A 57,000-nucleotide genomic window follows, 5' to 3' on the forward strand; every position below is an offset into this window, starting at 1 on the left:
CGTCGCCGACGCGCGAGGCGGTCTGGGACAGTGTCTGCACCAGGGCCGCCGTCCGGTCGGCTTCCGATACGGCGCCCTGGGCGAGATCGGCCGACCCGCTGACCTGCCGTCCGATCTCCTGGACGGAAACGCCGAGCTCCTCCGCCGCCGCCGCCACGGTGTTGACGTTGGTGGCGGCTTCTTCGGCGGCGGCGGCCACGGTCATGGATTGGCTCGCCGTTTCCGTGGCGGTGGAAGTCATGGTCTGGGCAGTGGCCTGGAGTTCGGTCGCCGAGGCCGACACCATCTGGATGATGCCGCCCACGGCGCCTTCGAAGCTGTCGGCCATGGCGATCATCGTGCGCTGGCGCTCGGCCTGGGCGACCTCCTCGGCGAGACGCCGGATATCGGCTTCCTCGGCGGCCTTCCGGGCGACCATGGCCTTGATGCCTTCCACGGCCTTGCCCACGGCGCCGATCTCGTCCCCGCGCCGGGCCTCCACGATCTCGGCGTCGATGTCTCCCTTCGCCATCCGCTGCAGGACGAGGACCAGGCTTGCCAGCGGACGGGTGATGCCGAACATCACGATGAACCCGCTGAAAGCAACAACAACGGTCAGTCCGAGCGCCGCGATGACAATGAGGCTCTGCACCGTATTGGATACTTCCAGTTCCAGGGCGTGCTTACGGGCCTGCATCTCATCCGTGACCCGCTGGCTGCGCTCCTCGATGAGGGCGTATAATTTGGCCCGCGCCGGCCGCCCCTCGTCCTGGATCACCTTCATCGCCTTCGCGGCATCGTTCTGCATCGCGAACACGATGGAACGGTCGAGAATGCCGAAGTAAGTTTCGAACATCTGTCGTAGGTCGTGACCGATCTTGCGGCGTTCCGGCGTCTCGGCCAAGGCGATCAGCTTGTCGACGTAGACCAGCGCCGTCTTGGTCGCTCCGTCATACCGCGCCTTGTACTGGTTCATCACCTCCTGTTGCGTCTCCACCACTATGTTTCGGCTGAGCAAAGCGGCGTCCGTGGCATGGAGCTGCGCACGGAGGTAACTCTCCTGCCGGACCGTGGCGACGTCGGCGAAGTGATTCGTCTGCTCCAAGACGCTGTTTAGCGAGGCACGGGCGTAGACGACGAGACCTATCGCCATAAGGCCCATCAGAGTCAGCGGGACGGCAATTTTGAGCATCACGCTGAGATGTCCAATGAACTTCATTGCATGCTCCGATGCTGTGTGAATTATTATACAGATGTTAGCCACGGATGTTATAAGGTATATTAGATAAAGAATTATTACCCTCAAATTATAAGAAGTATATACGGTCTATCTCGACCTCTATCCAGAGCACCTCGCGGCGGCGGTGCCTTCTCGGCGATAAAGCTGTTCGGTTCGATCGTTCAGGTACGGCTGCGATCTGATGCGCTTCGACCAAGGTCGAAGTCATGCGGCTCGGCAAACGCCGACGGCCGTCGAAGTCAAGACGCGACGTCGAGCCAGTCCGTGCCGTTGGGCATAGGCTCCGCGGCACGGCCTCGTCTGGATGAGGATGGACGGGACGCAGGCCATCCACCATTAGTCCGTCGCGAGAACGGTCCGAGACCTTCGGAAAGGCGGGACGGTCAGGCGATCCGCGACACCAGGATCTTGTCCACGCGGCGACCGTCGAGATCCACCACTTCGAAGCGCCATCCCGCGATGTCGCAGGTCTCGCCCGTCTCCGGCAGGCGCTGCAGCTTGGCGATGACGAGGCCGGCGGCGGTCTCGTAGTCGCGGCTCGATTCGAGCTTGATGCCGAGCTGGTCGGCCATCTCGTCCACCGGCATCCAGCCGGCGATGAGCCAGGACCCGTCCTGGCGCTGCACCGCCTCGGGTTCCGAATCCTCGGAATGGAATGCGCCCGCGATGGCGTCGAGGATGTCGGCCGGCGTCACGAGCCCGTCGAAATGGCCGTATTCGTCATGGACCAGGGCCATCGGAACGTCGGCCGCCTGGAGGGCGGTGAGCGCGTCGAGGGCGTCGAGCGTATCGGGCAGGACGGGGGCGCTGCGGATATAGGCGCGCAGGTCGAACCGTTCGTTCTCGATGAGCGCTTTGACCAGTTCGCGCACCTGCACGACGCCCAGCATGTTGTCCGGGTTGCCCTCGCCGACCGGGATGCGCGAATGCGGGCTCGAGACCAGCATGGCGCGGATCTCCTCCGGCGCCTTGTCGAGGTCGATCCAGTGGACGTCGGTGCGCGGGGTCATGACGCCCCGCACGGCGCGGTCGCCGAGGCGCAGCACGCCGGCGATCATCTTGCGCTCGTCGGTCTCGATCACGCCCGCCGTCTCGGCCTCCGCGACGATGGTGCGGATCTCCTCTTCGGTCACCGCGCTGGCGCTGGAGGCTTCCTGGCCGAACAGCCGGAACACCGCGCGGGTCGAGGCGTCGAGGAGCCAGACCGCCGGAAGCGCGATCCGCGAGATGAGGCGCATCGGCCGGGCGACGAAACAAGCGATGCCTTCAGGATCGCGCAGGGCCACGTGCTTGGGCACCAATTCGCCGATGATCACCGAGAGGTAGGTGATGATGGCGATGACGATCCCGTATCCGAGAGGATCGGCCACGGGTTTCGACAGGCCCGCCTCGAATAGGATTTCCGTGAGGCGCTCGCCCAGGGCCGCGCCGGACACGGCGCCCGACAGGATGCCGACGAGGGTGATGCCGATCTGGACGGCGGAAAGGAAGCGCCCCGGATTCTCGGCGAGGGTGAGGGCGGCCTGGGCGCCGGGCCGGCGCGCCTCCACCATCATCCGCAGCCGCGACTTCCGCGACGAGACGACGGCGAGTTCGGACAGCGCGAAGGCCCCGTTGAGGGCGATCAGAGCGACAGCGACGGCGAGCTCGAACACGTTCGGTTCCGTAAGCCGGAGCCGCTTGGACCAAGCGAGCCGGACTTCCTCAGTTGTCGGCGATCGCTCGCCTGTTGCCCTGTCGGCGGCGATTGCTCGCCTGTCGCTCCGGTGAGCGACGACGATCGCCTAGATGGGCCGTCGCGGCGGGCGGGTCAACGGTAGTGGCCGGAGGATGTGGCCGGGACGAGGGGCGGCAGGCGTGAAAGACGGAGCGCGATGGCCAGCGCGAGCCCGTAAAGCCCGCCGAAGAAGGCGACGACCCCCGTCCACCCCGCATGATCGAAGAACCAGCCTCCCGCCGTCCCGAGCACCGACGAGCCCAGATAATATAGGGACAGGTAGACCGAGGAGGCCTGCGCCCGGTCGCGCAGGGCGCGTCGCCCGATCCAGGAACTCGCCACCGAATGGGCGCCGAAGAAGCTCACCGTCACGACGACGATGCCGGCGATGATGACGGGAAGGCGCTCCGACAGGGTCAGCAGAATACCGACGATCCCAAGCAGGATGGCGAGCCACAAGACCCGGCGGCGTCCGAGCCGGCTGGCGATCTCTCCGGTCACCGCCGAACTGAACGTGCCGGCGAGATAGACCACGAAAATCGCGCCGATGGCCGACTGGCTCAGGTTGTAGGGCGGATCGAGCAGGCGGAAGCCGATGTAATTGTAGACGCTGACGAAGCCGCCCATGAGCAGGAACGCCTCCGCGAAGAGCCAGGGCAGGCCCGGATCGCGGAAATGCTGGCCGAACGTGCCCGGCACCTGGCGCCAGCGCATCCGGTTGGCGAGGAAGCGCCGCGATGGCGGCAAACCGCGCCAGAACAGGATGGCGGCGACGAGCGCCAGGATTCCGATGGTGCCGAGACCCACGCGCCAGGACACATGATCGGTGACGATGCCGGCGATCAGCCGCCCGACCATGCCGCCCATGGCGTTTCCGCCGATGAGGAGCCCCATGGACAGGCCGATGGCGCGGGCATCCATCTCCTCGCTGAGATAGGCCATGGCGACGGCCGGCAGGCCGCTCGCCGCCAGCCCGGTGAGCGCGCGCAATGCCAGGAAGCCATGCCAACTCGGCACGATCACGGCGATGAGGGTGAGGATCGCCGACGCGAAGAGGGAGGCGACCATGATCGGCTTGCGCCCCCACACTTCGGAGAGCGGGCTGACCACGAGGAGCGCCAGGGCCAGCATCGCGCAGGGGAGCGACAGCGACAGGCTGCTCTCGGCCGGCGAGACATGGAACTCGTCGGCGAAGACCGGCATCAGCGGCTGCACGCCGTAGAGTACGGCGAAGGTAGAGAAGCCTGCGGCGAACAAAGCGAGGGTGGTCCGACGAAAGATCGGCGTTCCCGCCGTGATCAGGCGGTCGCTCTCCTCGGCCATGGTCGCCGGTCTCCTCGATGTCGCGCGCTCGCGGGAGTGCTGGAGAAGCACGGAACGGCGCGGGCCGCACCCCTCTTTCGAGACATGCGGCCCGTGACGTCACGACAATGCAGCTAAGCCGACTTACTTGGGCGGAGCGTCCGCAGCCTCGCCCTGCTGCTGGATCAGCGGGGTGATGCGGCGCACCGTGACCCGGCGGTTCTCCCGCGAGGCGTCCTGGGTGTTCACCTTCAGGGATTGCTCGCCATAGCCCTGGGTGGTCAGGTTCTCCGGCGGCACCTGGAAGTTTTGGCTGAGCACCGTGGCCACCGACTGGGCGCGACGATCCGAGAGCGACAGGTTGTCGACCTCGCTGCCCACCGCATCGGTATAGCCCTCGATAAGGAAGACTTCCTGCGGGTTGGCCTTCACCGCCTGGTTGATCGCCGCCGCGATATTGCCAAGCCGCGAGGCCTGATCGGGTGTGACGTCGAACGATCCGGTATCGAAGGTGATCGTATCGATGTCGACGCTGCGCATCCGTGCCCGCAGCTGCGGGCTGTAGCGCACCTGATCGAGCGTGTAGCGGCGGTCCACCGCCACCACCGGCGGAGCGGACAGGGCCTCGTAGACCTGCCGCTCGTCGGCGCTCTCGTAATTCACCACGTAGCGCTCGCGGGGGATGCGGATGTCCGGCGGCGGCAGGTCGACGACATCCTCGTAGATCGGACGCTGGGGACCGCCGAAGCCGTTGTCGATGATCACGACCTCGCGGCCGTCGCGGAAGCGGCGCGAACGGCGCACGAGGCGGCCGTCATCGTCCACCACGGTGACGATCTGAATGCCGCCCGGACGGTCGAGATAGGTGATCGTGTCGCCGCCGCGGCGCTCGCTGCGGTAGGCACCGCGGTCGAGGTACCGGAAGCGCTCGTTCTCGTCGTGCCGAATGAAGTAGTTGTCACGGTCCCGCACGATGATGCGGCCCGGCTCGCGGATATAGGTCCGGCCGCCCTCGTTGAACTCGCGCCGGTCACGGCGGACTTCGTCGTAGCTGCGGACATCGTTCCCGCGGAACCCGCCCTCGACATAGCCGGGCCGGCCTGGACGGTTGAAGACGTCACGGCGATCCCGCTCGTCCTTGCGCTCGAACGCTTCGCGGCGTTCACGGTCGCGGCGCTCGATCTCGCTGCGCCGATCGGAATCGCCCGCTGCCGGGGTGCGGTCGGTATTTCCCGGACGGTTGGGCGTGCCGGGCCGGTTGTCGTCCGACGTGCCGCGCCGGTCATCCGGGCCGCGCCGATCGTCGGAGCCCCGCTTGTCGTCCCCGCGCCTGTCGTCACGGTCGTTCTTGTCCTGCGCCTGACCCGGCGGAACGAACGGCTTTCCCGGAACCCCGGGACGGGCATTCGGAGCAGGCTTCGCGTCCGGCGCCTTGGTGTCAGGAGTCCTGGCATCCGGCGCCTTCGTGTCAGGCGTCTTGGCATCCGGGGTCTTTGCATCAGGCGTCTTGGCATCCGGCGTCTTGGCATCCGGCGTCGCGTCCGGTCCGGTGCGGCGGGCGGGCTCGGGCTTCTCGTTCCGGTCCGGCCTTTCATTCCGGTCCGGCTTGTCTCCACGCTCCGGCCGGTTCTCCCGGTCGGGTCTGTCGGCGCGCTCGGGCTTGTCGCCGCGATCGGGTTTGGCGCCCGTATCGGGTTTCTCGTTCCGGGTAGGACGGTCCGGGCGGGCGGGACGATCGGGTGTCGCGTCGCGCTCGGGAGTGGCGGGGGCACGCTCGCGGGGAGTCGGAGCCTCCTTGGGTGCCGGACGGGCGGGGGCCGGGTCCGCATCGCGCTCACGCGCGGCGGGAGGGGTCGGCCGTTCGGCCGGCGCGCGGTCGTTCTTCTCGGGACGCTCAGGGCGCGCGGGCCGCTCGGCCGGGGCACGCTCCTCGCGGGCAGGGGGCTTCTCCTGGCGCGGCTCGGGACGTTCAGCCCTCTCCGGGCGTTCGGCGCGCTCGGGACGCTCCGCTTTCTCGGGCCGCTCCGCACGCTCGGGCCGCTCGGCTCTCTCGGGCCGGGCCGCGCCGCCACGGGGAGCATCGCCGCCACCGCGCGGATCACCGCGCTCGGCTCCGGGACCTGCCTGCGCGAGCAGCATCACGCCCGGCCCACCATTGTCGGGGCTGGCCGAAAGAGGGCCCGATAGGATCAGGGCCGGCAGCATCGTGCCGGTCAGAAAGAGCAGGCGGAGGTTCCGCATGGATGGTCACTCACAAAGGTTGATGTGGCCATCGGAACCGAATGGAGCCGGGATGGTTCCAAATTCGTTCCCGGATCATTCGCCCGTATTCTGCCGCCCTGCGCGGCCTCAAAGTCGTGGCAGGCAGAGAAAACCGTTCACCGTCAGCGAGTTGCGTCCATGGCGCTTGGCGCGATCGACGACTCCGTGGGGGAATGCTCCCTCGTTCGTTCGGCGTTTCCGCGATGGCCTCTAGGGCGCTATCGACCGAGCCGGCGCCGCGATCATGTTCGGCGCGATAATGCGAATATTGGCGCGCTCTTCGCCGCTAGGGGGGGGCGTCTGAGCCGTGGCTCCGTCGCGAACCGAGCCGGATTCGGACAGGATGGCCCCGTTCCGGGTCGCCGCATCGGCGGCGATGGCGGCCACGGTCTTGTCCGCGCGGCCCGCGAGGGTGACGCGCACCTTCGGCCGCGACATGGCCTCCGCCTGCATCGGCGTCACGAAGATGTCGCCCTTGTGCCGGACGAGCATGCTCTCGGCCTTCACCAGGGACTGAGCCCAGGTCTGGTTCGCCTTCTTGCACGAACAATCGGGCGTGAAGTTCTTCTGGAACTTGAACGCGTTGGCGAGGGAGACGTAGGCACGGCTGCCCTTGATCGACGCGGCCTGTTTCAGGCCATCATCGCCATGAGGCATCGAATAGGCCACCGCCTCTGTGCCGGGGCAGAGAGCCTGGCACAGTTCGTTGGCCCCTTCGCGACCGTCGGGCAGATTGTTCATGGGGAAGTAGGCGCCGTCGCAGGTCCGGACACAGACGACCTGCGCCCCGCCCCGTCCGCGCTGCTCGCCCGCGGGGCCGTCCACGACCTTCTGCCCGGTCTCGGCGCAGGAGGATGCAATGGCCGCCGTGAGTTGACGCCGCCGGGCGGCGGTGACTTCGCCGTTCTCCGCGCCGTACCCGGCCTGGAGCGCCCGGATGCGCTGCTCCACCGCGCCGCATTGCGGGGGGCGCGAATCGAAGAACAGGAACTTGCCGCCCTCGCAGCTCAGCGTCCGGTAATACGCCTCCAGCCGGCCGATCTCGTTCTGCAGGGCGCGGGCGGTGTTGGCGCCGTCGCTGAGATTGGCGAGCTCGTAGCGGTATCGCTGGCACTGGGCGTTGGGAGCCTGTGCCTGCACGGCTGTCCCGAACGCGATGGCGGCCATGGCGGCGCCGAACGTTGCGACGAGCTTGCGGATCTGTGGAGGGATCAGCGGCATGACCTGTCAGGAACGGGTGTGAAGCTGGGCGGTTCCGGCCCTCGGACAGGGTACGGAAGAGCGCTTTAGCAAAGGTTGTCTAACCGCCCTCGCGAGAGCGGGACAGTGTTCCCACATGCCCATCGACAAACTTGAGGGGAATGGTGTGATGATGTGTCTTCGGAGTCTCACAAGCAGGGCGGTGGCTGTGGGGTTGGCCGGGCTGGCGATGGGCGGAGCGGTGGCCCGCGCAGACGATACGGACCGGATCTTCGACAAATCCACCGTGTGGCGTCCGCTCACCCCCAACGACAAGCTGGTGGTCTACGGCATCGACGACCCGGAGGTCTCCGGCATCGCCTGCTGGTACACGCAACCCGAGAAGGGCGGCATCAAGGGCACGCTCGGCCTCGCGGAGGACGTCTCCGACATCTCCCTCGCCTGCCGGCAGGTCGGGCCGGTGGCGTTCAAGAACCCGAAGGACAAGCTGAAACAGGGCGAGGTGGTCTTCAGCGAGCGACGGTCACTGATCTTCAAGTCGATGCAGATCGTCCGCGGCTGTGACGCGAAGCGTAATACGCTGATCTACATGGTCTATTCCGACAAGGTGATCCAGGGTTCGCCCAAGAACTCCACCACGGCGGTGCCGCTGATGCCCTGGGGCACCACCGACGCGCCGCCCCGCTGCGGCGACTTCTTCAAGGGCTGATTCGTCTTTGGAGGCGGCCCCGGCATCGGGCCGGGCCGCCTCGAACGAACGGGATCGATCCTTGCGGATCAGTCCTTGCCGATCAGTCCTTGCAGGTGATGCGGATCGGCGGCTCGACGGGCTTCGGCGCGGGCGGCTGATCGATAGTGCCGGTATAGTCCTCGGGAGCGGCCACGCCGAAGGAGCCGGCGGCGGCGAAGCCTTGCGCCTCACACCAGGCATCGGCCACGACCTGTCCGCAGGAGCCGCTGCCCGCCACCAGGCACTCGCCGACGCCGTAACCCTCGCCGGCGGGAATCAGGAACGTCTTCTCCACCTGACCGGGCACGCGGGCCGGCTTCTCGCCGTCATCGACGGCCAGGGCAGCGGAGGAAATGAGCGCAAAGGCGCAGAGAGCGCCGAGACCGGCAGCCGAGCGTCGCATGGGCAAGACCTTGATGACGGGATCCACGAAAGGCGGGATTCACCGGATGGGAGGATTCGCGTTTGGGAAAATCTCGGCCTCGTCGGTAAACAAATCCTTTCCGGATCGTCGCGACCTTGACCGAACCTCTCCCGGCGTCGTTCTCGAATTCATCACCGTTTTGGGGTAGCCCAGTTGCTCGGCAGGGTCCGTCGCCTCCGTGCAACACGCAGGGAGCTTGGCATCCGGCCCGTCCGATCACCTCGGTTCGGGGGCACGTGCCTCGCGAATCGTAAAAGTTGATCGGTTCTCGGGATTTAGGGCATGGGGACGGGCGGCCTCCACAGGTGGCGGCACGGTCGCGTTCCAGGGTTACGAAAGACGGTTTCATGGCGCCGATGTTGCGGCTCTACAACACCCTGACCCGCGAGAAGGCGCCGTTCGCGCCGATCGATCCGACGCATGTGCGGATGTATGCCTGCGGGCCGACGGTCTACGACGCGGCCCATATCGGCAATGCCCGGCCGATCATCGTCTTCGACCTGCTGTTCCGGCTGCTGCGCCATCTCTACGGCGAGGCGCATGTCACCTATGCCCGCAACGTCACGGACGTGGACGACAAGATCAACGCCCGCGCGGCCGAGCGCGGCATCACCATCCGCGAACTCACCGACGGGACCCTCGCCGCCTTTCACGGCGACATCCGCGACCTCGGCGTGCTGATGGCCGAGGATGTGAACGTGCCGGGCGAGCGCCCGCGCTTCATCGAGCCCCGCGCGACCGACCACATCACCGAGATGCACACGATCATCGAAGGGCTGGTCGCCTCCGGTCATGCCTATGTGGCGGAAGGCCATGTGCTGTTCGACGTGCCTTCGATGCCCGATTACGGCGCGCTCTCGAAGCGGCCCCTCGACGAGATGGAATCCGGCGCGCGGGTCGAGGTCGCCCCCTACAAGCGCTCGCCCCTGGATTTCGTCCTGTGGAAGCCTTCGAAGCCCGGCGAGCCGTCATGGCCCTCGCCGGCCGGCATCGCCGAGCCGGGGCGGCCGGGCTGGCACATCGAGTGCTCGGCCATGTCGTGGAAGCATCTGGGCAAGACCTTCGACATCCATGCCGGCGGTCTCGACCTGATCTTCCCTCATCACGAGAACGAGGTGGCCCAGTCGCGCTGCTGCTTTTCGACGGACGTCATGGCCAATGTCTGGCTCCATAACGGCTTCCTCCAGGTGGAGGGGCAGAAGATGTCCAAATCGCTGGGCAACTTCGTCACCCTGCGCGAAGTGCTGAAGGATTGGCCCGGGGAGGTCGTGCGCCTCGCCATGCTGAAGACGCATTACCGCCAGCCCATCGACTGGACCGTGCGCGGGCTGGAGGAGGCGGCGAAGATGATCGACCGCTGGTACGGCATCGTCGGCGACGTGACCGCCGGACCCGAGGCGCCGGCCTCGGTGGTGGAGCCACTCCTCGACGACCTCAACACCGCCGCCGCCCTCGCCGAGCTGCACCGCCTCGACGACCCAGCCGCGTTGAAGGCCGGTGCGGGCCTGCTCGGCCTGCTCGCAGGCACGAAATCCGCGCGGGAGGATAAAGCCATCGCCGCTGCCGGCGTCGACGTGGCGGCCGTTGAGGCCGCGATCGAGGCCCGCCGCGCCGCCCGCGCCGCCAAAGACTGGCCCGCCTCCGACCGCGCCCGCGACGCCCTCGCCGCCATGGGCGTCACCGTGAAGGACAACAAGGACGGCACCACCACTTGGACGGTGTCGCCATGATCGCCCCTTCGGACCGGAAGCTCATCGTCGTCGCCGATGCGGGGCCTCTGATCCGGCTCGCCGCAGCGGGCATCCTCGATACGCTGCGCGGTCTCAACCGGCGGATCGTACTGGTAGACCGGGTCGAGGAGGAGGTGGTCGGCGACCTTTCCAAGCCCTTTGCTGCCGAGATCGCCGCCTGGATCGATGGCCTCGGCGAAGCCGCGCTACGGGTGGAGACCGTGGTCGGCATCGGTGTCGCGGCCCTGCGCGCGCGGCCGCGGACTCCAGCGGGGGATGCCTTGCTCAAGTCAGCCCTGCGTGATTCCGGCGAACAGGCTCTGCGCGAGTTCGTGGCGCATTGGCACCCGACCGAGGCGAGTTCGGCGGTCGTGCTCTACGAAGATCGGAAGGTCGCGACCCTCTTCCTCGACGTGGAGTTCCCCGTGACGCTGATGACGACACGCGCCTTCGTGGCGACAGTGACGCGCTGGGGCACCAATCAGGACGCGATCGCCGCCCTTGAAGCCATTTCCGGTCTCTATGACATGAAGCCGGCCCTCGTCGGTGAGATCGGCCCGAGCCAGCCCGGCGACCTGCGGACGTTGCCGCAGCCGATGCCACCGTTCCGAACTTGACCGGCCGTCTCCCCGCCCTTGTTTGACGGCATGAACCTATACCGGTTCGTTCCCCGTCGAGAGAGACCCCAGATCCCCCCTTCGGCAGGAAAACCGACCCAGAATAGAAAACATACTTTCATCTAAGCTGCCTGAGATGCAAGGATGGCGGCATGACGAACGAACGCTCGGCACATGCGCCCTTCGAGGTTTCGGAGGGTCTTCGCGAGATCGGGCAGGCCATCAGGGCCGCGCGATTGCGCCGACGTCAGCCCGCATCCGACCTCGCGTCCCGCGTGGGGGTCTCCCTCCCGACCTTGCGCAAGCTCGAGAAAGGCGATCCTTCGGTTTCGCTCGGCGTCTTCGCCAGGGCCGTCTGGACTCTCGGCCTGTTCCCGGCCGTGCGGCGCGCGGTCAGCCCCGAGAACGACCACCTCGCCGCTTCCATCGAGACCAGCCGCCTTCCCAGCCGTGCGCGTCGCCCGCGCGACGTGAACCTCGATGACCTCTGACATCTATGTCCATGTCCGCCGCGAGGACGGGGCCACGGACCTCGTCGGCCGCTACCGGCTCGTCATGCCGGCGGCCGGTCGGTCCTATGGCGAATTCGCCTATGTCGGGTCCTGGCTGAAGAACAGTCATGGCCGGGCTTTCGCCCTGGACCCGGAACGCTTGCCGCTTCAGCCGGGGCCATTCAGCAGCACCATCCGTGGCCGACTTCCGGGCATCCTGGCGGATGCCACTCCGGACCGTTGGGGGCGACGGCTCGTCGAACATCGTCGGCCTCACGATTCTCCCCCGATGATGCCGTCTGACTGGTTGCTTGCCCCCGGGGATGAGCGCGTCGGCTGCCTCGCCTTCTCCGAAACCCCGGCTCCCCCGTCACCGCGTCCGGGCTACGCGGCCACGGCCGATCTCGACGGCATCGCGGACGGGTTCGAGCGTCTCGAACGAGGCGAGGCGGTCGAAGGGCTGGCGGCCCACCTCTGGACGGCGGGCATGAGCATGGGGGGCGCCCGACCGAAAGCCGTCATCGAGTACGAGGGGACCTTATGGATCGCCAAGTTCCAAAGGCGGGACGACACCTACGACCAATGCAGCGCGGAGCACGCGACGATGCGTCTGGCATCCCGTTGCGGGATCGACGCCGCCGAAACTCGGGTTCTCGCCGTCGGGCCTCGCAAGGTCGTCCTGGTGAAGCGCTTCGACCGCGATGCGGCCCCCTACCACCCGACATGCCACTACATGAGCGGATTGACTGCGCTCGGATTGGAAGAAACCTCCGATTCCGGTTCCTACCCCGACCTCGCCATGTTTCTCCTCCGGCACGGGGTGCGTCACGTGTCCGACCGCCATGAACTGTTCCGCCGCATGGTGTTCAATGTCCTGTGCGGCAACCGGGACGATCACCTCAAGAACCACGCCTTCTTCCGATGCGGCGACGGGTGGCGGTTGTCCCAGGCCTTCGACGTGGTCCCCCAACCGGATATGGATCCCCAGCAGGCCATCGGCGTCGGTCGATCCGGGAGCTACCCGACCACCGGCAACTGCCTGACGCGGGTCGAGGATTTCGACCTCTCGCGGGACGAGGCCCGAGACATCGTCGCCACCCTCGCAATCCGCATGCGCTCCTGGCGTGCCGACTTCGTCGCCGACGGAGTCGACGATGCGACGGTCGAGCGGCTCGCACGCGCATTCTCGAAAGACCTCGACTGACCTCAGGCGCGGCGGGATTCCGCCGAACGCGCTGAGGACGACCATCGGTCGGGATCAGCGCCGATGGATGCAAGTCGATCTCGGCGAGGACCGACACGAGGTCCGGGCTTATCTTCCCGTTCCCGTGATAACCCGCTTCAGCGACAGGGCCGGCCCGGATGGCAGTTCGGGTTCCCGCCCGATGGCGGAGCCTGCCTCTGCTGGCGCTGAGCCGCCTGCTGTTGCTGCTGCATCATCTGTTGCCGCTGGGCGGCCTGTTGCTGTTGTTGCTAGGCCTGTATCTGCTGACGTTGCATCATCTGCTGGCGCTGGTGCATCTGCTGGCGCTGGGCCTGTTGCTGCTGCTCCATCTGCATGCGCTGTTGCTGGCGGTTCTCCTGGAGCTGCTGACGCTGCATCATCATCTGCTGCTGGGCTTGGCCCTGCTGGCGCCGGGCGGCCTGTTGCTGCTCCATCTGCATCCGCTGTTGCTGGCGAGCCTCCTGGATCTGAAGCCTCTGCTGCTGGCGTTGCAGGGCATCGGAATCCGGGCCGCGTCGCGGCGGCTGGCCGGGCGCTTCGCGATTGGGGTTGGCCAGCTCCCGCCTGAGACGCTGTGGGCCGTTCGGCTCGAAACCCGTCCGGGCCACTCGATCATGCCCCGGACGCCCCTCGCGGGCGCGCTCGCCGAGCGGCTGGTCGAGGGCGGGACGCAGCTGCGGTCGTTCGGCTCCGGCAGCGGCGCGGGCCGCCTCCCGGCGCTCGATCCGTTCCCGGCGCAAGGCCGCGCGGTCGGCGGGATCGGCGTTGCCGCGTCCGGCTCCGGGGCCGGCGGGGTTCACCGCATCGGGCGGGGCACGACGGTCGATGGCGGCCTTCCGGTCCGGCCCGGTCTTGCCGTCCCCCGCGTGCACTCGGTCGGGCGGTGCGCCGACGTCGCCGGACGCGCGCGTGTTCGCGACCGGCCTCGGCTCGGGCAAAGCCTTCGGGTCCGGCCGCGCGGCGCGCGGGTCTGGGACGCTCAATGCGGGGAGCGGGCGGCCGATGCGGGGATCGTTCGGTCTTTCGTCGCGGGCGCCCGGCGGCAGGCCGGGGCGGTCGCGGCGAGGGCCGTCGTTACGGTCGACGCGGTGCGACAGGGAGGGCGGCAGCGCCACCCGAGGGGCGAGAGCCGCCGCTCCGAGCCCGGCGGCACCGCCGCCGAAGGTCCGCGCGGCCGCTCGATGACGCGCCGGTTTATCTCGTTGATCACCACCCTGTTGTGGATGTTCTGGTAGATGACGTTGTCCGGCGGCGCGACGATGTAGGCGGGGGCGCTCACATAGGCCGGGACCGGCTCGAAGAGGGGGACGGGGAGCGCGAACAGCTCGTCCTCGGGCGGCGGGGGCGCGATGTCGACGATATAGGCCGGACGGGGTGCCAGCACGCCGGGGGGCGGCGGGGGCAGGGCATAAGCCGGGTCGTCGAAGGCGACGACCTGCCGGTCGAAATAGCTCTCCTCCTCCTGCGGCGGCGGGGGCAGGTTGAAGGAGAGTGCGGTGAAGGCTTCGGGCGGTCGCGGCGGGGCGGACAGGCGGGCGAGGCGGCGGCGCGCATCCGCCGCGTGCGGTCCGCGCGGGTAGCGCGAGAGGTAGGACCAGTAGGCGTCCTGCGTGCCGGACGACAGGGCGCGACGCCAGGTCGTCGCCTCGCGCCGGGCGGCCACGATCGCGCGCACGCGCTTGGCCATCGGGTCGTCGGGATAGGCACCGAGAAAATCCTGGTACCCCTGCAGCGTGTCGCGCTCGACCGCCACCGAATAGGCGTCCCGCGCGCCGATGTCGCCTAACGGCCGGTCGCGGAGGGCCGCGATCGGCTCGGGCTGCGCCGGGGCGGGCGCGTCGGCATTGCGCTCGAAGAACACGAACGGTGCCTCGATCCGGGCGTCGTCCCAGGGCATGGCCGCGCCTTTGGTGGTCTCGTTCACCCGCAGGCGCACCCGGTCGAAGAGCACCGCCGGCTGGAGGCCGCCCTCGCGGATCATTTCCACCAGGGCCTGCGCATAGGCGCCATAGGCCCCCGTCTCGGGCGGCGCCACGGTGCCGGGCGCCGCGTTGTAGGCGATGAGGCTGCCGGGTTCGGCCTCCACCAGGGCGAGACCGCCGGCGAGCGGTTCGCCCGTCTTCACGAATGGGTTGGCGCGGGCCGCGTCGAGCACCACGAACCGGGCCTTCAACGGCACGGTGGAGAGGCGCTTGATGTAGTCCGACACGCGCAGGGCCGCGACCGGGACGTCGACGGCGGTGGGTATGCGGGCATCCACCGGCGCGAAGAAGGTCTCGCCCTCGAGCTGCAGCCCGTATCCGGCGAGATAGACGAAGGCCACCGTGTCCGGCCCCGTCGCCGCCGCCTTGTCGAGGAAGTCGCGCAGTGCTTTGCGCAGGGCATCCTCGTCGAGGTCGCGCGCCCCCACCACGTCGAACCCCGCCGCCTGCAGCGTCTGCGCGATGAGGCCGGCATCGTTGGCGGCGGTGGCGATGGGCGCCCCCTCATAGGCGCCGTTGCCGACCACGAGGGCGATGCGCGTCTCGGCCTGCTGCGCGGTCGCCGGAACGGAGATCAGCAGGGCGGCGAACAGGACCGCGAAGACGGCGACATATCGGGACAGGACCATCGCCGGGAACCTCCGCCGCCGCATCACGCTGCGAGCGACATCATACGGGGCATCGCGGACGACCAGAACGCGAGCCATCCCACAATCGTGCAGAAGGGGACCCTCGTCCAGGGATGACCGGAATCGGAATTACCAAATCCTCGCTCCGAGCGGCGACGATCGCGACTCAGGGATGCGCCTGTCCGCCGGGCCGGTGATCGAAGGTCTGCGTTCGATGTCCGCTCTTACTCGGCACGATCGATCGGTGCCCGGAGTGCTTTAGCCACAGACTCGGTGACGTTCCGGCGGCACTTTCCATCACCGAGCCGACCGTTGTGCCGAATGTCGTGTTCCTTATCGGCCCACGCGTCCTTTCAACGTACGACATTGTCGGTCATGGAAGTCTTCGCTAGGCAGAGGGCGTCGCGCTTGGTGCTATTTTTGGGAAAAATATTTACTTATATACTACAATGAGCATCTTTAATTTGTCGATAAGGAATAGTTTGGAGCTTTTCCAGAGAGTAGTGAAATTACAACAGGTGTTTAAGAACTTGATTACGCACACTCATGATGAATGAGGCGTGCTTGTAGCGAACAGCTTTGTCCTTCTACAGATCTCGATGCCGGCCAAGACATGCCGAGACTTGAGACGACGACATCATGAATAAGCTAAAAGAAGAATTATATTGCAGCACAGTGCTGCGCCCGCTCGTCGTTTTGAAGATGACGACCATCCTGGCGATCGGTGTCGTGCCGTTCTCCGGTGCGCGAGCCCAGGTGCTCCCGGCCGAGAGCGCGGTGGTGTTGTCGGAATTGTCGGTGATCGGCAGTGGCGAGCGGGCGAACGGCCCCGTCACCGGCTACCGGGCGAGCCGTTCCGCGACCTCGACCCGGACGGACACCGCCCTGCGCGACTCTCCGCAATCGGTCCAGGTCGTGCCCCGTGACGTGCTCCTCGACCAGCAGGACGTCCGCCTGACCGATGCGCTCACCAATGTGAGCAATGTCCAGCCCGCCGGCACCATCCAGGGCCGGTCCGACACCTATGTGCTGCGCGGCTTCAACACGCAGACCTACGCGATCGACGGCGTGCTGCTGAACCCGGCCAATACCTTCCAACCGACACAGCGCGACCTCGCCAATGTCGAGCGCGTGGAAGTGCTCAAGGGCCCCACCTCCGTTCTCTATGGCAGGGGCGATCCCGGTGGCCTGATCAACATCGTCACGCGCCAGCCCATGCTCACGCCCTCCGCGGACCTCACCCTGCAGGGCGGGTCTTATGCCTTCCGGCGGCTTCAGGGCTCGGTGACGGGTGCCGTTCCAGGGACGGAAGGGCTCGCCGCCCGCTTCAGCTTCGCCACGCAGGACGACCCCACCTTCCGGGATTTCGGTGGCCCTTCCAATTCGCGCCATTTCTTCGCGCCGTCCCTGCTGTGGACGCCCGATGCATCGACGCGGATATCCCTGAGTGCCGAGTTCTCGCGCCAGCACAGCCAGTATGACGAAGGTCTCACGGCTTTCCAGGGTCGGGTGCCCCTGGACAACATCCGCCGTTACTATGGCGAGTCATGGTCCCGGTATTATGGCGAATCGAACTCCATCACCCTGCGGGCCGAGCATGACGTCAACGAAAGCCTGACCCTGCGGCAGGTGATCAACGGTCAATGGGGCCAGTTCGATGTGTTGGCCACCCGCGCCACCGGGGTGAGCGCGAACGGGGCGTCGCTGACGCGGCGTCTCTCCGAGGTCGAGTCCATCTACAACTCGATCGACAGCCAGACGGAAGCCGTTGCCCGTTTCGACCTGTTCGGCTTCCGCCACACGGCCCTGTTCGGCGTCGAAATCGTCGACGGTTATCGTCATCCCTATACGCAGCAGGGGACAGCAAGCGCGGTTTCCTTCCTCAACCCGATCCGGGGATCGATCCCGCAGATCGGAACGCTCGCCCTGCAGAGTGACCTGCGGCAGAACCTGTTCATGGTCGGCACCTACATGCAGGACCAGATCGAGCTGGCCCAGGGGCTGCAACTCGTCCTCGGCGTCCGCGTGGATACGGCCAACCAGCTGTATTTTCAGCGCACCCTCACCAACAACACCGTGCCTCCCACTCAGGACGTCACCGGAACCTCGCCGCGCGTCGGCCTGGTCTGGCGGCCGATCGAGCCGCTCACCGTCTACGGAAGCTACACGACCTCTTTCACCCCACAGACCGCCAACGTCATCGGTGGCCTGACGCCGGCGCCGGAGACCGGGGAGCAGGTCGAAATCGGCACGCGTGTCGATCTTATCCCTGATCGCCTCACCCTGAGCGCTGCGGCCTTCCGGATCGTTCGGGCGAACGTCGCCGCGGCCGACCCAATCAATACCGGCTTCTCCATCATCACCGGCGAGCAGCGTTCGCAGGGCGTCGAGGCCGACATTGCGGGCGAGATCCTGCCCGGCTGGAGGATCATCGGCGGTATCGGCTATCTCGATGCAAAGGTGACGCAAGATACGACGATCGCCATCGGCAACCGGCTCCCGGCTGCCCCGACCTTCAGCACCAGCCTGTGGTCGACCTACCAGTTCCAGAGCGGCCCGATGCGGGGCTGGGGCTTCGGCGGCGGCGTCACCTATGTGGGCGAGCGCTTCGGCGACATCACCAACAGTTACAAGGTCGGCGCCTATGCGCGCCTCGACGCGACCTTGTTCTACGAGATCGACCCGACATGGCGTTTCGCCGTGAACGGCCGCAACCTCACGGATCGCCGCTACATCGAGCAGCCCTTCAATCAGTTCAACAATCTCCCCGGCGCACCGCTCACCGTCCTCGCCAGCGTGACGGCCCGCTACTGAGGTAAGGCTCGTTGCCTGCCGCAAGTCACACCTCGCGCCCGGCCGGTCGCGGGATGTGACGCGGTGCGGCGACCGAGATCGGCGGCCCCATCACCGGCCCCGGCAGGGCCGATCCCGCCCGTGGCGCGGCGGTCTCCTGCGACGGTGGGGCCTGACGCCGTCGCGCCTATGGTTTGCTCGCCTATTGCTTGGCGCGATTGATCAGCGCCTGGAGCGCTCTCGCCACGGGCTCGGTGACGTTCTTGCGGTACTTCTTATGAACGAGCTGGCCGTTGTGATAAATGTCGTGCTCGACATAGAGCCGCTCGCCATCCCACCGCACCACATTGTCGGTCTCGGAGGTCTCCGTCACCCCGAGATCGTCGCGCAGGGTGATGTTGCTGGGCTGTGTCAACATATCGGGTCCTTTCAAGCGTTTCCGGTGCATTGGGCGCGTGGGATGCGGCTTTGTCCCGTGGATGGCGGAGCGGGCTTTGCCAAAACGGTCCGCGCAATGCCGGTGAACCGGGCTGTCCCTCGCCGAGCCGTCATGGCACGCACCTCACCCATCCGGCCCCGACGCCTCGTTGTCCCTCTGGCGGGTCGCACGGCTGCAACCCACCGTCGTTTCGCCGATCTTACGGAGCGGCGGCGTTCGATGCCAGCACGAAGCCGGCCTCCATCGCTCAACGCACGGTCACCTGGTTCTTGATCCGCTCATAGGTCGACCGGCTGAGGACGCGTTTCGAGAGAAGCTGATCCACCGAGGCGTAGGGCCTGCGCTGGGTGATGGCGCGGCCGATCATGCCGCCACCCTTGAGGCCGTTGAGTTCCGCCACCGAGGCGGTGTTGAGATCCACCACGGAGACCGCCGCCGGCCCCGCATTGTCGATAGCCTGCTGCGTTTCCGACGGGGTCGCGTTCAGCGGAGGGCTCTCGGCCAGGGGCGCCACCGGGCCGCCATAGGGGAGGGGGGGCGGGTTGAGTGCGGAATTCCCCGTTCCTTCCGGCGAGCCGGCCTGTGCGGACTGCCGGGGCAGCGGCCGGATCGGCGAGGGCGGCAGGACGGAGGCCGGTGGGGCTTCCTGCGGGGCGGCGGGTGCCGGTTCCGCGCGAGGTTGCGGCGCAGTCGCGACGGTTCTCGGTGGGCTGGCCTTGGTCGGCTCGGTGCGCTGCACCGTCGGCGCGGGGGGCGGAGCGTCGGCACCCTGCGGCCAGAAGGCCTGGACCAGACCCGCCAGCGCCGCCGCCGCGACGAAGAGCACCACCACCCGTAGAAGAGTCGAACCGCTGAGCATCCAACCCGCCTCACGCGCACAATGCAGGCGAGATTCTAACATGGGACACAAAGCAAAGTCTTGCCGTCATGCCCGATGTCCTCAGGCGTGTGCACAATGAAGCGGATCGATTGAGACCGCCGGTCGCCTCAGGCTGTCGCGCCGACACCGCGTGGGAATCTTATCGTGCACCCTACGACGCATCGACGGGCGCGGTCGCTCCCGTCATGGTCCGCTGCGATGTCCACCGCCTCCCTCGCCCCCTTGCTGAACCGGTTTGTCGTCGAGCGCGTGGGCGCCCTGCGCTACCTGCCGGCGCTGTTTCGCCTCGTCTACGCGGCGAGCCCGCGCCTGCTGATGGCGAGCATCGCTCTGCGTCTCGCGCGGGCGAGCCTGCCGGTGCTGATGCTCTATCTCGGCAAGCTCATTCTCGACGCCATCGTCGCCGAACATGCCCGGCCCCATCCCGCCGGAACCGGGATCGCCGGCTGGATGGCGGACCCGGCCCTCGCCCGATTGGCCGGTCTCGTGGCGGTGGAGCTCGGCCTCGCCATCCTGTCCGATCTGCTCGGGCGGCTGAGCACCCTCACCGATGGGCTGGTCGCGGACCGCTACGCCAATGCCGCTACCCTGCGGCTGATGCGCCACGCCGCCGCCCTCGACCTCGAGCAATTCGAGGACAGCGCCCAGCAGGATCGGCTCGAACGCGCCCGCCGGCAGGTGACCGGGCGCTCCAACCTGCTGTTCCAGCTCTTCGGGCAGGGGCAGGACCTCATCACGCTCGTCGCCTTCGGGATCGGTCTGGCCGCCTACGCTCCCTGGCTGATCCTGCTGCTCGCCGGCTCCCTCGTGCCGGCCTGCCTCAACGAACTCTACTTCAACCGGCAGGGCTATCGCCTCGCCTGGACCCGCACTCCCGAGCGGCGGCAGATCGACTATCTGCGCTATCTCGGGGCCAGCGTGGAATCGGCCAAGGAGGTCAAGCTCTTCGGCCTCAACGCCTATATCGCCGAACGCTACCGGATCGTGGCCGCCAAGCTCCTGGACGACAACCGCTCCCTCGCCATCCGGCGGGCCGGCTGGGGCGGCCTCTTCGCGGCCTTGGGCACGCTCGCCTATTACGCGGCCTATGCCACCATCGTCTGGCGCACGGTGGCGGGCGCCTTCTCCATCGGCGACCTCGCCTTCCTCGCCGGTTCGTTCCAGCGCCTGCGCGGCCTGATCGAGGGCCTGCTGCTCGGCTTCTCGCAGATCTCCTCGCAGGCTCAGTATCTCGAAGACCTGTTCTCGTTCTTCGAGGTGGTGCCGCTGATCCGGTCGCCGGAGCGGCCCGTGCCGTTCCCGCAGCCGATCACCGAGGGCATCGTCTTCGAGGAGGTCGGGTTCCGCTATCCCGGCACCGAGACCTGGGCGGTCCGGTCCTTGAGCTTCCGCCTCGCCGCCGGGGAAGTGCTGGCCCTGGTGGGCGAGAACGGGGCCGGCAAGACCACGATCGTCAAGCTCCTAACCCGGCTCTACGACCCCACCGAGGGCCGCGTGCTGCTCGATGGCCGGCCGCTCTCCGATTACGACCTCGACGACCTGCGCGCCCGAATCGGCGTGATCTTCCAGGATTTCGTGCGCTTCGATTTCACCGCCGCGGAGAACGTCGCCGTCGGGCGCATCGAGGAGCGTGAGGACGCCGCCCGCATCGCCCGCGCCGCCGGGCGCAGCCTCGCCGACGGCGTGATCGAACGCCTGCCGCTGGGCTACGACCAGCCGCTCGGCAAGCGCTTCGCCGACGGCGTCGACCTCTCCGGCGGCCAATGGCAGAAGATCGCGCTCAGCCGGGCCTATATGCGCGAGGCCGAGATCCTGATCCTCGACGAGCCCACGGCCGCCCTCGACGCCCGCGCCGAGTTCGAGGTGTTCCAGCGCTTTCGCGATCTCAGCCGGGGCCGCAGCTGCGTGCTGATCTCGCATCGCTTTTCCACCGTGCGCATGGCCGACCGCATCCTCGTCCTCGACGGGGGCAAGGTCATCGAGGCCGGAACGCACGAGGAACTTCAGGCGAGGGGCGGGCGCTACGCCGAATTGTTCGAACTGCAGGCCGCCGGCTATCGCTGAGGCGCCGGCGGGTATGCTTCCGCGACAACACAGGGGCGACGCGACCTCCCGCGCGGCCCGAGGGCGTTGCATCTCGTCTCCAGAACCATCATTGCACGAAACAGATTTTCGGGCCGTTCGGCTTGCCCTCCCCTGGATGAGGCGAAGTCGAAGAGTCGGCAGTTCGACACCGTCCGTGATCGTCCAGACATGAGAATAGAGATATGAAGACGCGCGCTGCGGTCGCGTGGGAGGCCAAGAAGCCCCTCACCATCGAGACCATCGACATCGAAGGCCCCAAGGCCGGCGAAGTCCTCATCGAGTTGATGGCCACCGGCATCTGCCACACCGATGCCTATACCCTGTCGGGCCTCGATTCCGAGGGCAAGTTCCCGGCGATCCTCGGCCACGAGGGCGCGGGCATCGTCCGCGAGCTCGGCGCCGGGGTCACGGACCTGAAGGTCGGCGACCACGTCATCCCGCTCTACACCCCGGAATGCCGCAGCTGTAAGTCCTGCCTGTCGCAGCGCACCAACCTCTGCACCGCGATCCGCTCCACGCAGGGCCAGGGCGTGATGCCGGACGGCACCTCGCGCTTCTCCTGCGTCTCCACCGGCGGCAGCCCGGGCGGCTCGAACACCCTGTTCCACTACATGGGCTGCTCGACCTTCTCGAACTTCACGGTCCTGCCGGCCATCGCGCTCGCCAAGATCCGCGAAGACGCTCCCTTCGACAAGATCTGCTACATCGGCTGCGGCGTCACCACCGGCATCGGTGCGGTGATCTACACCGCCAAGGTCTGGCCCGGCGCGAACGTCGTGGTGTTCGGCCTCGGCGGCATCGGCCTCAACGTTCTCCAGGCCGCCCGGATGGTCGGTGCCGACAAGATCATCGGCGTCGACATCAACCCGGACAAGCAGGAGATGGCCCGCAAGTTCGGCATGACCCACTTCATCAACCCGAAGGAGGTCGGCAACGATCACGTCGTCGCGGCGATCCTCGACGTCACGGGCGGCGGCGCGGACTTCTCGTTCGACTGCACCGGCAACGTCCACGTCATGCGTCAGGCCCTCGAATGCTGCCATCGCGGCTGGGGCGAATCGATCGTCATCGGCGTGGCCGAGGCCGGCAAGGAGATCTCCACCCGTCCGTTCCAGCTCGTCACCGGCCGCGTCTGGAAGGGCTCGGCCTTCGGCGGCGCCCGCGGCCGCACCGACGTGCCGAAGATCGTCGACTGGTACATGGAGGGCAAGATCAACATCGACGACCTGATCACCCACACCATGCCGCTCGAAGACATCAACCACGGTTTCGACCTGATGCACGAGGGCAAGTCGATCCGCTCGGTGGTGGTTTACTGATCCCATCGAGACGAAACGCCTCGACCCTCCCCCCTCCGCGGGGGAGGGTGCCTGCGGAGCAGGCGGGAGAGGGGCCCCCTCTCCGGATACGGCGCTCCCCTCTCCCGACCCTCGCTGACGCGAGGCCCACCCTCCCCCGCAGAGGGGGGAGGGAAGAGCCCGCACCGACCATCGCCCATCAGGAGATCACCGCATGGAAACCATCTCGAAGGCCCGCGCCCATGGCGGCACGCAGGGCGTCTACAAGCACGATGCCAAGACCACCGGCTGCCCCATGACCTTCGCGGTGTTCGTGCCGCCGCAGGCCGAGAACGGCCCGGTGCCGGTGCTCTGGTACCTGTCCGGCCTCACCTGCACCCATGCAAACGTCATGGACAAGGGCGAGTACCGCCGCGCCGCCGCTAAGCATGGCGTGATCATCGTGGCGCCGGATACCAGCCCGCGCGGCGCGGATATTCCCGACGAGGCCGGCAACTGGCAGTTCGGCTCGGGCGCCGGCTTCTATGTCGACGCGACGGAGGCGCCCTACGCCACCAATTACCGGATGTGGAGCTACGTCACCGAGGAGCTCCCCGCCCTCATCGCCGAGAACTTCCCGGCCGACATGTCGCGCCAGGGCATCTTCGGCCATTCCATGGGCGGCCACGGCGCGCTGACCATCGCGCTCACCTATCCCGACCGTTTCAAGTCCTGCTCGGCCTTCGCACCCATCGCCCAGCCCTCCACGGCCGGATGGTCGAAGCCCGCCTTCGAGAAGTATCTCGGGACCAACGAGGCGGCCTGGCGCGCGCATGACGCCACCGCGCTGATCGAGGACGGCAAGCGCTTTTCGGAGTTCCTCGTGGATCAGGGCACGGCCGACAGCTTCCTCGATGACGGCCTGCGGCCCTGGCTGCTCGAAGAGGCTTGCAAGACAGCCGGCATCCCGCTGACCCTCAACATGCGTGAGGGCTACGACCACTCGTACTACTTCATCTCGACCTTCATGGCCGACCACATCGCCTGGGCCGCCGCGCGTCTGAAGTAAGGCATCCACCACGCACTCCATCCCCGGCCTGTCGCGCCGGGGGTGGGTTCATCGGCCGTCGTCCGAGACGGGCCGCACTCCGCCACGCAGAGCGTCGCGTCGAGAACGGGCCCCGGCCCTCATCCGGTTCCACCGCTTCGATCCGCTGGCTCACGCCCCGATCCCGTAGCGTTCCTGCCTGTGACATCTCCGGCAGGCTGAGTGCGCACAAGCATTACAACCTGCGCGGCCTGTGTCGAAGCAGCAACGGCGAGTGACGAAGAGTGTTCGGTATCTTGCCACCGACCGAGCCGAAAGCTACGGCGGAAGGGCGAATACATGTTGTATTACAGTAGTTTATCATAATTCTAAAGAGCACTGCAGGCCACGTCTCGCCACTTGCGCGAGCCCGTTCTGCTGCCCGTCATCCGGAGCCAGGCCGTCCATGCCGTCGTCCCCATTCGCCCGTTCCGCCGTCCTCGCGGCCGGGGTGTCGATCACGGTGCTCGCCCTGACTGGAGCCGGTTCGGCACAGGAACGGGCCGTGACCCTCGACACGTTGAGCGTCGAAGGGTCGGGCGCGGGGAACGGCACGGGAGGGGGGAATGGCCGCGGCGCACCCGAGACCGCCCGTGGCCCGGTGGATGGCTACGTCGCCACTCGCAGCGCCACGGCGACCAAGACCGACACGCCGATCATCCGCACGCCGCAATCGATCAGCGTCGTCAGCGCCGATCAGATCAAGGCGCAGGGCTCCCAGACCCTGTCCGAGGCCGTGCGCTACACGCCGGGCATCTACGCCAACCAGTTCGGCCCGGACACGCGCCTCGACTGGTTTCTGATCCGCGGCTTCTCGGCCACGGAATCCGGCCTGTTCCGGGATGGGCTCCAGCTGTTCCAGACCGGCTTCGCCAATTTCCGCATCGACCCGTTCGGCGCCGAACGCATCGAGCTGCTGCGCGGCCCCGCCGCCACCCTTTTCGGCGGCAGCCCCGTGGGCGGTCTCATCAACATCGTCTCGAAGCGGCCGACCTTCACGCCCCTGCGCTATCTCGAGCTCGGCGGCGGCTCGTTCAGCCAGCGCTACGCCGCCTTCGATCTCGGGGGGCCGGTGGACGAGTCCGGCCACTGGTTCTACCGCCTGACCGGCCGTTTCCAGAACGGCGACGCCCAGGTGAATTTCGCGCCGGAGGACCGCTACTACATCGCGCCGAGCTTCACCTATAAGCCCGACGGCGCCACCACCTTCACGGTGCTGACGAGCTTCCAGCGCGACGAGACCGGCGGGGCCGGCCAGTTCCTGCCGTATTTCGGGACCGTGCGCACCAACGCTTCCGGTCTCAGGATCGACCGCAAGCTCAACGCCAGCGATCCGCTGGTGGACCGCTACACCCGTAACCAGGCCAATCTCGGCTACGATTTCGAGCACCATGTCGACGACGTCTGGACCGTGCGCCAGAACTTCCGGTTCTCGTTCACGGAAGTCTCGGATTCCCGCTACGTCGCCAACGGCTACAACAATGCCGCTCAGACGGAGTTGGCCCGCTACGGCTTCCTGACGACGCCCCGCGCCGGCATCTTTACCGTCGACAATCAGGCCGAGGCCCGGTTCAACGACGGGACGTTCGGGCATACCGTGCTGATGGGCGTCGATTACAAGCGCTACAGCTTGTCGGACAACCAGGCTTCGACCTTCCCGGCCCCGTCCCTGAACATCCTCGCTCCGCGATATTTCCAGGCCGCCGCGGCGCCCGCCCCCTATCGCGTGCTAAACCAGCAGCTCCAGCAGGTCGGCCTCTACGCGCAGGATCAGATCGCGCTCACCGAACGCCTGACCTTCCTCATCGGCGGTCGCCAGGACTTCGTCGACAACAACATCGACAGCAAGATCCCGGCCGGGACATCGACCCAGATCAGCGAGAGCGCCTTCACCGGCCGGCTCGGCCTCATCTACAATCTCGACAACGGGCTGGCGCCGTACATCACCTACGGGACATCGTTCAACCCGACGGCGGGCGCCGACGTGAACAACCGGCCGTTCAAGTCGGAGACCGGCGAACAGGTGGAAATCGGAACCAAGTTCCAACCCGTCGGCTGGAACACGCTCTTCACCTTCGCGGCCTTCGATCTCGTCCGCAACAACACGCTCACGCCGAACCCGGTCAGCCTCTTCACCAATCTTCAGATCGGTTCGGTGCGCTCACGCGGCTTCGAACTCTCGGCCACGGCGACACTCGCCGAAGGCCTGAACCTCACGGCCGCCTATACGCTCTACGGTCTGCGCACCATCGAGGGGACGGACCTCGACCTCGGCAAGGTTCCGGTGGGCATTCCGCAGACCCTCGCCTCGCTCTGGGCCGATTACACGATCCCGGTCGGCACTTTCAAAGGCTTCGGTTTCGGTGGCGGCGTGAACTATGTCGGCCAGTCCTACGCGGACGTCGCCAACACCCTCGTCGTGCCCGAATACGTCACCTTCGACGCTGCGGTGCATTACGATTACGCCGGATGGCGCGCCGCCGTGAACATGATCAATGTCGGCGACAAGCGCTTCGTCTCGTCCTGCTCGTCCGCGACAGCCTGTTTCTACGGCACGCAGCGCAAGATCGTCGCGAGCGTCTCGTACAAGTGGTGAGCCCGCCCCTCCTGCGATGAGGGACGTTTCGATCCCGATGAGCCTGGCTCATCGGGATTCATCGTTCGCCGGTCAGGACTTGGTCGGCGCCCAGATGCCGAGCGCCGAGGCATCGACGGCGCGCGGCAGCAGGCCCTCGGCGCGGAACGCATCCGCGATGGTCTGTTGCTCGGCGAGACCGTCCCGGGTCACCGGCTCCACCGCGTAGGTGCGGCGGGCATTGGCCTTGGCGACGATGGCGGGATCGAGCTTCCACAGCGCGCCGAGCCGGTTCGCGGATTCGTCCGGGTTGGCCTTCACCCAGGTTCCGGTGTCGCGCAGCTTGGCGAAGACGATGTCGAGGATGTCGCCGTGCTTGGCCGCGTACTCGTCCGAGGCGAGGTAGTAGCGCTTGTAGAGCGATAGGCCGGTTCCGTCCTTCAGGACGCGGGCGCCCGTCTGCAGTTCGGCCGCCGACAGGAACGGGTCCCAGGCGACCCAGGCCTCGACCCCGCCGCTGGCCAGCGCCGTGCGCCCGTCGGCCGGGGTGAGGTAGGCGGGCGTGATCGCCTTGAACGGAAGGCCTTCGGCCTTCAGGGCGGCGAGCAGGAGGTAATGCGCGCCGGCGCCCTTCGTCACCGCGACCTTGCGGCCCTTCAGGTCCGCCACCGTCTTGATGGGTGAATCGGCCCCCACCAGGATGGCCTGCGCGGCGGGGGAGGCGGCCTCCTGCGCCACATAGGTGATCCGCGCATTGGCGGCCTGGGCGAAGATCGGCACCGTATCGGCCACATCGGCCGAAAGGTCGATCTGGCCTGCGTTGAGCGCTTCCATCACCGGCAGACCGCTGGTGAATTCGTGCCAGGTGAGCCCGACCTTGAGGGGCTCCAGCGCCTTCTCGAGGCTGCCGTCCTGCTTCAGCAGGGCGATCAGGGTCGAGGATTTCTGGTAGCCGATGCGCAGCGTCCTCGGCTCGGCGGCGAGCACGCGTCCAGGGGCGAGGGCGAGAAGACTCAGCGCGGCGGCGGCCCGCAGCGCGTGGCGACGATGGATCATGGAGCGGCGTCTCTCGGTATGGCGCGGAATCAGGGATGCTTGTGGATCGGGTCGACCCAGTGGACTGTCTCGGGACGCTCGACGGGTTCCACATCGGTGATGTTGACCACCACCGCCTCGTTGTCGGAGCGCACCAGGACGCAGTTCAGCGGCTGGTCCGGATCGGCGTTGATCTCCTGGTGCGGCACGTAGGGCGGCACGAAGATGAAGTCGCCGGGTCCGGCCTCGGCCACGAATTCCAGCTTGTCGCCCCAGCGCATGCGGGCGCGGCCGGAGACCACGTAGATGACGCTCTCCAGCGCGCCGTGATGGTGCACGCCGGTCTTGGCGTCGGGGGCGATCGCCACCGTGCCGGCCCAGATCTTCTGCGCGCCGACGCGGGCATGGTTGATCGCCGCCTGCCGGAACATGCCCGGTGTCTGGGCGGTGTTCGAATCGAGCTTGTCGCCCGGGATCACCCGCACGCCGTCATGCTTCCAGCGTTCGGCGGCGGGCGCCGCCTCGTGGTCATGCGCGTGGTCGTGGTCGGAATGGGCATGATCGTGGCTGTGGTCGGAAGGGTCGTGCATGGGTCCGGTCCTCGGCGGCGGTCTGTTCAACGTACCGCGATCGCGGCCGGTTCGAAGCTCCGATCAAGGATGATGTCGGCGCGCGGCGCCCGCGCGGCGGGGATCAGCCCGGAACGGACGTAGAGGTCGATGTTGCGCTGCTCGTCGGCGATCACCGCGTCGTCGATGGGCACCGCCCGATATTCCGCCCGCGAGAACCAGCGCAGGGGCACCGCCTCCGGCAGGCCGATGAGCTTCGACCAGACCGCCGCGTAGGGCGCGGGATCCTTGAGCGCCCATTCGCGCGCGCTCACGAGGCGCCGACCGAAATCGGCGAGCTGCGCGCGCTTGGTCTTCAGGGCGGCGTCGCTCGCTACCGCGAAGCTCAGGCCCGGCGTGATGCCGTTGCCGTCGCGCACGACTCGGGCGAGGCCGGCGAGTTCGGCCGTGGAGGTGTAGGGCTCCCAGGTCGCCCAGGCATCGACGCTGCCGCCCGCGAGCGCGATCTTGGCATCCGCCGGGGGCAGGAAGCGCAGGGTCACGGCATTGGCCGGCAGGCCCGCCTCTTCCAGCGCGGCCAGCACCACCTGATGGCCGATGGAGCCGCGATTGGTGGCGATGCTCTTGCCCTTCAGGTCGGCCACCGTCTTGAACGGCGAATCCTTGGCGACGAGGATCGCCAGGCCGTCCTGCTTGTTGCGGAAGGCGACGAAGGCCTTCACCGGCACCCCGGCGGCGGCCGCGAAGGTGAAGGGGGCGTCGCCGACGCCGCCGGCATCGATCGCCCCGGCATTGAGGGCTTCGAGAAGAGGGGCTGCGGCGGGAAACTCGCTCCATTCGAGCCGGTAGGGCAGGTCGGCGAGGACGCCGGCCGCCTCCATCAGGGCGCGGGCATTGCCGCGCTGGTCGCCGACGCGAAGCACCGTCTCGTCGGCGCGGGCGATGCCGGCGAACGCCAGCACGGCGAGGAGAGTGATAAGGGCGCGCATCAGGCTGCCTCCGCCCGTGTCCCACGCCGGGCGAGGAGCCGCTTGAAGGTGGGGATCAGGTCACGGCCATACGCGATGGCGTCTTCCAGCGGGTCGAACCCGCGGATCAGGAAGGTCCGCACCCCGAGGTCGTGGTAATCGAGAAGGGCGTCGGCCACCTGCTCCGGCGTGCCGACGAGGGCGGTGGAATTGCCCGAGGCGCCCGTCTCCCTGGCGATGGCGGTGTAGAGCCGCTTGTCGAGGCGCGAGCCTTGGGACGCCGCCGCGAGCAGGCGGCGCGAGCCCTCGTTCTCCGGCACCGGCGCCGGCCCGAGGCCCCTGGCGGCGCGGGTGGCGCGGGTGCGGGCCAGGATGTCCTCGGCCCTGGCCCAGGCTTCCTCCTCCGTCGCAGCCAGGATCGGCCGGAACGACAGGCTGAACCGGGGATCGCGGTCATGGGGGGCAGCTGCCGCTCGCACGCGGGCGATCGCCTCCCGGACCTGATCGAGGCTCTCGCCCCACAGGGCGTAGGTGTCGGCGTGACGCCCGGCGACAGTGATGGCGGCCGGGGAGGCCCCGCCGAAGAAGACCGGGATGCCGCGCGGGTCCACCGGCTTCACCTCGGAGAATCCCCGCTCGATCCGGTAATGCGCGCCGGCGAAATCGAACGGCGCTTCGGCGGTCCAGACCTGCCGGGCGATGGTGAGGAATTCGTCGGTGCGGGCGTAGCGCTCGTCCTTGGTCAGGTGGTCGCCGTCCTGCGCCAGCTCCCTGTCGTCGCCGCCGCTGATGGCGTGGATGGCGACGCGCCCGCCGGTCAGCTGGTCGAGGGTCGCGAATTGGCGCGCGGCCACCGTCGGCGCGGTGAATCCGGTGCGATGGGCGATCATCAGGCCGATCCGGTCGGTCACCGCCGCGATCTGGGCGGAGAGCAGCAGCGCGTCGGGCTGGGTCGCGTAGAAGGCCACCAGGATGCGGTCGAACCCGCCCCATTCATGCGCCTGGGCGAGCAGCCGGAGATAGTCCCGGTCGATGGCGGGGCCCGAGGCCGCATGGGTCTCGGAGGTGTAGCGCGGGGCGGCGAAGCCGATGAATTCGACGGCATCCGGCGACGGAAAGCTCATCGCGATCTCCTTGAGTCCGTAACTGGGAAGGGGTCAGAGGCCGAGGGCGGCGCGCCCGGCGGCGATGCGGACCGCATCGGTCTGCGGCCAGTGGATGCGCCCGCACAGGACGTCGCGCAGGTGTCGCTCCAGTGGGTTCGCCCGCGACAGGCCGGGATTGCCGGCGAGTTCGACGGCGCGCTGCACCAGCTGGATCGCGTTCTCGGTGACGGTGGTCTTGAGGAAGCCGGATTCGGCGACCGAGGGGCAGGCGCCTCCGTCGACATCCGCGGCGAAGCTCCGGATCAGGCGGGCATTCACGGCGAGCAGTCGCTCGTTCTCGCCGATGGCCTCCTGGAAACGCGGCAAGGTCGCGAGGCTCTGGCCGAGGCTTCCGGGTTTGCGATTTTTCGCGAAGGCGATGAACCAGGCCTGGGCCGAGCGCGCGACGCCGTCATAGAGGGCGGAGAGCATCGCCGTGCTCCAGGCCTGCTGCTGGAGATCCGGCTTGCGCCAGCCCTCGGGCGGGCGAAGGTCCACGGCATGGTCGGCGGGTACCGCCACATCCTCGAAGATCACGTCGTGGCTGCCGCTGGCGCGCAGGCCGAGATGGTCCCAGGTCTCCTCGATCCGCACGCCATCGGAGGCCATCGGCACCAGGATGTTGCCGATGCGCGGCTCCGCCTCATCGGTGCGGACGAAGACGAGGCCATGCGTGAGGGCCGGGCTGCCGGTGGAATAGATTTTTCGGCCGCTGATCCGCCATCCGGTGGAGGTCGCCCGAGCCACCGTCTCCGGCATGCCGCCCCTCGAGGGGGTTCCGAGTTCGGGCTCGACCCGCAGGGCGTTGATGAGCGCGCCGTCCTCCACCGCCGCGCGGCCGAGCCCATCGGCGATCGCCAGGGGCCAGCTCCCGTCCGGCGAGGCCGCGCGCGCATGGATCAGCCCATGCTGGAGTAAGTGCATGGTGAGCACCAAGGCGGTGGAGGGCTCGCCTCGCGCCAGGGTGCCGATCACCATCGCGGCCTGCCCGAGACCGGCGCCGGCGCCGCCCAGCCTGCGCGGCACGGTCAGCCCCGGCAGGCCGGCATTCCGGCAATCGGCGATGTTGTCATGTGCGAATCGACCGGCGCGGTCGTGACCGTCGGCCCGTTCGGCGAAAAGCCGGGCGAGCCCATCGGCGGTGTCGCGCAGAGGCGGGGAGAGGATCATTCGGAAAAGACAGGATTCTTCGGACGCGTCGGATCGCCGGGCTCACGGAACACGCCGCGAAAGCCCCTCACCAAGTGCCGCAATGGTCCTGCCGAAACCCCGCCCTGTCAACGGGAACGTTCTTTTTTAAGAACGAAGGATCGGAGAAGGCCCTTGCCGTTCATCCGTCCCTTTCGCGAAAGTCCTTTCCCGTTGGCTCAAAGCAGAAGGGGAATGCGAATCTCACCCCCGGTCGGCCTTCATCCGTCCGGCGATCGTTCGGGTCGGTTCGTTCGACAAAACAAACGTTTCTGCGGCTCGGCGCGGCGGCTCGATCTCATCGCGATCGTCGAGGTCGGGGCTGGCGGCGGAGGCGAACTTGGCGAATTCCCAGCCGTCGATCCAATCCAGTCGGTCGGTGGAATCCTTGGCGCCCGGGGCGTGATCGATGGTCTGGCCCTGCCCGTAGGCTTCGAAACCCATCCAGTAGAAATCCGGCGTCTCGGCGGTCGTCACGGCATTCTCCCTCTCCGGGACGGTCATGCCATGGGACGGGCCGCGCCACATCCTCCGGATGGGGTAGCGCGGTGATTGGTATCGGTCGGGCGTATCGAGATTCAGACGACGACGCCCTCGCGGGCGAGCAGGGCGCGCTTGCGTGCGACGCCCCAGCGGTAGCCGGAGAGCGACCCGTCCGAACGGACCACCCGGTGGCAGGGTATCGCCACGGCAAGGGAATTCGCGCCACAGGCCAGCGCCACCGCACGGCTCGCCGCCGGAGCGCCGATGGCTCTGGCGATGTCCGCATAGGTCGCGGTGGTGCCGATGGGGATCTTGCGCAGGGCGTCCCAGACCCGCTGCTGGAAGGCGGTGCCGCCGATATCGAGCGGCAGTCCGAGATCGCGCGCGGGCGTCGCGACGAACCCCACCACCTGGGCCATCCAGCTCTCGAAAGCCGCGTCGCCACCCAGCAGGTCGGCCTTCGGAAACCGGTCCTGGAGGTCGCGGGACAGTTGGTCGGGATCGTCTCCGAGCAGGATGGCGCAGATCCCCTTGACTGTCGCCGCCACCAGGATGGCGCCGAGGGCGCATTGGCCGATCCCGAACCGGATCGCGACGCCTTCGCCGCCCCGGCGGTAGGTCTCGGGCGCCATGCCGAGGCGGTCCGTCGCCTCCGCGTAGAAGCGGCTCGGCGAGGCGTATCCGGCCTCATAGATCGCCTGCGTGACCGTTTCTGCCCGGCTCAAGCCCGAGGCGAGAGTTTCCGCGCGTCGCGCCGCCGCGTAGGATTTCGGCGTCACGCCGGTGACCGTCTTGAACACCCTGTGGAAATGGAATGCGCTGAGACCGGCCGCCTCCGCCAATGACGCGAGGTCGGGCAGGGTTTCGGCTTCGTCGATGAGGCGGCAGGCGCGGGCGACCGCCTCCGCCCGGCGCGTGGCGAGGCTGGGCGCGTTGGGGAGGCAGCGCTTGCAGGCGCGAAAGCCGGCTTCTTCCGCCTCGGCGCAGGTGGCGTGAAAGCTCACATTTTCGGGTCGCGGCGCGCGCGCGGCGCAACTCGGCCGGCAATAGATCCCAGTGGTACGCACCGCATAGACGAAGCTGCCATCGGCGGCCTCGTCGCGGGAGGCGAGGGCGGCCCATCGCGCAGCGTCGCCGCCTTCGAGGCGGCATCCTGCAGGATCGGCGATGGATGGGACGTCCTGACGGGCCATCGGTTCGGGGGCGGGCACGGCGTCGATCTCCTGATCGGGCGACGACGGCGCGGGCCGCCGCTTCAGGCCATCATACTGACCCCGAGGCTCGCCGGCCGCATCCCGGTTCTTGCTCCCGCTTTCGTCTCCTTGGTTCAGGCCGTCCTCGGCGCGCCGACGGGGGCGGCTTTCGCACGCTTGCGCGTCTGGAAATGCGCGACCTTGTGGGCAACCAGCGCGAACAGCCCCGCGAGAGCCACCATGGCGGCATCGAACCAGAGGAGGCCCGGATCGTGCCGCAGCAGGGCGCTCGGCGACGGCGCGGCGGCTGCCAGGAGGTCCGCCAGCGCCACGGCGAGGAACAGGATCGCGGTGACGACGGCCATCTCCCGCCAAGCGGCGCGATGAGGCCGGAACAGCGGAACCACGCTCATCACGATCCAGGCGCCGAAAAAGGCCCGGACCTCCCAGTCGAGGCGGCCCTCGAGGCCGGGAGGGAGCACGCGGTTGGCGAGGAAATACACCGCGATCCCCGCCGGCAGGCCGATGACGGTGCCGATATTGAGGGCCTGCACCACGCGAAGGCCGAGGGACGGGGCCTCGCCGGGGTTCGGCAGCCGGGCGACGGACCACAGGATCAGCCCGCTCGCCACCATGACGCATCCCATCAGGCCGCAGAGGAAGAACAGGATGCGCAGGGCCGGCCCGGCGAAATGAGCCTCGTGCAGGCCGACCATGGTGGTGAAGGTCTTGGCCGCCGGCTTCAGCCCGCCCTGCAGGATCTCGACGATCTCGCCGGTGGTGCCGTCGAAGGCGATCTGCGGATGCTGGTGGGCGAGTCCGTGCGGCTCCTCGAAGATCGCGATCACCGTGGATCGGGCATCGCCCGGATTGACGATGGACAGGCGCTCCAGCGGCTCGTGGATCGTCGCCACGGCGCGGGCGACCATCGGCCCGATCGGGGCCAGGGTTCCGGGCTGGCCGAGGGGCGGGCGCTGGGCCGTGATCTGGGCGGTCTCGGCGTAGAAGCGCGTCGCATCGCCGTTATACGCGGCGGTGACGCCCCAGGGCATGTAGATCATCGCCAGGGTGACGATGCCCGTATAGGTGATCATCAGGTGGTAGGGCAGCGCCAGCACGCCGGTGACGTTGTGCGCGTCGAGCCAGCCGCGCTGGGCCGACTTGTCCCGGCGCAAGGTGAAGAAATCGGCGAAGATCCGGCGATGGGTGATGATGCCGCTGATGAGCGCCACCAGCATCACCATCGCGCAGATGCCGACGATCCAGCGCCCCCAGAGCGGCGGCATGTGCAGCTCGAAATGGAAACGGTAGAGGAAGTCGCCGCCCCTGGTCTTCCTGAAGGTCGCCGGCTCTCCCGTCTGCCCGTCGAGCTGGACGATGTTCGGGGGCGTGCCCGGCTTCGTCCGCCAGAACAGGTCGATGATCGGCCGGTCCGGCTGCGGCAGGCCGATGGACCAGGACCGCGCGCCCACGGCATGGGCCTGGAGATGGGCGAGCCCGATCTCCGCCGCGCGGGCGAGGTCGGGGACCGGCTCGGCCCGCGCCGCCTGCCTCAGCTCCGGCTGCATCCAGGCCGTGATGTCGGTGCGATAATAGCTCGCCGTTCCGGTGACGAAGACGGCGAACAGCACCCAGCCGACCACGAGGCCGGACCAGGTGTGCAACCAGGCCATGGATTGGCGAAGGCCGTTCTTCATGCCGCATATCCTTCTGGCATGTCGTTCTCAAGCGGTCTCGGTCGAGGCACCGACGGGCGCGCGGCCATTCTCTACCAGCGATACCGGAGCGTCGCGAGCACGGTGCGCGGTGCGCCATACCAGCACCAGGCCTGGAAGGCGCAGGATTGCACGTAGGTCTCGTCGAGGAGGTTCTGGGCGTTGACCTGCAACTGCATGCCCTTCAGGCTCGGCGACAGGTAGCTGAAGTCGTAGGACGCGACGGCATCCACGACGAGGTTCGCCGGCACCTTGAAGCTGTTGGCGGCGTCGCCCTGCGAGCCGCCGAGATAGCGGAACCCGCCGCCGAAGCCGAGGCCGGCGAACATGCCCGTGCGGACCTGATAGTTGCCGAAGAGCGAGATCGTGGTGTCCGGCACCTGGATCGGGCGCAGGCCGACGAGGCCCACGGTCTGGCGGGTCGTCTCGTTCAGCGTCGTGCCGGTGCCGGCGGAGTTGATGGCGTCGATGAGGGAGAAGCCGCCGACGACGGTGAGGTTCTCGGTGACGTTGGCCCGCGCCTCGAACTCGACGCCCTGAACGCTGACTTCGCCGTTCTGAATGGAGAAGCGCGGACCGTTGGCGATATCGGGAGACAGCGAGTTCTGGCGCTTGATGTCGAAAGCGGCCGCCGTCAGCAGGATATCCGTGCCGGGAGGCTGGTACTTCACGCCGGCTTCGAACTGCCGGCTGGTGATAGGATCGGGCAGGCGGCCGAAGCTCGGGTCGCCGGTGAAGATCTGCCCTGAAAACTGCGGCTCGAACGCTTCCGAATAGCTGACATAGGGAGCGATGCCGCTGTCGAAGAGATAGAGCAGGCTCGCCCGGCCCGTGAAGGCTTCGCTCGGCGCGTCCTGATCGCTGACGAGCTGGCCCGCCATGTCCCGGGTCGGGCCGCTCTGTCTCACCCAATCGTAGCGTCCGCCGAGGGTCAGGGTCAGGCGGTCGACCTTGACCTGATCCTGGAAGTAGATCCCGGTCTGGTGGGAGGTGATGTCGGAATAACCCGAGAAGGCCGGGAAAGAGATATTGGTCAGTCCGTAGACCGGGTTGAGCACGTCGAGGCTCTGGGGGACTGTCGGGAACGGTGTGCTGAACGTCTTCGTATAAAGCGTCTGGTGGTCGAGCCCGACGAGGACAGTATGGGCGAGCGGGCCGGTCTGGAAATCGGCCACGATGTTGTTGTCGTTGGTAAAGGCGTCGATGGCCACGTTGGTGCCGCCGATGGCCCGATTGAGGAATCGGCCACCCCAGGCGAGGTTGTTCGAGGTGGCGTCGTAGAGGCTGCGGTAATCGCCGAGGGTGCGCAGGAAGCGCCCCGACGAGTGGACGCGGATTCCCTCGTCGAAACGGTGATCGAAGATGTAGGTCGCCGAGGCCTGGGTGCGGTCCGAGCGCTCGATATTCGGGTCGCCGTCATAGAAGTTGCGCGGCAGGCGGCCGAGCGGTCCGTTGGCGACGCCGAAACTCGAGGGGAACAGCGTGCCCTTGGCGGGCAGGGCGCCGTAATAGCCGGAATAAGGGTCGCGCTGGTACAGGCCGATGACCGTCAGCGAGGTGTCGGCGGACGGGCGCCACGTCACGCTGGGGTTGATGAAGCTGCGCTCGATCGAGGTGGTCTTGGCCGGGCCGTCGGCGTTCCAGCCCGCCGCGATGATGCGGTAGGCGAACTGGTCGGCCAGCACGCCGTGGCCCTCGATCGGGCCGCCGACATCCACGCCGCCGCGCACGGTGTTGTAATCCCCGCCCTGAATGAAGATTTCGCCGTGGCGGACGAAGGACGGAACCTTGCTGACGAGGTTGACGATGCCGCCCGGGCCCGATTGCCCGTAGAGGACCGAGGCCGGTCCCTTGATGATGTCGACGCGCTCCAGCCGGAACGGATCGACGGACGGGCCAGCGTCACGGCTGCTTGGCAGGCGCATGCCGTCGAGGAAGAGGGGCGCCGTGAAGCCGCGGATCAGGAACTGTTCGAGGCGGGTCGAGCCGGAGCCGCCGCGCTGCTCGGTGGTGACGCTCGGCGTGTAGCGCAGAGCCTGGTTGACGGTGAGTGCGTTCTGATCCTCGATCTGCTTTCGAGAGATGACAGAAATCGACTGGGCCGTTTCAAGAATAGGCGTATCCGTCTTGGTGCCGACGACGCTACGCGTGGCAGTATAGCCACGCACTGGACCGACCGGACCGCCGGCATCCGCCCCCGATGCGCTCGGACGTCCCGCGACACCATCGACCGACAAGGTATCGAGGGTCACCGCGTGGTCCGCGCCCTGCGCCATGACTGGTTTCGACAGTACAGCCAGCACGGCTACGCTCGACAGCATGGCAAGGATGACACGGCCGCGAACGGACGACATCGCAGCAGGGCTGCGATGATTGAGCGAGAGCTGATGCACAGCGGAACCCGATTTGCCAGGATTTGATGAATCAGAAGCGTTGTAAAGAACGACTGCTCTCTAATTCGTGTTGTGAAATCATCTGGCAAAGAAGCTATTCTGCATGCAAGTGCTATCTTCTAGAACTGTTTTAGATAAAAACTCCGATTTTATAATAGGTTACTCCTTCGCGAACGGCGTCGGCAGACGATTTTACCCTTCGCGATGGCGCTTGGCGTGAATCTCGCCCGCCCGCGCGGCGCAGTCCCGCAATGGAAGCATGGCCGTTCTGCCCTCCATTCTGGTGTGGATCGCGAGCGTGGCGAGGCGATCGACCCGCCCCGTGGTGGCCCCACCCGCACACAGACTAGCCATCGCGCCATGCGCACGAACGAGCAGGAATTTTAATCCGTGGTATATTGTATGCCTTGAATTTTGATGCATGATGGAGTGGGGATTCAACGACACACCCAAACAAGAATGGATTCAGGGATGGAACGACAGGACGCACCATCCGCCAAATGGCGGCAACTCGCCTTCGGCGTTCTCTGCATGGCGATGATCGCCAACCTGCAATATGGCTGGACGCTCTTCGTCGATCCCATCGACGCCAAGTTCCACTGGGGCCGTGCGGCGATCCAGTTCGCCTTCACGATCTTCGTCGCCACGGAGACTTGGCTGGTGCCGGTGGAAGCCTGGTTCGTCGATCGCTACGGCCCGCGCATCGTCGTCTGTTTCGGCGGCGTGATGATCGCGCTCGCCTGGCTCATCAACTCCCAGGCCTCGTCCCTGTGGATGCTGTACGGCGCAGCGGTGATCGGCGGAATCGGGGCCGGGTCGGTCTACGGCACCTGCGTCGGCAACGCCCTGAAATGGTTTCCACATCGGCGCGGCCTCGCGGCCGGTGCCACGGCGGCCGGTTTCGGCGCGGGCGCCGCGGTGACGGTGGTGCCGATCGCCAAGATGATCGCCAGCAGCGGCTACCAGGACGCCTTCCTGTATTTCGGCCTCGGCCAGGGCGCCATCGTCGTCCTGCTCTCCTTCCTGCTGCGCAAGCCGTCCGTCGCCGTGCCGATCCAGCGCAAGAGCCTGCGCCTGCCCCAGACCAGGGTCGACCGCACGCCGCGCGAGGTGGTGCGCACCCCGGTCTTCTGGGTCATGTACGCGATCTTCGTGATGGTGGCCTCGGGCGGCCTGATGGCGGCGGCGCAGATCGCGCCCATCGCCCATGACTTCCGGGTCGCCGACGTGCCCGTCAGCCTGTTCGGCCTGCAGATGGCGGCGCTGACCTTCGCCATCTCGCTGGACCGGATCTTCGACGGGTTCGGGCGTCCGTTCTTCGGTTTCGTCTCGGATACGATCGGGCGCGAGAACACGATGTTCATCGCCTTCGCGACGGCGGCGGCGGCGATCGTCCTGCTCCTCGGCTACGGCACCAACCCGCTGGTCTTCGTGTTCTCGACGGCGATCTATTTCGGTGTCTTCGGCGAGATCTACTCGCTGTTCCCGGCCACCTGCGGCGACACGTTCGGCTCCACCTTCGCCACCACCAATGCCGGCCTGCTCTACACCGCCAAGGGGACGGCCTCGTTCCTCGTGCCGGTGGCGAGCGTCATCTCGGCAACCTACGGCTGGTCGGCGGTGTTCTCGATCATCATCGGGCTCAACGTGGCGGCGGCGGCGATGGCGATGTTCGTGCTCCGGCCGATGCGGGCGCGCTACCTCGCGCAAGGCCCGGCGCTGGCTTCGGACACGATCGAAGAATCCGGCCCCGCCCGCCTCGCGCGGACACCGGTCTGATCCGGCCGGATCGCGTCACCGGTCCGGCCTCAGAAGACCCGGCCTCCTCGGGGAGGGGCCGGGAATACTCCCGCCCCCTCGAGGATCGTCATGCACCTTCCCGCCATCCTGGCGCTCCAGACCGTTCCCTTCGCCGGCCTGATACTGGCCGGCAAAGAGGACAAGGACCTGTTCACGGTCGTCTACATCGCGGCCCTCGGGCTCATCCTGGCCCTCGACTTCCTGCTCGGCGGCACGTTCGAGATCGCCACGGCCTTCGGAGGCGGGGTCCGCTAGGGACACCCGCGCCCGGCCTCTCTCGGGAACGCCGCTCCCGGGGGGATGGGCGACGGTCCGCGTCCGATTCCCGTCGGGTCAGGCGGCGCGGATGGTCGAGACGAAGCGAGAGACCTCCGCGCCGAGATGCTCGGACTGGCGCGACAGTTCGGAGGCGGCGGACAGGACCTGTCCGGCTGCCATCCCGGTCTCCTCCGAGGCCTGCGCCACACCGGCGATATTACCGGTCACCTCGTTGGTGCCTGCCGATGCCTGGGCGACGTTGCGGACGATCTCCTGCGTCGCTGCGCCCTGCTGCTCCACCGCGGCGGCGATCGAGGCCGCCATGTCGTCGATCTCTCGGATCCGCCCGGTGATGCCGCCGATCGCCATCACGGCCTGAGCGGTGACGGCCTGCACCTCGCCGATCTGGCGGCCGATCTCTTCGGTCGCCTTGGCGGTCTGGGCGGCGAGGGCCTTCACCTCGCTCGCCACCACCGCGAAGCCCCGCCCCGCCACGCCGGCGCGCGCCGCCTCGATCGTGGCATTGAGCGCCAGCAGGTTGGTTTGGCTGGCGATGGTCGAGATCATGCCCACCATGTCGCCGATCCGGGCTGACGTGGTTTGCAGGGCCTGGACCAGATGCACGGTCTGGTCGGCCTCGCCCACGGCCGATTGAGCGAGCATGGCCGAACCGGACACCTGGCGACCGATCTCCTGCACCGACGAGCCCAATTCCTCGGCCGCCGCCGCGACCGTGTTGACGTTGGTGGCGGCCTCCTCGGCGGCCGCCGCGACGGTGGAGGACTGAGCCGCCGTCTCGTGGGCGCTGGCGGTCATCTGCTGGGCGGTGGCCTGGAGTTCTGTGGCCGATGAGGACACGGTCCCGACGATGCCGCCGACGGCACGCTCGAACCCGTCCGCCAGCTCGATCATCGTGCGCTTGCGCTCGGCCGCCGCAGCCTCGTCGGCCCGACGCTTGATCTCGAATTCTTCGGCGGCCTTGCGGGCGACCATGGCCTTGATGCCCTCGACGGCCTTGCCGACGGCGCCGATCTCGTCACCGCGGGCGGCTTCCTTGATCTCCGCATCGATCTCACCCCGGGCCATGCGCTGGAGAACGCCGACGAGGTTGCCGAGCGGGCGGGTGACCTGCGCGATGATCGTGTAGACGCCGTAGGCAACGGTGAGCGCGGCGAGACCGAGCGCGGCCAGCAAGGTGAGCCGCGTCCAACCGGACGTCGCCTCGGAGCGCCGGTATTCCGCCTCCGCCTCACGCACCTGCAGCGTGGCCAGTTTCGTCAGCATCGGGTTGGTGGCCTGCAAGCCTTTCAGCAAGTCCGCATGCGTCGTCTCGAATTCCGAACCGTCCCCGGCAGCGATGCGCTTGAGGATCTCGGCCATGACGACGCCGTTCCCGTCGATCCGCCCCTGCAGGTCCTTGGCGACAGTGTCCTCTTCCGGTGTCAGGTAGGTCGCCAGATAGGCCGACCATTGCGTGGTAATGTTCGAGAGGTCGCGCTCGATCCTCTCCCTGGCCTGGGCCGGTTCGATCTGCCGGCTGCGCAACGCGCGCGAGACGTTGGTCAGGTCGTCATAGGAATCCCGGATGACGATGAATTGCCGGAGGGGGATGACACGATCATCGAAGGTGGTTTTGAGGCTTTGGCTACTCCAATGCAGTGCAAGGTTAGCAATGCCTGAGGTTGCGAGGAGAAGCAGGCCGATACAAGCCAGAAGTGCTACAAGCCTCAGCTTGATCGTCGTCTTCATCAGTAATGCTTTCAAACTATGCAGATGAGGTGTCGCGGATCCATAAATCGGTCCACGTCCCATCATTCAAGACGCTTAATCTTTATGCAAAGTGCTTATAATCTTCTAAGAACCACCGTTCAGGCGACGAACAATTAGTCTTCTGCGTCAATTTGGCGTCACGGAAAAACAGCGTCGGCACAGCCTGACGCCGTCTCCTTTCGAGCATGCGACAGCGGGGATCGAAGAGGACCGTCACGATACCGATCGAGGACCTGAACGACGCCTTTCGGGCGCTGCTCAAGCCGCGGTGGTCGACGGGTTCGGCGCGACATCGGCCCCGCTCGCGGGCGCTCGGCAACGGGCGAGCCCCAGGCGGCGCACCGGTCTCGCTCAGATGGGCTGGTAGGTATGCTCGTCCGCCGGGAAACGGCCGGCGCGGACCTCTTCCGCATAGGCTTCCACCGCGCCCTCGATCTGCCCGCGCAAGGAGCCGAAGCGCTTCACGAATTTCGGCACCCGGTCACTCAAGCCGAGCATGTCTTCGAGGACGAGGATCTGGCCGTCGCAGGCGGTGGAGGCGCCGATGCCGATGGTCACCGTGGTGATGGAGGGGTTCGTGGCGATGGCGCGGGCCACCGGCTCGACGATGCCTTCGAGCACGATGGCGAAGGCTCCCGCATCGCTGATCGCCTGGGCGTCCTGCATCAGCTTGCGCTCGCCCTCCTTGCCGCGTCCCTGCACGCGGAACCCGCCCATCGTGTTCACGGATTGGGGGGTGAGGCCGATATGGCCCATCACCGGAATGCCCCGCTCCACGAGAAAAGCGACGGTCTCGGCGAAACGCGCGCCGCCTTCCATCTTGATCGCGCCGGCGCCGGTCTCCTTCAGCACGCGAGCGGCGCTCATGAAGGCCTGCTGCGGGCTCGCCTCGTAGGAGCCGAACGGCATGTCCACGACGATGAGGGCCCTGGAGGTGCCGCGGATCACGGCCTGCGCCTGGACGATCATCATCTCCAGGGTCACCGGCAGGGTCGTCTCCATCCCGTGCATGACCATGCCGAGGGAATCGCCCACCAGGATGAAGTCGCAATGAGGATCGAGGATGCTGGCGGTATGGGCGTGGTAGGCCGTCAGCGCGATGATCTTGGCGCCTTCGGCCTTGCGCTTGGCGAGGTCCACGGCACGGATGCGGCGTGACTGAACGACTTGCGACATCGATCTCAACCCCGTTTCGCCGGCGGCGCGAAGGCCGGAGGCATGTCGGGGATGTCTATACGCTCGGAATGCTGAAATCACCCGTCGTGATGACGGTCTTCGACGCTTGTAGGGTAAAGAACTGGAGCGGCTGACCGATATCCTGCTGACGATCTGGCGATGGCGTCGCCTGTCGTCGCAACCCTTGCCGGGCGTTTCCTCCCTAGACGTCGGGCCGTCTCCGGTGCCTTTATTCTGCCACAACCGGAGCCTTGTCAACGGGCTACTTCGCTTCATAAGCCCCTGACGTTGCTGATTTCGTCGGCTTTCTTCGCCGCTCAGCCCAATGTCGCTTGGTATACCTTAAAAACGGGTGGTCAGAGCTGTCAGCCAGTCCGGTGAGGCCGAGACGAGAGCCGTCTCGAGACGCTTGTCGAGCCCCGTCAGAATCGCCGATCCGGTGAGGACGAGAACGATTCCGAGCACCGCTTTGAGGCCCGCGCCGGCCCGCATCATCCGCGACCGCCACGCCATCAGCACCCGGCGCGACAGCAGGCCGAGGCCGAGCAGGGGCAGGGCCGCGCCGAGGCCGAAGACCAGCATGGTGAGGGCGACCTGCGCCAGTTCCTTCCCCTGCGCTGCGAGGAGGGACGCGGCGCCCAGGGTCGGCCCCACGCAGGGGCTCCACACCGCGCCGAGCAGAAGACCGACGGTGAACTGGCCCGCGAGGCCGGTGGTCGCGATGCCCCCGAAGCGTCGCTCCAGCCGGTCGCTCAGGGGCCCGCCCGCGGCGGCGAGACGGACCTGCAAGGCGGGCACGATGAGGACGATTCCGACGAGAACGAGCAGGAGCGCCGCCACCGGGCGGAGGACGTCGCCGTCGATACCGAGGCTGAACCCAACGGTCGCCACGAACAGGCCTAGCGCCACGAAGGACAGAGCGAGCCCGGCCGCCAGGGCCGCCGGCCCCAAACGATGCTCGGAGGCCGCAGCCCCCAAAACGATGGGAAGCAGCGGCAGCACGCAGGGAGAGAGAATCGTGAGCAGGCCGGCGAGGAAGGCGAGGCCCAGCGATGTGTTCATGACAGGGATGCCCGCTGGATTTCCGACGCCGTTCTACAGCGCCTTCTCCACCAGGGATTCGATCCATTCGCCCTGCGTCTCGCCCACGGAACGCCCAATCTCCTGGCCTCCCTTGAAGACGATGAGGGTGCTCTGCATGCGCGCATCGAACCGGCGCATCAGCGCCTTCTGCGTGTCGAAGTCGATCTCGTAGACCGCCAGATCCTTGAAACGCGGCTGTTCGGAGAGAGCCTTCAGGAGGGGCCGCTGCGCCTTGCAGATCGGGCACCAGGGGGCCGTCACCTCCACGACGATCGGCCGGCCGGCTGCTTGGGCAGCGGCGAAGGCCGCCTCGTCGAACGGTTCGGCGGCGAGGGCCTCGCCGGCGATGGCGAGAAGGGCCGTCGTGAGGAGGAGGGCGCGACGGCTGATCATCGGGAATGTCTCAACAGTGAGGTGTAGGCGGCTTGAAGCCGGCCGCGTCACCGAGGCTGGTTACGTCGGTAACTGCTGCTCTATCGCTGGGCCGAGACCCGAATTGGGGCTCATGTCACCTGACCCATGGAAACGTACAAACTGGCTTTGATACCCAAGTCGTCATTCCGGGCTCGCCTTCGGCGCCCCGGAATGACGGTGTGCCCTGTCCATCGTCATGCCGAACCCCTTGACCCGAGTTCGGGCGCTGCCTCGCCGGCGGGCGACTATCTCTGTGCCTCGCCAGCGGGCTTGGCGGCCCAGGCGGCATCGACCTTCAGGATCGTGGTGTCGTGCCTGTCCTGCCAGCCCTCGACCCCGTCGGCGAACCAGTAGACGCGGGTATAGCCGTTCTGGAGCAGGCGCTTGCCGGCATTCCAGCTGCCCCAGCATTCGGGATGGCAGAAGGTGACCACCGGTTTCGTCTTGTCGCCGCCGGTGAGGTCGGCGACGCGGGCGAGGAACTGCGCCTCCCGCGCCGGGGCCATCGGCGCCGCTCCCGCGCCCGGCATCCAGACGCTGCCGGGAATCGAGCGGTGGGCGGGCAGCCAGGGCCGGTCGGTGGGAAAGCCCACCGGCTTCTGGTCGGCCATGGCCACGTCGATCATCACCGGTTTCTCGGCGGCGACCAGCTTGTCGAGGGCGTCGATATCGACCACCGTCGCCCCCGTCAGGGTCTTGGGGGTGTAGGCCTTCGGCGGCCCGGTCCAGAACCCTTCGGGCTCGGGCACGTTCACGGGTGAATCGGCGGGGCTCGCCGCCCAGGCCGGGGCGCCCGACAGGACGGCGAGGGCGATGGCTGCGACTCCGATCGATCGAATCATGCGCGGCATCCTCATCGTCAGTTGCTCGGGGTCGGCGTGTTGAAGCTGTGTTCCCAGCGGCTCTGCTGGTTGTCCGTGGCCACCACCTTGATCGGGCCCTTGGCGTCGGGCGCGAGGGCGAAATTGATCACCGGGTTCGACGCGATGGAGATGTCGCCGTTCATGGAGAAGACGAGCTTGCCGTTCGATGAGACGTCGAGCTTGTTGATGTAGCGCGCCGGCGTGTAATCGCGGGTGATCTGGTTCATCTGCATCCCGCTGAAATTCGGGTGACGGACCATCAGCGTCGCCTCCGTGGGCTTGCCCTGGCCGCCCTCGGCGAACTTCATCTTCATGTCGCCGGCCCCCTTCAGGGCCTCCTCGTCGCTCATCCCCATGGGGGCGGAACAGCCGCCCGAGGCTTTGACGAACTTCACGGCCTCGTAGAGCTTGCCGTCCTTGGTTTCGGCCACGGCATGGACGTTGGTGTAGTTGTTGATCCGCACCCGGAGCTTCACCTCGCTCGGGTCGGCGGCGGGGCCGAAGGTGATGTGGGCGGCATAGGGCGAGGGATTGTCGTCGATGATGAGATGAACGGCGGCGATCCTGTCCTTCTCCGGCATCATCAGGGTGATCGGCACCAGGGAGGCGTCGAGGGCGCGCGGCGGGGCATCGACCTTGATGAGCGCATCGGTCGGCTCGATCGTGCGGTCGCCGAAGATGGATTTGGCAATGTCCCGCCAGCGCTCCAGCCGCTCCGCATCGGTGTCGCTGGAGCCGGCGGCGAGGGCGGAGCCGCCCATCAGCATGGCGGCGGACAGGCACAGGGCGGCGGTGAAGGACCGTTTGGTCGCGGAGATCGGTGTCGGCGCGTAGGTGATCATGGCGTCTCTCCTCGTCGTGATGATGTGGCGCTGGCTCATTCCCACTCAAGCTCCTTGTAGGCCTGAGTGACGTTGCGGCCGTTATAGGTGTCGAACAGGACCCATTTCTCGCGCTCAGACTGGCCGATACTGTCGATCGCCTTGTCGATGGGTTGATCGGCGGCGATGGCCTTGCGGGTCTCGTCGCGGAGCGCCGTGAGGTAGCGCGTCAGGTCGGCGAAGGCGGGCGCGGCATCGACCAGGGTCGGGCCATGGCCGGGCACGGCCTTCGTCGCACCCAGTCCGGTCAGTTTTTCGACCTCCTTCAGCCAGCCGAGCAGGCTGCCGTCGAGGGACGGGACCCTTGTGACGAACAGGAGATCGGCCGGGAACAGGATGCCCGTCCGAGTATCGACCATGGAGAGGTCGCAATTGGTATGGGCGGTGCCGTGGGCGGTGAAGCGCAAGCTCCGTCCGCCGAGGTCGATCTCGGCCGTGTCGGCCACCTCCATCGTCGGGTACACCACCGATCCGGCCTTGTCGGCCCCGAGGATTTCCACGAGGCGCGTCCTGTAGAAGTCGCCCCGCGAATCGAGGGCGGACCGCAGGGCGTGGTGGCCGATGAAGACCGGCTTGTCCTGCGCGAAGGCCTGCGCGCCGAAGCAATGGTCGGGGTGGACATGGGTCAGCACCACGTGGCTGACTGGCTTCGACGTGCGTTTCCCGATCTCGGCGCGCAGCCATTCCCCATCGGCGAGGCTGCCGCCCGACTCCGTCACGAGCACGGATTTTTCGCCTACGATGAAGCCGATATTGGCGATGGCGTCGCCGTTCTCCGGTGTCGCCTCGGCATCGAGGCCGCGCCGCATGAAGATGCCCGGCCCGACTTCGTCCATCGTGAAGGATTCCGCCGCCCGGCCGAGGCTCGGCAGGCAGCACAGGCACAGCCCGCCGAACAGAGCGGCGCGGCGCGTGGCCAAGCTCCGCAGAGGCTGCGGAATCATGGCATATCCTGCGAGGATCGCCCGGCGAAGCGACCTTTCATGAATTATCCTCCCGTTTTTATGGCTACCATCTAGTAGGTAGATTTTTGCTGCCGTCAACGGCATAAGTGCTGACGCGCGGAGTTGCCCATCACGCCTTCGTGCCTCCCTCCCCGGTTTCGCGAAGCCCCCGACCATGATCGACCGACCATGAGAGACACCAGAGCGGAGCTGCTGGCCCAGGCCGAGATCCTGGTACGGGGCCGGGGCTATTCCGGTTTCAGCTACGGCGACCTCGCCGAGGCGGTGAGCATCCGCAAGGCGAGCATCCATCACCATTTCCGCACGAAGACCGACCTCGCCCTTGCTCTGGTGGAGGCCTACGACGCCCGCTACGACGCGGCGCTCGCCGCCATCGTCGCGGCCCAGCCGGACGCGATCGCGCGGATCGAGGCCTATGGCCGGCACTATCTCACCGGGGTCGAGGATGGGCTCGGCTGTCTCTGCGCCGTGCTCGCCATTGAGAGGGACACGCTGCCGGACGCGTTGCGCGCCGAACTCGCCCGGTTCTTCGACAAGCACATCGCCTGGCTGGAGCGGGTTCTGGCCGAGGGGTGTGCCGACGGGAGCCTGCGCCCCGGTCTCGATCCGGCCGCCACGGCCCGGATGGTGGTGGCGACCCTGGAGGGCGCGCTCATGCTGGAGCGGCTGCTCGCCGGATCGGCCGGCTTCCGCCTCACCCTGGCGGCGTTGTGCGAGAGTCTCAGGCCAGCTCGGACGGGGTGAGGAAACGCCCTTTCATCGCAGGGCGATGATACAATATAACAGGCGCCACGCAGCCGACGCGGCCGATTACGCGAACCTGAAGAGCCTTGCATGTCCGACAGCCCGACACCCGCCTCCTCGAAGATCCCCGTGACCGTGCTCACCGGCTATCTCGGAGCCGGCAAGACGACGCTCCTCAACCGCATCCTCACCGAGAATCACGGCAAGCGCTACGCCGTCATCGTCAACGAATTCGGCGAAATCGGCATCGACAACGACCTCGTCATCGGCGCCGACGAGGAAGTGTTCGAGATGAACAACGGCTGCGTCTGCTGCACCGTGCGCGGCGACCTCATCCGCATCATGGACGGGCTGGTGAAGCGGCGCGGCAAGTTCGACGCGATCATCGTGGAGACCACCGGCCTCGCCGACCCGGCACCCGTGGCCCAGACCTTCTTCATCGACGAGGATGTCGGCGCCGCCGCCCGCCTCGACGCGGTGGTGACGGTGGCCGACGCCAAGTGGCTGGCCGACCGCCTCAAGGACGCGCCCGAGGCCAAGAATCAGATCGCCTTCGCGGACGTGATCCTGCTCAACAAGGCGGACCTCGTGGAGCCCGCCGATCTCGACCGTGTCGAGGGCCTGATCCGCTCCATCAACCCCTATGCCAAGGTCCACCGCACCAGCCGCTGCGACGTCGCGCTCGATCAGGTGCTCGACCGCAACGCCTTCGACCTCTCGCGCATCCTCGATATCGAGCCCGACTTCCTCGAAGAGGGCCACCACCATCACCATGACGACGAGATGCAGTCGGTCTCGGCCAGGATCGACGGCCCGGTGGACCCCGAGAAGTTCATGCCCTGGATCTCGACCCTGACCCAGGTCCAGGGGCCGGACATCCTGCGCTGCAAGGGTATCGTGGCCTTCCCGAACGAGCCCCAGCGCTTCGTCTTCCAGGGCGTCCACCAGATCCTCGACGGCGACCTCCAGGGGCCGTGGAAGGACGGCGAGGCCCGCGTCTCCCGCGTCGTCTTCATCGGCCGCAAGCTCGATCCGCAGGCGATCCGCGAAGGATTCTACGACTGCAAGGCGGCCTGACGGGCTTTGTCCGGAATCGAACCGATCGGGGGCGGGCGCATTGTCCGCCCGTCTCCCTCCGTCTGGATGTCCCGATGACCTTGCGGCTCGCCTTCGCGTCCCTCCTCGTGCTGACGGTGGCGGCGCCCCTGGGCAGTGTCGCGTTCTCCACGTCGGCGCAAGCGAAGTACACGATGGATCGCGAGAAGCGCTTCGGCGGCCTCTGCAAGCCGCCGCTGAAATTCGCGGCCGGGGCCTGCGTCAAGCGGTGCCCCGCCGGATATCGCGATACCGGCCGGGGCTATTGCCGCTTCAAGAACATGAACCGCTGAGATCCCACTTTGATGGGATGTCTCCCTGGACGATCCCTCAAAGCCAATCATCCCATCAGACCACCTCATCCTGAGGTGCCCGCGTTAGCGGGCCTCGAAGGAGCCCTCCAGATGGCGCGCGATCCCTGGAAGCCTCCTTCGAGGCCGCTACGCGGCACCTCAGGATGAGGGACAGCCTGGGACAATCACTTTAAACACGGTCTTTTCGATCGCCAGGACGAGGGCGTTTCTCCGTGCCGGGTCATTCCCAGCCATCTCATCCGGATCGCCTTGACCGAATCGCCGAGGTATCGGCGAGTAGCCGCACCCATCTCGATCGGAAACAGCGATGATCCTGCGCCTCGCCTGCTCCACCGCTCTCCTGTTCGCGGTGTTCCTGCCCCATGCCGCGACCGCCGGCCCGGCGCAGGATTACGAGTTCCGGCCGCGGAGCGTCCGCAATGCCTGCCGCCCGCCGCTTAAATTCGCGGCCGGCGCCTGCGTCCGCCGCTGCCCCGCCGGCTACCGCGACAACGGCCCCACCTGCGGGTTCAAGTCGATGAGGCGGTAAGCGCGGCGCACCCCCGCGTCCCGCCACGACCCACGTTCGGCGACGCATGGCTGTCGTTCAGTCGAGCGTCGTGAAAGACTTGGTTTACCATTCCGGCACAGGATCGAATCCGAGCCGGCTTGATGCTGCCGGCGGCTGTCGGCTGCTCTTTCCGGGCGCCGTAAGGCTCACGGAGAGCGACGCCCCATGATGTCCCGCGCGGAACGCACGCCCCTGACCGACTGGTGGTGGACCGTCGATCGCGGCCTGCTTGCCGGCCTCACCGCCCTGATGGTGGCCGGCCTCGTCTTCCTCATGGGCGGCGGACCGCCGGTGGCCGAGAAGATCGGCCTGCCGACCTTCCACTTCCTCAACCGCCAGGCGATGTACCTCGCCCCGACGATCCTCATCATCGTCGCGGTGTCGTTCCTGTCCCTGCGCCATATCCGCCGCGTGGCCCTGGCCACTTGGATCGTCGGCGTCACCCTCTGCATCCTCGCCGGCAAGTTCGGACCGGAGATCAAGGGCGCGCATCGCTGGATCCAGTTCGGCCCGTTCGGCCTGCAGCCTTCTGAATTCGTGAAGCCGGCCTTCGTGGTCGTCGCCGCCTGGGCGTTCTCCGAAGGCGCGCAGCGCCGTGACATGCCCGGCGGCCTGCTGGCGATCCTGCTCCTGCCCGTGACCATCGTGCCGCTGATCCTGCAGCCGGATTTCGGCCAGACCATGCTGATCACCATCGTTTGGTGCTCGCTGTTCTTCGTAGCCGGCCTGCACTGGTTCTGGGTCGCGGGCCTCGGTGTCGCCGGCCTCGTCGGCGTCGGCTTCGCCTACCAGTTCCTGCATCACGTGCGCGAGCGCATCACCCGCTTCCTCGACAAGGATTCCGGCGACAGCTTCCAGGAATACTGGGCGCGCGAATCCTTCAATTCCGGCGGCTGGTTCGGCACCGGCCCGGGGGAGGGCGTGGCCAAGCGCCACCTGCCCGACGCCCATACCGACTTCATCTTCTCCGTCACCGGCGAGGAGTTCGGCGTCATCGTCTGCCTCGGCCTCGTCTGCCTCTTCGCCTATATCGTCATGCGGGGGCTGAAGCTGGCGCGACGCACCGACGACACCTTCTCGCGCCTGGCCATCACCGGTCTCACCACCCTGTTCGGCCTGCAGGCCTGCATCAACATGGCGGTGAACGTGCGGCTGATGCCGGCCAAGGGCATGACCCTGCCCTTCGTCTCCTATGGCGGGTCGTCGCTGATCTCGCTGGCATTGGGCATGGGCTTCCTCGTGGCGCTCACCCGCAAGCGGCCGCGCATGTCGACCCTAAGCCAGAAGCCCCCGGGCACTGCGCCCGCCACCGTCGCCGGAGTGATGCGGTGACCGTGATGACGCCGACGATCCTGCTCTGTGCCGGCGGCACGGGCGGCCATCTCTTCCCGGCCGAAAGCCTCGCCCATGCCCTGCGGGCGCGGGGCGTCCGCGTGGTGTTGGCGACAGACGCCCGCGTCGATTCCATCGCGGGCGAGTTTCCCGCCTCGGAGATCGTCACCATCGCCTCGGCGACGCCGTCCGGCCGCTCCATCGTGAAGCGGGCGGGGGCGCTCCTCACCCTCGGGCGCGGCTTCGGCGTGGCCGCGCGCGAGATCCGTCGGATCAACCCGGCCGCCATCGTGGGCTTTGGCGGCTATCCCACCGTGCCGCCGGTTCTCGCCGGGCAGATCCTGCGTGTTCCGACCATCCTGCACGAGCAGAACGCGGTGATGGGGCGCGCCAACGCCTTCCTCGCGCGGGGCGCGCGCGCCATCGCCACCGGCTTCGCGGAGGTTCGTGGCATCCCCCTGAAGGCCACCGCCCCACACACCCATACCGGCAACCCGCTCCGTCCCGCCGTGCTCGCCGCCGCGCGGACGCCCTACCCGCCCGTGGGCGAGGCGGATGAGCGCCATCTCCTCGTCTTCGGCGGCAGCCAGGGCGCGGCGGTGATGGGGCAGGTGGTGCCGAAAGCCATCGCCCAGCTGCCCGCCGACCTTCGCGCGCGGCTGATGCTGGTGCAGCAGGTGCGGGCCGAAGACCTCACCGAGGTCCAGAACCTCTACCTCTCCCTCGGCCTCGCCGGTCTCGAGACGGCGCCGTTCTTCAAGGACCTGCCGGCCCGCATGGCCCGCAGCCATCTGGTCGTCGGACGCTCCGGCGCGTCCACCGTGTCGGAACTCGCCGCGATGGGGCGGCCGTCGATCCTGGTGCCGTTGCCCGGCGCCCTCGACCAGGACCAGGCCGCCAATGCCGCGACGCTCAGCCGGATCGGCGCGGCGCTCGCCATCCAGCAGAGCGCCTTCACGCCGGATCGCCTCACGGCCGAGCTCCTCGACCTGTTCACCGATCCGGCAAAATTGACCGCGGCGGCCGCAGCCGCCAAAAGCGCGGGCATCCACGACGCCGCCGAGCGGCTGGCCGATGTCGTCCTCGAGACGGCGGCCCGCACCTGATTCCGAGCCGGGGCGCCCTCACGCGCTCCGCGACACGACGAGACTGAGTCACACCATGAAGCTGCCCGACAAGCTCGGCCCCATCCATTTCATCGGCATCGGCGGCATCGGCATGTCCGGCATCGCCGAGGTCATGTCGAATCTCGGCTACACGGTGCAGGGGTCGGACGCCAACGACAACGCCAATGTGCGACGGCTGGCCGAGAAGGGCATGAAGACCTTCATCGGCCATGCCGCGCAGAACGTGGAGGAGGCCGCCCTCGTGGTGGTCTCCACGGCGATCCGGCGCGACAATCCCGAGCTCATCGCCGCCCGCGAGCGCCGCCTGCCGGTGGTGCGCCGCGCCGAGATGCTGGCGGAGCTGATGCGCTTCAAATCCTGCGTCGCCATCGCGGGCACGCATGGCAAGACCACCACGACCTCCCTTGTCGCCACCCTGCTCGATGCCGGCAACCTCGACCCCACCGTCATCAATGGCGGCATCATCAACGCCTACGGCACCAATGCCCGCATGGGCGAGGGCGAGTGGATGGTGGTGGAGGCCGACGAATCCGACGGCACCTTCCTGAAGCTTCCCGCCGACGTCGCCATCGTCACCAATATCGACCCCGAGCATCTCGACCATTTCGGATCGTTCGAGGCGGTCAAGGACGCGTTCCGGCGCTTCATCGACAACATCCCGTTCTACGGCTTCGCCGTCATGTGCATCGACCATCCGGTGGTGCAGGATCTCGTCGGGCATATCGAGGATCGCCGCATCATCACCTACGGCGAGAACCCCCAGGCCGATGTCCGCCTCATCGACGTGGACCTGCGCGGCGGCCAGAGCCGCTTCCGCGTCATGATCCGCGACCGGCGCCCCGGTTTCCGCATGGAGATGGAGGATCTGGTCCTCCCCATGCCGGGCAAGCACAACGCGCTGAACGCCACCGCGGCCCTCGCCGTCGCGCACGAGCTCGGCGTCGAGCCGGAGGCGATCCGCAAGGCGCTGGCCGGGTTCGGCGGCGTCAAGCGCCGCTTCACCAAGACCGGCGAGTGGAACGGCGCGCTGATCTTCGACGATTACGGACACCATCCGGTGGAGATCAAGGCGGTGCTGAAGGCCGCCCGTGCCTCCACCGAGGGCAACGTCGTCGCCATCGTCCAGCCGCACCGCTACACCCGGCTCGCCTCGCTGTTCGACGATTTCTGCACCTGCTTCAACGATGCCGACACGGTCATCGTCGCCCCCGTCTACGCGGCCGGCGAAGCCCCGATCGAGGGCATGGACCGCGACGGCCTCGTCTCGGGCCTGAAGTCGCGCGGCCACCGCGATGCCCTCGCCTTGGAGCGCACCGAAGACCTCGCCGGCCTCGTGGCCACCCGCGCCAAGCCCGGCGATTACGTCGTGTGCCTCGGCGCCGGCAACATCACGCAATGGGCCTACGCCCTGCCGGGCGAATTGGCGGCGTTGCAGGGGTGAGCCCCGCTCAGATCACCGGTGCGGCCGGGACGAGGTCTTCCACCTCGACGCCGAGCGCGTCGGCCAGCGCCCGAAGGACGACGATGTCGCTCGTCCCGGTGCCGTCCTCGGTGGCCGTCAGAGCCGCATGGGAAATGCCGCTGCGCGCCGCGAGTTCGGTCGTCGACAGGCCACGTCGTGCGCGCCAGAAGGCGAGCGGAGATGGTGCCTGCCGCATGGCATCGAGATCGGCCTCACTCAGCATCTCGTCCTCGCCGGAAGCGAGCCGGGTCTGCGACGTGGCCAATGTCTGCAGGTCCGACGCATCCTCGGCCAAAGCGGCCAGCCGCTCGAACTCGGCTTCGGGCATGATGACGATGGATTCGCCGGACGGCGTCTGCGTGCGCACGATGGTCATGATGCTGGATCCTACCCGTAGATCGAGCCGCGGGGACCGACGGCATGCACAATGACCCGATCCGGCTCGATCGTGAAGATCACGCGCCAATCGCCGATCCGCAGGCGAAAACCCTCGGCCCCTTTCAGAGCCTTGATGTTATTGGACAGAGCCGTGGGATCGTCGGCAAGCGTTCGCAGTTTCTCGCGGATCTGCGCTTCGGTATTGGCCGGCATACGGACGAGCGCCCGAGCCGCGGGACGGGTGTAGACGATCGTACGGCCCATGCCACCACCTGTTGCAGACGCCGACAACTTTCCGTTGAATGCGCCGGAAGGCAAGAGATTCGATGACCGCCTTTCCTGACATCACCCCCGCCATCCGCGCCGCAGCGCCCGCCCTGCGTGGTCGGCTCTTGGCGAATCCGTCGCTCGCCGACCTCACCTGGTTCCGCGTCGGCGGGCCGGCGCAGGTGCTGTTCACGCCGGCCGATGAGGAGGACCTCGCGCACCTCCTGGGCGCCCTCGACCCGGAAACTCCGGTCACCGTGATCGGCCTCGGCTCGAACCTGATCGTCCGCGATGGCGGCATTCCCGGCGTCACGATCCGGCTCGGCGGCAAGGCCTTCGGTTCCGTCGAGATCGACGGCGAGACCCTGCGGGCCGGGACCGCGGTGCCGGACATGCGCCTCGCCAAGGCCGCGGCCGAGGCGTCCCTCGACGGGTTGGCCTTCTTCCGGGGCATTCCCGGCTCCATCGGCGGCGCGCTGCGCATGAATGCCGGTGCCCATGGCGGGGAGACGACCGACGTGCTGGTGGAGGCGCGCGGCATCGACCGCACGGGCAAGCTGCGGTGCTTCACCCATGCGGAAATGGGCTTCACCTACCGTCACAGCGCCTCGCCCGAGGACGTGATCTTCACGAGCGCGCTGTTCCGGGGCCGTCCCGGCGACCGCCACGCCATCGAGGCCGAGATGGACCGCGTCACCGCCGCGCGCGAGGCGGCCCAGCCGATCCGCGAGCGCACCGGCGGCTCGACCTTCAAGAACCCGCCGGGCGGCAAGGCGTGGCAGCTCGTCGATGCGGCCGGCTGCCGGGGGCTCACCATGGGCGGCGCCAAGGTCTCGGAGATGCACTGCAACTTCCTGATCAACCGCGACGGCGCCACCGCCGCCGATATCGAGGGGCTCGGCGAGGAGGTCCGCCGCCGGGTGCGCGAGACGTCCGGCGTCGAGCTGCATTGGGAGATCAAGCGAATCGGTGTCCCGGCCTCGACACCCGGCTAGAGGCGGCCCGAATCGCACGACGATTCTCGGCACAACGATTCTCGGAACCACGAGGCCGTCTGCCGAGCAGAACCAAGGTCGAGCGCGTCACGGCCATGGCCAAAGGCGCGGCATCGGAAGGAATTGGAAATGTCCAAGCACGTCGCCGTCCTGATGGGCGGATGGTCCTCCGAGCGTCAGGTTTCCCTGAACTCGGGCAGCGCCTGCGCGGAAGCCCTCGAAGGGGAGGGGTTCCGCGTCACGCAGGTGGATGTCGGAACGGATATCGCGACGGTGCTCACCGACCTGCGCCCGGACGTCGCCCTCAATGCCCTGCACGGCCCGGCCGGCGAGGACGGCACGATCCAGGGGCTGCTGGAGATCCTGCGCATCCCCTACACCCATTCGGGCGTCCTGGCCTCGGCCCTGGCGATGCATAAGGAACGTGCCAAAACGATCATGAAGGCGGCCGGGGTGAGCGTACCGGAGGGGCTGATCGTTAACCGTCATGATGCCGCGAAGGCACACCCGTTAACTCCTCCCTACGTGATCAAACCCATCGCCGAGGGCTCCTCCATGGGCGTCATCATCGTCCGGGACGGTCGCTCCCATCCGCCCCAGATTCTCGCCTCGGACGAGTGGGTCTATGGGGAGCAAGTCCTTGCAGAGACTTACATTGCTGGCCGCGAGCTCACCTGCGCGGTGATGGGGGACAAGGCCCTCGGTGTCATCGAGATCAAGCCCGCCTCGGGGGAGTGGTACGACTTCGATGCGAAGTACGCCGAGGGGGGGTCGATCCACGTTCTCCCGGCAGAAATTAAACCAAAAATTTACCAGCGTGTCCAAGAGTTGTCGTTAACGGCGCATCAAGCACTTGGATGCCGGGGCATCAGCCGTGCGGACCTTCGATACGACGACACACCGGGTGGAACCGGTGCCCTCGTCGTCCTGGAGGTCAACACGCAGCCCGGGATGACCAAGACGAGCCTTGTGCCGGAGATCGCAGCCTACGCTGGCTTGAGTTTCGGTGAGCTCGTCCGATGGATGGTGGAGGACGCTACTCTGGGTCGTTGAACGCAGCCGGTCAGGCTGGCGTCGACGGAACCCCCGCGCCCGGTCCGGGCTCGCTCGTCGCCGGTCTGGCGGCGCGCTTGCCCCGGCTGGTACGCCCCTTCATGCGGTCGCGCCGTGCGCGGCTCGCCCAGCCGATCGAGCGGCGCATCCCGCGTCATGCGGGCACGCTGACCGTCACGGTGGCCTTCGCCGCCCTGTCGATCACCGGTTTCGTCGCCAGCGGCCGCTACGACCGCTTCGTGCTCGAGAACGGCCGTCCCTCCGACGTCCTCGCCCGCCTCGCCGGTTTCGGCGTCGAGCGCGTTACCATTTCGGGCATCTCCCGGCTCTATGAGCGGGAAGTGCTGCAGGCCGCCGGCATCGACGGTCATTCTTCCGTGGTCTTCCTCGACGTCGCCGAAGCGCGCCAGCGCCTCCTCGACGTGCCGCTGATCGCCAGCGTCTCGGTGCGCAAGGTCTATCCGAACGAGATCGTCATCAACCAGGTCGAGCGTGAGCCCGCCGCCCTGTGGCAGCGCAACGGCGAGATCTCGGTCATCGCCGCCGACGGCACCGTCATCGACGAGATGCGCGACGACCGTTACGCCGCGCTCCCCCTCGTGGTGGGTGAAGAAGCCAACGAGCGCCTCAAGGATTACCTCGCCCTCATCGAGGCGGCGGGTGATCTCGGCGAGCGGGTCAAGGCCGGCACCTACGTCTCCGGCCGGCGCTGGACCCTGAAGCTCGACGGCGTCGACATCCGCCTGCCCGAGACCGGGGCCGCCGAGGCCCTGGCCCGCCTCGCCAAGCTCGAGCGCGACAGCCGCATCCTCGAGAAGGACATCATCGCCGTGGACCTGCGACTGCCCGACCGGGTGGTGGTGCGGCTCACGGAGGAGGCGGCCGCCACCCGCGCCGAATCCCAGAAGAAGAAGCCGAAGGGCAAGGGGACAGAGACATGAGCCGTACGATTCGTCCGGCGCTTCTCGCGTCCCGCCAGCCCGCCCTTCCCGCCTCCTTCGCCCGGTAATCCGATGCACGCGCAACACGGCCTGACGCCGCGTATGAAACCGCTCTCCGCGCGCCGGAGCACCATCCTCTCGGTGCTCGACATCGGCACGAGCAAGGTCGTCTGCCTCAT

Annotated in this window: 51 protein-coding genes (1 of these 51 only partly in view); 23 read left to right on the forward strand and 28 right to left on the reverse strand. The window is 67.4% G+C overall.

Going from position 1 to position 57,000, the window contains the following annotated elements; genetic code table 11:
- The 5 genes from RQI43_RS22095 to RQI43_RS22115 form a co-directional block, all read right to left on the reverse strand.
- The coding region (locus RQI43_RS22095; protein ID WP_311276608.1) for a methyl-accepting chemotaxis protein at positions 1–1,198 on the reverse strand (1,198 nt) is incomplete at its 3' end.
- A gap of 404 nt (positions 1,199–1,602) precedes the next feature.
- On the reverse strand, positions 1,603–2,874 hold the full coding sequence (locus tag RQI43_RS22100) for a hemolysin family protein (protein ID WP_056434635.1): 1,272 nt from the start codon (positions 2,872–2,874) through the stop codon (positions 1,603–1,605).
- 155 nt (positions 2,875–3,029) lie between these two features.
- On the reverse strand, positions 3,030–4,259 hold the full coding sequence (locus tag RQI43_RS22105) for an MFS transporter (protein ID WP_311276609.1): 1,230 nt from the start codon (positions 4,257–4,259) through the stop codon (positions 3,030–3,032).
- Between the two features lie 123 nt (positions 4,260–4,382).
- Positions 4,383–6,479 carry an OmpA family protein gene (locus RQI43_RS22110; RefSeq protein ID WP_311276610.1) on the reverse strand — a complete coding sequence of 699 codons (2,097 nt, stop codon included), beginning with the start codon at positions 6,477–6,479 and terminating at the stop codon, positions 4,383–4,385.
- 231 nt (positions 6,480–6,710) lie between these two features.
- Entirely contained in the window at positions 6,711–7,721 is a 1,011-nt protein-coding gene (locus RQI43_RS22115) for a DUF2865 domain-containing protein (RefSeq protein ID WP_311276611.1), read from the reverse strand.
- A gap of 208 nt (positions 7,722–7,929) precedes the next feature.
- Here RQI43_RS22115 and RQI43_RS22120 point away from each other — a divergent pair, with 208 nt between their 5' ends.
- On the forward strand, positions 7,930–8,409 hold the full coding sequence (locus RQI43_RS22120; protein WP_405030691.1) for a CreA family protein: 480 nt from the start codon (positions 7,930–7,932) through the stop codon (positions 8,407–8,409).
- 82 nt (positions 8,410–8,491) lie between these two features.
- Here the strand turns inward: RQI43_RS22120 and RQI43_RS22125 are convergent, their stop codons facing one another.
- Complete coding sequence (locus tag RQI43_RS22125) at positions 8,492–8,833, reverse strand: hypothetical protein (protein WP_311276612.1); 342 nt, start codon at positions 8,831–8,833, stop codon at positions 8,492–8,494.
- A gap of 368 nt (positions 8,834–9,201) precedes the next feature.
- On the opposite strand from RQI43_RS22125, the gene cysS reads away from it, so the two are divergent.
- The 4 genes from cysS (at position 9,202) to RQI43_RS22145 (ending at position 12,896) form a co-directional block, all read left to right on the forward strand.
- Positions 9,202–10,584 carry a cysteine--tRNA ligase gene (gene cysS / locus RQI43_RS22130; RefSeq protein WP_311276613.1) on the forward strand — a complete coding sequence of 461 codons (1,383 nt, stop codon included), beginning with the start codon at positions 9,202–9,204 and terminating at the stop codon, positions 10,582–10,584.
- Positions 10,581–11,201 carry a hypothetical protein gene (locus RQI43_RS22135; RefSeq protein ID WP_311276614.1) on the forward strand — a complete coding sequence of 207 codons (621 nt, stop codon included), beginning with the start codon at positions 10,581–10,583 and terminating at the stop codon, positions 11,199–11,201. Before cysS ends, RQI43_RS22135 begins: the two co-directional genes overlap by 4 nt.
- A gap of 152 nt (positions 11,202–11,353) precedes the next feature.
- Positions 11,354–11,692 (forward strand): helix-turn-helix domain-containing protein, encoded by a 339-nt coding sequence (locus tag RQI43_RS22140; protein ID WP_027170965.1) that lies wholly within the window; start codon positions 11,354–11,356, stop codon positions 11,690–11,692.
- Positions 11,682–12,896: a type II toxin-antitoxin system HipA family toxin gene (locus RQI43_RS22145; protein ID WP_311276615.1), complete on the forward strand. Its 1,215-nt coding sequence runs from the start codon at positions 11,682–11,684 to the stop codon at positions 12,894–12,896. The genes RQI43_RS22140 and RQI43_RS22145 overlap by 11 nt, the downstream gene beginning before the upstream one ends.
- A 269-nt stretch (positions 12,897–13,165) precedes the next feature.
- On the opposite strand, the gene RQI43_RS22150 is transcribed toward RQI43_RS22145, so the two are convergent.
- A complete protein-coding gene (locus RQI43_RS22150) occupies positions 13,166–13,900 on the reverse strand; it encodes a hypothetical protein (RefSeq protein WP_311276616.1) in 735 nt (244 codons plus the stop codon).
- Positions 13,897–15,528, reverse strand: coding sequence for a caspase domain-containing protein (locus tag RQI43_RS22155; protein WP_311276617.1), 1,632 nt, complete (start codon positions 15,526–15,528; stop codon positions 13,897–13,899). Before RQI43_RS22155 ends, RQI43_RS22150 begins: the two co-directional genes overlap by 4 nt.
- A gap of 702 nt (positions 15,529–16,230) precedes the next feature.
- On the opposite strand from RQI43_RS22155, the gene RQI43_RS22160 reads away from it, so the two are divergent.
- On the forward strand, positions 16,231–18,342 hold the full coding sequence (locus RQI43_RS22160; RefSeq protein WP_311276618.1) for a TonB-dependent siderophore receptor: 2,112 nt from the start codon (positions 16,231–16,233) through the stop codon (positions 18,340–18,342).
- Between the two features lie 181 nt (positions 18,343–18,523).
- Here the strand turns inward: RQI43_RS22160 and RQI43_RS22165 are convergent, their stop codons facing one another.
- Both RQI43_RS22165 and RQI43_RS22170 read right to left on the reverse strand, forming a co-directional pair.
- Entirely contained in the window at positions 18,524–18,739 is a 216-nt protein-coding gene (locus tag RQI43_RS22165) for a hypothetical protein (RefSeq protein ID WP_018041891.1), read from the reverse strand.
- 268 nt (positions 18,740–19,007) lie between these two features.
- A complete protein-coding gene (locus RQI43_RS22170; RefSeq protein WP_311276619.1) occupies positions 19,008–19,619 on the reverse strand; it encodes a helix-hairpin-helix domain-containing protein in 612 nt (203 codons plus the stop codon).
- A 219-nt stretch (positions 19,620–19,838) separates the two neighbouring features.
- Between RQI43_RS22170 and RQI43_RS22175 the strand changes: the two genes are divergently transcribed.
- The 4 genes from RQI43_RS22175 to RQI43_RS22190 all read left to right on the forward strand — a co-directional run bounded on the left by RQI43_RS22175 (position 19,839) and on the right by RQI43_RS22190 (position 26,685).
- Positions 19,839–21,704, forward strand: a complete 1,866-nt coding sequence (locus RQI43_RS22175) for an ABC transporter ATP-binding protein (protein ID WP_311276620.1) — start codon at positions 19,839–19,841, stop codon at positions 21,702–21,704.
- Positions 21,705–21,907: 203 nt separating this feature from the next.
- The gene (locus tag RQI43_RS22180; protein WP_056454333.1) at positions 21,908–23,044 is read left to right on the forward strand and encodes an S-(hydroxymethyl)glutathione dehydrogenase/class III alcohol dehydrogenase; all 1,137 of its coding nucleotides are present in this window, start codon (positions 21,908–21,910) and stop codon (positions 23,042–23,044) included.
- 193 nt (positions 23,045–23,237) lie between these two features.
- Entirely contained in the window at positions 23,238–24,071 is an 834-nt protein-coding gene (gene fghA, locus RQI43_RS22185) for an S-formylglutathione hydrolase (RefSeq protein ID WP_311276621.1), read from the forward strand.
- 424 nt (positions 24,072–24,495) lie between these two features.
- Positions 24,496–26,685: a TonB-dependent siderophore receptor gene (locus RQI43_RS22190; protein ID WP_311276622.1), complete on the forward strand. Its 2,190-nt coding sequence runs from the start codon at positions 24,496–24,498 to the stop codon at positions 26,683–26,685.
- 72 nt (positions 26,686–26,757) lie between these two features.
- On the opposite strand, the gene RQI43_RS22195 is transcribed toward RQI43_RS22190, so the two are convergent.
- The 9 genes from RQI43_RS22195 to RQI43_RS22235 form a co-directional block, all read right to left on the reverse strand.
- Positions 26,758–27,720 (reverse strand): aliphatic sulfonate ABC transporter substrate-binding protein, encoded by a 963-nt coding sequence (locus tag RQI43_RS22195; RefSeq protein WP_056434594.1) that lies wholly within the window; start codon positions 27,718–27,720, stop codon positions 26,758–26,760.
- 29 nt (positions 27,721–27,749) lie between these two features.
- Entirely contained in the window at positions 27,750–28,289 is a 540-nt protein-coding gene (locus RQI43_RS22200) for a cupin domain-containing protein (protein WP_056434591.1), read from the reverse strand.
- Between the two features lie 26 nt (positions 28,290–28,315).
- Positions 28,316–29,257, reverse strand: a complete 942-nt coding sequence (locus RQI43_RS22205) for an ABC transporter substrate-binding protein (RefSeq protein ID WP_156467945.1) — start codon at positions 29,255–29,257, stop codon at positions 28,316–28,318.
- The gene (locus tag RQI43_RS22210; protein ID WP_311276623.1) at positions 29,257–30,360 is read right to left on the reverse strand and encodes an LLM class flavin-dependent oxidoreductase; all 1,104 of its coding nucleotides are present in this window, start codon (positions 30,358–30,360) and stop codon (positions 29,257–29,259) included. Before RQI43_RS22210 ends, RQI43_RS22205 begins: the two co-directional genes overlap by 1 nt.
- A gap of 33 nt (positions 30,361–30,393) precedes the next feature.
- Positions 30,394–31,551 (reverse strand): acyl-CoA dehydrogenase family protein, encoded by a 1,158-nt coding sequence (locus tag RQI43_RS22215; RefSeq protein WP_311276624.1) that lies wholly within the window; start codon positions 31,549–31,551, stop codon positions 30,394–30,396.
- Between the two features lie 222 nt (positions 31,552–31,773).
- Positions 31,774–32,046: a hypothetical protein gene (locus tag RQI43_RS22220; protein WP_311276625.1), complete on the reverse strand. Its 273-nt coding sequence runs from the start codon at positions 32,044–32,046 to the stop codon at positions 31,774–31,776.
- 101 nt (positions 32,047–32,147) lie between these two features.
- Positions 32,148–33,245 carry a bifunctional DNA-binding transcriptional regulator/O6-methylguanine-DNA methyltransferase Ada gene (gene ada / locus RQI43_RS22225; RefSeq protein ID WP_311276647.1) on the reverse strand — a complete coding sequence of 366 codons (1,098 nt, stop codon included), beginning with the start codon at positions 33,243–33,245 and terminating at the stop codon, positions 32,148–32,150.
- Positions 33,246–33,379: 134 nt separating this feature from the next.
- Positions 33,380–34,942, reverse strand: a complete 1,563-nt coding sequence (locus RQI43_RS22230) for a PepSY-associated TM helix domain-containing protein (protein WP_311276626.1) — start codon at positions 34,940–34,942, stop codon at positions 33,380–33,382.
- 71 nt (positions 34,943–35,013) lie between these two features.
- Entirely contained in the window at positions 35,014–37,314 is a 2,301-nt protein-coding gene (locus tag RQI43_RS22235) for a TonB-dependent siderophore receptor (RefSeq protein WP_405030689.1), read from the reverse strand.
- A gap of 510 nt (positions 37,315–37,824) precedes the next feature.
- On the opposite strand from RQI43_RS22235, the gene oxlT reads away from it, so the two are divergent.
- Together oxlT and RQI43_RS22245 are read left to right on the forward strand one after the other, a co-directional pair.
- On the forward strand, positions 37,825–39,132 hold the full coding sequence (oxlT, locus tag RQI43_RS22240) for an oxalate/formate MFS antiporter (protein ID WP_311276627.1): 1,308 nt from the start codon (positions 37,825–37,827) through the stop codon (positions 39,130–39,132).
- Positions 39,133–39,222: 90 nt separating this feature from the next.
- Positions 39,223–39,408 (forward strand): hypothetical protein, encoded by a 186-nt coding sequence (locus RQI43_RS22245; protein ID WP_056434567.1) that lies wholly within the window; start codon positions 39,223–39,225, stop codon positions 39,406–39,408.
- A gap of 78 nt (positions 39,409–39,486) precedes the next feature.
- Here the strand turns inward: RQI43_RS22245 and RQI43_RS22250 are convergent, their stop codons facing one another.
- From RQI43_RS22250 to RQI43_RS22280, 7 genes are all read right to left on the reverse strand, one after another.
- Positions 39,487–41,160: a methyl-accepting chemotaxis protein gene (locus RQI43_RS22250; RefSeq protein ID WP_311276628.1), complete on the reverse strand. Its 1,674-nt coding sequence runs from the start codon at positions 41,158–41,160 to the stop codon at positions 39,487–39,489.
- A gap of 372 nt (positions 41,161–41,532) precedes the next feature.
- Positions 41,533–42,357 (reverse strand): 3-methyl-2-oxobutanoate hydroxymethyltransferase, encoded by an 825-nt coding sequence (gene panB / locus RQI43_RS22255; RefSeq protein ID WP_311276629.1) that lies wholly within the window; start codon positions 42,355–42,357, stop codon positions 41,533–41,535.
- A gap of 342 nt (positions 42,358–42,699) precedes the next feature.
- Entirely contained in the window at positions 42,700–43,419 is a 720-nt protein-coding gene (locus RQI43_RS22260; protein WP_311276630.1) for a cytochrome c biogenesis protein CcdA, read from the reverse strand.
- Positions 43,420–43,452: 33 nt separating this feature from the next.
- Complete coding sequence (locus RQI43_RS22265) at positions 43,453–43,833, reverse strand: thioredoxin family protein (RefSeq protein ID WP_056434558.1); 381 nt, start codon at positions 43,831–43,833, stop codon at positions 43,453–43,455.
- 266 nt (positions 43,834–44,099) lie between these two features.
- Positions 44,100–44,705 (reverse strand): rhodanese-like domain-containing protein, encoded by a 606-nt coding sequence (locus RQI43_RS22270; protein ID WP_311276631.1) that lies wholly within the window; start codon positions 44,703–44,705, stop codon positions 44,100–44,102.
- A gap of 8 nt (positions 44,706–44,713) precedes the next feature.
- Positions 44,714–45,559: a quinoprotein dehydrogenase-associated SoxYZ-like carrier gene (locus RQI43_RS22275; protein ID WP_311276632.1), complete on the reverse strand. Its 846-nt coding sequence runs from the start codon at positions 45,557–45,559 to the stop codon at positions 44,714–44,716.
- Between the two features lie 35 nt (positions 45,560–45,594).
- Positions 45,595–46,542, reverse strand: a complete 948-nt coding sequence (locus RQI43_RS22280; RefSeq protein WP_311276633.1) for a quinoprotein relay system zinc metallohydrolase 2 — start codon at positions 46,540–46,542, stop codon at positions 45,595–45,597.
- A 189-nt stretch (positions 46,543–46,731) separates the two neighbouring features.
- On the opposite strand from RQI43_RS22280, the gene RQI43_RS22285 reads away from it, so the two are divergent.
- The 7 genes from RQI43_RS22285 to murC all read left to right on the forward strand — a co-directional run bounded on the left by RQI43_RS22285 (position 46,732) and on the right by murC (position 53,166).
- A complete protein-coding gene (locus RQI43_RS22285) occupies positions 46,732–47,307 on the forward strand; it encodes a TetR/AcrR family transcriptional regulator (RefSeq protein WP_311276634.1) in 576 nt (191 codons plus the stop codon).
- Positions 47,308–47,397: 90 nt separating this feature from the next.
- A complete protein-coding gene (locus RQI43_RS22290) occupies positions 47,398–48,384 on the forward strand; it encodes a GTP-binding protein (protein WP_311276635.1) in 987 nt (328 codons plus the stop codon).
- Positions 48,385–48,458: 74 nt separating this feature from the next.
- Positions 48,459–48,695 carry a hypothetical protein gene (locus RQI43_RS22295; protein WP_311276636.1) on the forward strand — a complete coding sequence of 79 codons (237 nt, stop codon included), beginning with the start codon at positions 48,459–48,461 and terminating at the stop codon, positions 48,693–48,695.
- 328 nt (positions 48,696–49,023) lie between these two features.
- Positions 49,024–49,245 carry a hypothetical protein gene (locus tag RQI43_RS22300; RefSeq protein WP_056248113.1) on the forward strand — a complete coding sequence of 74 codons (222 nt, stop codon included), beginning with the start codon at positions 49,024–49,026 and terminating at the stop codon, positions 49,243–49,245.
- A gap of 186 nt (positions 49,246–49,431) precedes the next feature.
- On the forward strand, positions 49,432–50,598 hold the full coding sequence (locus RQI43_RS22305) for an FtsW/RodA/SpoVE family cell cycle protein (RefSeq protein ID WP_056434546.1): 1,167 nt from the start codon (positions 49,432–49,434) through the stop codon (positions 50,596–50,598).
- Positions 50,595–51,704: an undecaprenyldiphospho-muramoylpentapeptide beta-N-acetylglucosaminyltransferase gene (gene murG, locus RQI43_RS22310; protein WP_311276637.1), complete on the forward strand. Its 1,110-nt coding sequence runs from the start codon at positions 50,595–50,597 to the stop codon at positions 51,702–51,704. The genes RQI43_RS22305 and murG overlap by 4 nt, the downstream gene beginning before the upstream one ends.
- 55 nt (positions 51,705–51,759) lie before the next feature.
- Entirely contained in the window at positions 51,760–53,166 is a 1,407-nt protein-coding gene (murC, locus tag RQI43_RS22315; protein WP_056434542.1) for a UDP-N-acetylmuramate--L-alanine ligase, read from the forward strand.
- 7 nt (positions 53,167–53,173) lie between these two features.
- On the opposite strand, the gene RQI43_RS22320 is transcribed toward murC, so the two are convergent.
- A complete protein-coding gene (locus tag RQI43_RS22320; protein ID WP_311276638.1) occupies positions 53,174–53,563 on the reverse strand; it encodes a helix-turn-helix transcriptional regulator in 390 nt (129 codons plus the stop codon).
- Positions 53,564–53,574: 11 nt separating this feature from the next.
- Positions 53,575–53,829: a type II toxin-antitoxin system RelE/ParE family toxin gene (locus RQI43_RS22325; RefSeq protein ID WP_082470555.1), complete on the reverse strand. Its 255-nt coding sequence runs from the start codon at positions 53,827–53,829 to the stop codon at positions 53,575–53,577.
- A gap of 62 nt (positions 53,830–53,891) precedes the next feature.
- Between RQI43_RS22325 and murB the strand changes: the two genes are divergently transcribed.
- From murB to ftsA, 4 genes are all read left to right on the forward strand, one after another.
- A complete protein-coding gene (murB, locus tag RQI43_RS22330; RefSeq protein ID WP_311276639.1) occupies positions 53,892–54,827 on the forward strand; it encodes a UDP-N-acetylmuramate dehydrogenase in 936 nt (311 codons plus the stop codon).
- A 129-nt stretch (positions 54,828–54,956) separates the two neighbouring features.
- A complete protein-coding gene (locus tag RQI43_RS22335; RefSeq protein WP_311276640.1) occupies positions 54,957–55,880 on the forward strand; it encodes a D-alanine--D-alanine ligase in 924 nt (307 codons plus the stop codon).
- Positions 55,847–56,821, forward strand: coding sequence for a cell division protein FtsQ/DivIB (locus tag RQI43_RS22340; RefSeq protein WP_311276641.1), 975 nt, complete (start codon positions 55,847–55,849; stop codon positions 56,819–56,821). Before RQI43_RS22335 ends, RQI43_RS22340 begins: the two co-directional genes overlap by 34 nt.
- Before the next feature lie 72 nt (positions 56,822–56,893).
- A protein-coding gene (gene ftsA / locus RQI43_RS22345) for a cell division protein FtsA (protein WP_056434532.1) crosses the window boundary here: on the forward strand, positions 56,894–57,000 show its start. 1,216 nt of this gene lie beyond the right edge of the window; only the first 107 of its 1,323 coding nucleotides appear in the window; it begins with the start codon at positions 56,894–56,896; its stop codon lies beyond the right edge, outside the window.

The organism is Methylobacterium sp. WCS2018Hpa-22, from assembly GCF_031843785.1.
Classification (GTDB): Bacteria; Pseudomonadota; Alphaproteobacteria; order Rhizobiales; family Beijerinckiaceae; genus Methylobacterium.

Excerpts from the sequence above, each read along its gene's own strand:
- RQI43_RS22105 (WP_311276609.1), bottom strand. The coding sequence starts at position 4,259 with ATGGCCGAGGAGAGCGACCGCCTGATCACGGCGGGAACGCCGATCTTT.
- RQI43_RS22110 (WP_311276610.1), bottom strand. The coding sequence starts at position 6,479 with ATGCGGAACCTCCGCCTGCTCTTTCTGACCGGCACGATGCTGCCGGCC.
- RQI43_RS22115 (WP_311276611.1), bottom strand. The coding sequence starts at position 7,721 with ATGCCGCTGATCCCTCCACAGATCCGCAAGCTCGTCGCAACGTTCGGC.
- RQI43_RS22120 (WP_405030691.1), top strand. The coding sequence starts at position 7,930 with ATGGGCGGAGCGGTGGCCCGCGCAGACGATACGGACCGGATCTTCGAC.
- RQI43_RS22125 (WP_311276612.1), bottom strand. The coding sequence starts at position 8,833 with ATGCGACGCTCGGCTGCCGGTCTCGGCGCTCTCTGCGCCTTTGCGCTC.
- cysS (WP_311276613.1), top strand. The coding sequence starts at position 9,202 with ATGGCGCCGATGTTGCGGCTCTACAACACCCTGACCCGCGAGAAGGCG.
- RQI43_RS22135 (WP_311276614.1), top strand. The coding sequence starts at position 10,581 with ATGATCGCCCCTTCGGACCGGAAGCTCATCGTCGTCGCCGATGCGGGG.
- RQI43_RS22140 (WP_027170965.1), top strand. The coding sequence starts at position 11,354 with ATGACGAACGAACGCTCGGCACATGCGCCCTTCGAGGTTTCGGAGGGT.
- RQI43_RS22145 (WP_311276615.1), top strand. The coding sequence starts at position 11,682 with ATGACCTCTGACATCTATGTCCATGTCCGCCGCGAGGACGGGGCCACG.
- RQI43_RS22155 (WP_311276617.1), bottom strand. The coding sequence starts at position 15,528 with ATGGTCCTGTCCCGATATGTCGCCGTCTTCGCGGTCCTGTTCGCCGCC.
- RQI43_RS22160 (WP_311276618.1), top strand. The coding sequence starts at position 16,231 with ATGACGACCATCCTGGCGATCGGTGTCGTGCCGTTCTCCGGTGCGCGA.
- RQI43_RS22165 (WP_018041891.1), bottom strand. The coding sequence starts at position 18,739 with ATGTTGACACAGCCCAGCAACATCACCCTGCGCGACGATCTCGGGGTG.
- RQI43_RS22170 (WP_311276619.1), bottom strand. The coding sequence starts at position 19,619 with ATGCTCAGCGGTTCGACTCTTCTACGGGTGGTGGTGCTCTTCGTCGCG.
- RQI43_RS22175 (WP_311276620.1), top strand. The coding sequence starts at position 19,839 with ATGTCCACCGCCTCCCTCGCCCCCTTGCTGAACCGGTTTGTCGTCGAG.
- RQI43_RS22180 (WP_056454333.1), top strand. The coding sequence starts at position 21,908 with ATGAAGACGCGCGCTGCGGTCGCGTGGGAGGCCAAGAAGCCCCTCACC.
- fghA (WP_311276621.1), top strand. The coding sequence starts at position 23,238 with ATGGAAACCATCTCGAAGGCCCGCGCCCATGGCGGCACGCAGGGCGTC.
- RQI43_RS22190 (WP_311276622.1), top strand. The coding sequence starts at position 24,496 with ATGCCGTCGTCCCCATTCGCCCGTTCCGCCGTCCTCGCGGCCGGGGTG.
- RQI43_RS22195 (WP_056434594.1), bottom strand. The coding sequence starts at position 27,720 with ATGATCCATCGTCGCCACGCGCTGCGGGCCGCCGCCGCGCTGAGTCTT.
- RQI43_RS22200 (WP_056434591.1), bottom strand. The coding sequence starts at position 28,289 with ATGCACGACCCTTCCGACCACAGCCACGATCATGCCCATTCCGACCAC.
- RQI43_RS22205 (WP_156467945.1), bottom strand. The coding sequence starts at position 29,257 with ATGCGCGCCCTTATCACTCTCCTCGCCGTGCTGGCGTTCGCCGGCATC.
- RQI43_RS22210 (WP_311276623.1), bottom strand. The coding sequence starts at position 30,360 with ATGAGCTTTCCGTCGCCGGATGCCGTCGAATTCATCGGCTTCGCCGCC.
- RQI43_RS22215 (WP_311276624.1), bottom strand. The coding sequence starts at position 31,551 with ATGATCCTCTCCCCGCCTCTGCGCGACACCGCCGATGGGCTCGCCCGG.
- ada (WP_311276647.1), bottom strand. The coding sequence starts at position 33,245 with ATGGCCCGTCAGGACGTCCCATCCATCGCCGATCCTGCAGGATGCCGC.
- RQI43_RS22230 (WP_311276626.1), bottom strand. The coding sequence starts at position 34,942 with ATGAAGAACGGCCTTCGCCAATCCATGGCCTGGTTGCACACCTGGTCC.
- RQI43_RS22235 (WP_405030689.1), bottom strand. The coding sequence starts at position 37,314 with ATGTCGTCCGTTCGCGGCCGTGTCATCCTTGCCATGCTGTCGAGCGTA.
- oxlT (WP_311276627.1), top strand. The coding sequence starts at position 37,825 with ATGGAACGACAGGACGCACCATCCGCCAAATGGCGGCAACTCGCCTTC.
- RQI43_RS22245 (WP_056434567.1), top strand. The coding sequence starts at position 39,223 with ATGCACCTTCCCGCCATCCTGGCGCTCCAGACCGTTCCCTTCGCCGGC.
- RQI43_RS22250 (WP_311276628.1), bottom strand. The coding sequence starts at position 41,160 with ATGAAGACGACGATCAAGCTGAGGCTTGTAGCACTTCTGGCTTGTATC.
- panB (WP_311276629.1), bottom strand. The coding sequence starts at position 42,357 with ATGTCGCAAGTCGTTCAGTCACGCCGCATCCGTGCCGTGGACCTCGCC.
- RQI43_RS22260 (WP_311276630.1), bottom strand. The coding sequence starts at position 43,419 with ATGAACACATCGCTGGGCCTCGCCTTCCTCGCCGGCCTGCTCACGATT.
- RQI43_RS22265 (WP_056434558.1), bottom strand. The coding sequence starts at position 43,833 with ATGATCAGCCGTCGCGCCCTCCTCCTCACGACGGCCCTTCTCGCCATC.
- RQI43_RS22270 (WP_311276631.1), bottom strand. The coding sequence starts at position 44,705 with ATGCCGCGCATGATTCGATCGATCGGAGTCGCAGCCATCGCCCTCGCC.
- RQI43_RS22275 (WP_311276632.1), bottom strand. The coding sequence starts at position 45,559 with ATGATCACCTACGCGCCGACACCGATCTCCGCGACCAAACGGTCCTTC.
- RQI43_RS22280 (WP_311276633.1), bottom strand. The coding sequence starts at position 46,542 with ATGATTCCGCAGCCTCTGCGGAGCTTGGCCACGCGCCGCGCCGCTCTG.
- RQI43_RS22285 (WP_311276634.1), top strand. The coding sequence starts at position 46,732 with ATGAGAGACACCAGAGCGGAGCTGCTGGCCCAGGCCGAGATCCTGGTA.
- RQI43_RS22290 (WP_311276635.1), top strand. The coding sequence starts at position 47,398 with ATGTCCGACAGCCCGACACCCGCCTCCTCGAAGATCCCCGTGACCGTG.
- RQI43_RS22295 (WP_311276636.1), top strand. The coding sequence starts at position 48,459 with ATGACCTTGCGGCTCGCCTTCGCGTCCCTCCTCGTGCTGACGGTGGCG.
- RQI43_RS22300 (WP_056248113.1), top strand. The coding sequence starts at position 49,024 with ATGATCCTGCGCCTCGCCTGCTCCACCGCTCTCCTGTTCGCGGTGTTC.
- RQI43_RS22305 (WP_056434546.1), top strand. The coding sequence starts at position 49,432 with ATGATGTCCCGCGCGGAACGCACGCCCCTGACCGACTGGTGGTGGACC.
- murC (WP_056434542.1), top strand. The coding sequence starts at position 51,760 with ATGAAGCTGCCCGACAAGCTCGGCCCCATCCATTTCATCGGCATCGGC.
- RQI43_RS22320 (WP_311276638.1), bottom strand. The coding sequence starts at position 53,563 with ATGACCATCGTGCGCACGCAGACGCCGTCCGGCGAATCCATCGTCATC.
- RQI43_RS22325 (WP_082470555.1), bottom strand. The coding sequence starts at position 53,829 with ATGGGCCGTACGATCGTCTACACCCGTCCCGCGGCTCGGGCGCTCGTC.
- murB (WP_311276639.1), top strand. The coding sequence starts at position 53,892 with ATGACCGCCTTTCCTGACATCACCCCCGCCATCCGCGCCGCAGCGCCC.
- RQI43_RS22335 (WP_311276640.1), top strand. The coding sequence starts at position 54,957 with ATGTCCAAGCACGTCGCCGTCCTGATGGGCGGATGGTCCTCCGAGCGT.
- RQI43_RS22340 (WP_311276641.1), top strand. The coding sequence starts at position 55,847 with ATGGATGGTGGAGGACGCTACTCTGGGTCGTTGAACGCAGCCGGTCAG.